48 protein-coding genes (2 of these 48 only partly in view) are annotated in these 56,596 nt (G+C 66.9%); 26 read left to right on the forward strand and 22 right to left on the reverse strand.

The genetic code is table 11. The features are described 5' to 3' along the window. The 3 genes from AC56KL_RS16455 to AC56KL_RS16465 all read right to left on the reverse strand — a co-directional run. On the reverse strand, window positions 1–1,129 hold the 5' portion of the coding sequence (locus tag AC56KL_RS16455) for an MFS transporter (RefSeq protein ID WP_497181241.1). Its footprint begins 185 nt before the window's first position; 1,129 of the gene's 1,314 nt are visible here — the first part of the coding sequence; the start codon lies at window positions 1,127–1,129; the stop codon falls past the left edge of the window. Then, window positions 1,126–3,675: a family 20 glycosylhydrolase gene (locus AC56KL_RS16460; protein ID WP_497181242.1), complete on the reverse strand. Its 2,550-nt coding sequence runs from the start codon at window positions 3,673–3,675 to the stop codon at window positions 1,126–1,128. Before AC56KL_RS16460 ends, AC56KL_RS16455 begins: the two co-directional genes overlap by 4 nt. 533 nt (window positions 3,676–4,208) lie before the next feature. Further along, on the reverse strand, window positions 4,209–5,579 hold the full coding sequence (locus AC56KL_RS16465) for an HD-GYP domain-containing protein (RefSeq protein WP_497181243.1): 1,371 nt from the start codon (window positions 5,577–5,579) through the stop codon (window positions 4,209–4,211). Window positions 5,580–5,858: 279 nt separating this feature from the next. On the opposite strand from AC56KL_RS16465, the gene AC56KL_RS16470 reads away from it, so the two are divergent. Both AC56KL_RS16470 and AC56KL_RS16475 read left to right on the forward strand, forming a co-directional pair. Continuing rightward, window positions 5,859–7,460 carry an FAD-dependent oxidoreductase gene (locus AC56KL_RS16470; RefSeq protein WP_497181244.1) on the forward strand — a complete coding sequence of 534 codons (1,602 nt, stop codon included), beginning with the start codon at window positions 5,859–5,861 and terminating at the stop codon, window positions 7,458–7,460. A gap of 251 nt (window positions 7,461–7,711) precedes the next feature. Further along, window positions 7,712–9,319, forward strand: a complete 1,608-nt coding sequence (locus AC56KL_RS16475; protein WP_497181245.1) for a methyl-accepting chemotaxis protein — start codon at window positions 7,712–7,714, stop codon at window positions 9,317–9,319. Between the two features lie 114 nt (window positions 9,320–9,433). Here AC56KL_RS16475 and AC56KL_RS16480 read toward each other — a convergent pair whose 3' ends face one another. Further along, entirely contained in the window at window positions 9,434–10,549 is a 1,116-nt protein-coding gene (locus tag AC56KL_RS16480) for a hypothetical protein (RefSeq protein WP_497181246.1), read from the reverse strand. A gap of 135 nt (window positions 10,550–10,684) precedes the next feature. After that, entirely contained in the window at window positions 10,685–11,974 is a 1,290-nt protein-coding gene (locus tag AC56KL_RS16485; protein WP_497181247.1) for a serine hydrolase domain-containing protein, read from the reverse strand. 138 nt (window positions 11,975–12,112) lie between these two features. On the opposite strand from AC56KL_RS16485, the gene AC56KL_RS16490 reads away from it, so the two are divergent. Both AC56KL_RS16490 and AC56KL_RS16495 read left to right on the forward strand, forming a co-directional pair. Next, window positions 12,113–13,099, forward strand: coding sequence for an LLM class flavin-dependent oxidoreductase (locus AC56KL_RS16490; RefSeq protein WP_497181248.1), 987 nt, complete (start codon window positions 12,113–12,115; stop codon window positions 13,097–13,099). A gap of 229 nt (window positions 13,100–13,328) precedes the next feature. Continuing rightward, a complete protein-coding gene (locus AC56KL_RS16495) occupies window positions 13,329–14,399 on the forward strand; it encodes a serine hydrolase domain-containing protein (protein WP_497181249.1) in 1,071 nt (356 codons plus the stop codon). A gap of 29 nt (window positions 14,400–14,428) precedes the next feature. On the opposite strand, the gene AC56KL_RS16500 is transcribed toward AC56KL_RS16495, so the two are convergent. Then, window positions 14,429–17,221, reverse strand: a complete 2,793-nt coding sequence (locus AC56KL_RS16500; protein ID WP_497181250.1) for a M16 family metallopeptidase — start codon at window positions 17,219–17,221, stop codon at window positions 14,429–14,431. A 352-nt stretch (window positions 17,222–17,573) separates the two neighbouring features. Next, window positions 17,574–18,710: a PQQ-dependent sugar dehydrogenase gene (locus tag AC56KL_RS16505; RefSeq protein ID WP_497181251.1), complete on the reverse strand. Its 1,137-nt coding sequence runs from the start codon at window positions 18,708–18,710 to the stop codon at window positions 17,574–17,576. A gap of 274 nt (window positions 18,711–18,984) precedes the next feature. Between AC56KL_RS16505 and mepK the strand changes: the two genes are divergently transcribed. From mepK to AC56KL_RS16520, 3 genes are read left to right on the forward strand one after another with little or no spacing between them, the layout of a single operon-like run. Then, the gene (gene mepK / locus AC56KL_RS16510) at window positions 18,985–19,443 is read left to right on the forward strand and encodes a peptidoglycan L,D-endopeptidase MepK (RefSeq protein ID WP_497181252.1); all 459 of its coding nucleotides are present in this window, start codon (window positions 18,985–18,987) and stop codon (window positions 19,441–19,443) included. A gap of 4 nt (window positions 19,444–19,447) precedes the next feature. After that, a complete protein-coding gene (locus tag AC56KL_RS16515) occupies window positions 19,448–20,254 on the forward strand; it encodes a hypothetical protein (RefSeq protein WP_497181253.1) in 807 nt (268 codons plus the stop codon). Beyond that, complete coding sequence (locus tag AC56KL_RS16520; protein ID WP_497181254.1) at window positions 20,251–20,556, forward strand: hypothetical protein; 306 nt, start codon at window positions 20,251–20,253, stop codon at window positions 20,554–20,556. Before AC56KL_RS16515 ends, AC56KL_RS16520 begins: the two co-directional genes overlap by 4 nt. Window positions 20,557–20,577: 21 nt before the next feature. Here AC56KL_RS16520 and AC56KL_RS16525 read toward each other — a convergent pair whose 3' ends face one another. Genes AC56KL_RS16525 through AC56KL_RS16540 form a run of 4 tightly spaced genes read right to left on the reverse strand, consistent with a single transcriptional unit; the run spans window position 20,578 to window position 22,849 of the window. Beyond that, on the reverse strand, window positions 20,578–21,108 hold the full coding sequence (locus tag AC56KL_RS16525; protein ID WP_497181255.1) for a dihydrofolate reductase family protein: 531 nt from the start codon (window positions 21,106–21,108) through the stop codon (window positions 20,578–20,580). A 55-nt stretch (window positions 21,109–21,163) separates the two neighbouring features. Continuing rightward, window positions 21,164–21,697: a DinB family protein gene (locus tag AC56KL_RS16530; RefSeq protein WP_497181256.1), complete on the reverse strand. Its 534-nt coding sequence runs from the start codon at window positions 21,695–21,697 to the stop codon at window positions 21,164–21,166. A gap of 33 nt (window positions 21,698–21,730) precedes the next feature. Then, window positions 21,731–21,934 (reverse strand): type II toxin-antitoxin system antitoxin, encoded by a 204-nt coding sequence (locus AC56KL_RS16535; protein ID WP_497181257.1) that lies wholly within the window; start codon window positions 21,932–21,934, stop codon window positions 21,731–21,733. A gap of 18 nt (window positions 21,935–21,952) precedes the next feature. After that, the gene (locus tag AC56KL_RS16540) at window positions 21,953–22,849 is read right to left on the reverse strand and encodes an SPFH domain-containing protein (RefSeq protein WP_497181258.1); all 897 of its coding nucleotides are present in this window, start codon (window positions 22,847–22,849) and stop codon (window positions 21,953–21,955) included. 133 nt (window positions 22,850–22,982) lie between these two features. Between AC56KL_RS16540 and AC56KL_RS16545 the strand changes: the two genes are divergently transcribed. The 4 genes from AC56KL_RS16545 (at window position 22,983) to AC56KL_RS16560 (ending at window position 26,731) form a co-directional block, all read left to right on the forward strand. Further along, window positions 22,983–23,375, forward strand: coding sequence for an NUDIX hydrolase (locus AC56KL_RS16545; protein ID WP_497181259.1), 393 nt, complete (start codon window positions 22,983–22,985; stop codon window positions 23,373–23,375). A 35-nt stretch (window positions 23,376–23,410) separates the two neighbouring features. Beyond that, window positions 23,411–24,712, forward strand: coding sequence for a M20/M25/M40 family metallo-hydrolase (locus tag AC56KL_RS16550; protein ID WP_497181260.1), 1,302 nt, complete (start codon window positions 23,411–23,413; stop codon window positions 24,710–24,712). 102 nt (window positions 24,713–24,814) lie between these two features. Continuing rightward, on the forward strand, window positions 24,815–26,272 hold the full coding sequence (locus AC56KL_RS16555; protein ID WP_497181261.1) for a PQQ-dependent sugar dehydrogenase: 1,458 nt from the start codon (window positions 24,815–24,817) through the stop codon (window positions 26,270–26,272). A 15-nt stretch (window positions 26,273–26,287) separates the two neighbouring features. Next, window positions 26,288–26,731 carry a thioesterase family protein gene (locus AC56KL_RS16560; protein ID WP_497181262.1) on the forward strand — a complete coding sequence of 148 codons (444 nt, stop codon included), beginning with the start codon at window positions 26,288–26,290 and terminating at the stop codon, window positions 26,729–26,731. A 17-nt stretch (window positions 26,732–26,748) separates the two neighbouring features. Here the strand turns inward: AC56KL_RS16560 and AC56KL_RS16565 are convergent, their stop codons facing one another. Continuing rightward, window positions 26,749–27,123 carry a hypothetical protein gene (locus AC56KL_RS16565; RefSeq protein WP_497181263.1) on the reverse strand — a complete coding sequence of 125 codons (375 nt, stop codon included), beginning with the start codon at window positions 27,121–27,123 and terminating at the stop codon, window positions 26,749–26,751. Window positions 27,124–27,271: 148 nt separating this feature from the next. On the opposite strand from AC56KL_RS16565, the gene AC56KL_RS16570 reads away from it, so the two are divergent. The 3 genes from AC56KL_RS16570 to AC56KL_RS16580 are packed head-to-tail and all read left to right on the forward strand — an operon-like array spanning window position 27,272 to window position 29,510. Then, window positions 27,272–27,865, forward strand: coding sequence for an RNA polymerase sigma factor (locus AC56KL_RS16570; protein ID WP_497181264.1), 594 nt, complete (start codon window positions 27,272–27,274; stop codon window positions 27,863–27,865). An 11-nt stretch (window positions 27,866–27,876) separates the two neighbouring features. Further along, complete coding sequence (locus AC56KL_RS16575) at window positions 27,877–28,389, forward strand: hypothetical protein (RefSeq protein ID WP_497181265.1); 513 nt, start codon at window positions 27,877–27,879, stop codon at window positions 28,387–28,389. A 29-nt stretch (window positions 28,390–28,418) separates the two neighbouring features. Continuing rightward, window positions 28,419–29,510: a hypothetical protein gene (locus AC56KL_RS16580; protein WP_497181266.1), complete on the forward strand. Its 1,092-nt coding sequence runs from the start codon at window positions 28,419–28,421 to the stop codon at window positions 29,508–29,510. A gap of 68 nt (window positions 29,511–29,578) precedes the next feature. Here AC56KL_RS16580 and AC56KL_RS16585 read toward each other — a convergent pair whose 3' ends face one another. Further along, window positions 29,579–30,070: a DUF3016 domain-containing protein gene (locus tag AC56KL_RS16585; protein WP_497181267.1), complete on the reverse strand. Its 492-nt coding sequence runs from the start codon at window positions 30,068–30,070 to the stop codon at window positions 29,579–29,581. Window positions 30,071–30,246: 176 nt separating this feature from the next. After that, window positions 30,247–30,732: a DUF3016 domain-containing protein gene (locus AC56KL_RS16590; protein ID WP_497181268.1), complete on the reverse strand. Its 486-nt coding sequence runs from the start codon at window positions 30,730–30,732 to the stop codon at window positions 30,247–30,249. Window positions 30,733–30,888: 156 nt separating this feature from the next. Here AC56KL_RS16590 and AC56KL_RS16595 point away from each other — a divergent pair, with 156 nt between their 5' ends. Together AC56KL_RS16595 and AC56KL_RS16600 are read left to right on the forward strand one after the other, a co-directional pair. Further along, window positions 30,889–31,629 (forward strand): DNA-formamidopyrimidine glycosylase family protein, encoded by a 741-nt coding sequence (locus AC56KL_RS16595; protein WP_497181269.1) that lies wholly within the window; start codon window positions 30,889–30,891, stop codon window positions 31,627–31,629. Between the two features lie 161 nt (window positions 31,630–31,790). Then, a complete protein-coding gene (locus AC56KL_RS16600) occupies window positions 31,791–33,296 on the forward strand; it encodes a DUF3369 domain-containing protein (protein WP_497181270.1) in 1,506 nt (501 codons plus the stop codon). 155 nt (window positions 33,297–33,451) lie between these two features. Here the strand turns inward: AC56KL_RS16600 and AC56KL_RS16605 are convergent, their stop codons facing one another. After that, entirely contained in the window at window positions 33,452–35,392 is a 1,941-nt protein-coding gene (locus tag AC56KL_RS16605; RefSeq protein ID WP_497181271.1) for a GAF domain-containing sensor histidine kinase, read from the reverse strand. A 93-nt stretch (window positions 35,393–35,485) separates the two neighbouring features. Further along, window positions 35,486–35,989 (reverse strand): hypothetical protein, encoded by a 504-nt coding sequence (locus AC56KL_RS16610; protein ID WP_497181272.1) that lies wholly within the window; start codon window positions 35,987–35,989, stop codon window positions 35,486–35,488. Window positions 35,990–36,633: 644 nt separating this feature from the next. Between AC56KL_RS16610 and AC56KL_RS16615 the strand changes: the two genes are divergently transcribed. The 3 genes from AC56KL_RS16615 (at window position 36,634) to AC56KL_RS16625 (ending at window position 41,247) form a co-directional block, all read left to right on the forward strand. Then, a complete protein-coding gene (locus tag AC56KL_RS16615) occupies window positions 36,634–37,011 on the forward strand; it encodes a hypothetical protein (protein ID WP_497181273.1) in 378 nt (125 codons plus the stop codon). A gap of 107 nt (window positions 37,012–37,118) precedes the next feature. After that, entirely contained in the window at window positions 37,119–39,776 is a 2,658-nt protein-coding gene (locus AC56KL_RS16620) for a bifunctional diguanylate cyclase/phosphodiesterase (protein WP_497181274.1), read from the forward strand. 121 nt (window positions 39,777–39,897) lie between these two features. After that, window positions 39,898–41,247: a DUF2254 domain-containing protein gene (locus AC56KL_RS16625; protein WP_497181275.1), complete on the forward strand. Its 1,350-nt coding sequence runs from the start codon at window positions 39,898–39,900 to the stop codon at window positions 41,245–41,247. Between the two features lie 40 nt (window positions 41,248–41,287). On the opposite strand, the gene AC56KL_RS16630 is transcribed toward AC56KL_RS16625, so the two are convergent. Continuing rightward, the gene (locus AC56KL_RS16630) at window positions 41,288–41,554 is read right to left on the reverse strand and encodes a BON domain-containing protein (RefSeq protein WP_497181276.1); all 267 of its coding nucleotides are present in this window, start codon (window positions 41,552–41,554) and stop codon (window positions 41,288–41,290) included. Between the two features lie 201 nt (window positions 41,555–41,755). On the opposite strand from AC56KL_RS16630, the gene AC56KL_RS16635 reads away from it, so the two are divergent. Further along, window positions 41,756–42,700, forward strand: coding sequence for a mechanosensitive ion channel family protein (locus tag AC56KL_RS16635; RefSeq protein WP_497181277.1), 945 nt, complete (start codon window positions 41,756–41,758; stop codon window positions 42,698–42,700). A gap of 139 nt (window positions 42,701–42,839) precedes the next feature. Here the strand turns inward: AC56KL_RS16635 and AC56KL_RS16640 are convergent, their stop codons facing one another. Next, window positions 42,840–43,760 carry a LysR family transcriptional regulator gene (locus tag AC56KL_RS16640; protein WP_497181278.1) on the reverse strand — a complete coding sequence of 307 codons (921 nt, stop codon included), beginning with the start codon at window positions 43,758–43,760 and terminating at the stop codon, window positions 42,840–42,842. Between the two features lie 120 nt (window positions 43,761–43,880). Here AC56KL_RS16640 and AC56KL_RS16645 point away from each other — a divergent pair, with 120 nt between their 5' ends. Further along, window positions 43,881–44,288: a RidA family protein gene (locus AC56KL_RS16645; RefSeq protein WP_497181279.1), complete on the forward strand. Its 408-nt coding sequence runs from the start codon at window positions 43,881–43,883 to the stop codon at window positions 44,286–44,288. Window positions 44,289–44,300: 12 nt separating this feature from the next. On the opposite strand, the gene AC56KL_RS16650 is transcribed toward AC56KL_RS16645, so the two are convergent. The 3 genes from AC56KL_RS16650 to queC all read right to left on the reverse strand — a co-directional run bounded on the left by AC56KL_RS16650 (window position 44,301) and on the right by queC (window position 47,142). Then, entirely contained in the window at window positions 44,301–45,227 is a 927-nt protein-coding gene (locus AC56KL_RS16650) for a LysR family transcriptional regulator (protein ID WP_497181280.1), read from the reverse strand. A gap of 81 nt (window positions 45,228–45,308) precedes the next feature. Further along, entirely contained in the window at window positions 45,309–46,307 is a 999-nt protein-coding gene (locus AC56KL_RS16655; protein ID WP_497181281.1) for a cyclase family protein, read from the reverse strand. Between the two features lie 124 nt (window positions 46,308–46,431). After that, window positions 46,432–47,142, reverse strand: a complete 711-nt coding sequence (queC, locus tag AC56KL_RS16660) for a 7-cyano-7-deazaguanine synthase QueC (protein ID WP_497181282.1) — start codon at window positions 47,140–47,142, stop codon at window positions 46,432–46,434. A 163-nt stretch (window positions 47,143–47,305) separates the two neighbouring features. Between queC and AC56KL_RS16665 the strand changes: the two genes are divergently transcribed. From AC56KL_RS16665 to AC56KL_RS16675, 3 genes are all read left to right on the forward strand, one after another. Continuing rightward, window positions 47,306–49,171, forward strand: a complete 1,866-nt coding sequence (locus AC56KL_RS16665) for an autotransporter assembly complex protein TamA (RefSeq protein ID WP_497181283.1) — start codon at window positions 47,306–47,308, stop codon at window positions 49,169–49,171. Beyond that, window positions 49,171–53,619: a translocation/assembly module TamB domain-containing protein gene (locus AC56KL_RS16670; RefSeq protein ID WP_497181284.1), complete on the forward strand. Its 4,449-nt coding sequence runs from the start codon at window positions 49,171–49,173 to the stop codon at window positions 53,617–53,619. Before AC56KL_RS16665 ends, AC56KL_RS16670 begins: the two co-directional genes overlap by 1 nt. A gap of 287 nt (window positions 53,620–53,906) precedes the next feature. Next, a complete protein-coding gene (locus AC56KL_RS16675; protein ID WP_497181285.1) occupies window positions 53,907–54,779 on the forward strand; it encodes a PEP-CTERM sorting domain-containing protein in 873 nt (290 codons plus the stop codon). Between the two features lie 108 nt (window positions 54,780–54,887). Here AC56KL_RS16675 and AC56KL_RS16680 read toward each other — a convergent pair whose 3' ends face one another. After that, window positions 54,888–55,070, reverse strand: a complete 183-nt coding sequence (locus AC56KL_RS16680; RefSeq protein WP_497181286.1) for a hypothetical protein — start codon at window positions 55,068–55,070, stop codon at window positions 54,888–54,890. A 133-nt stretch (window positions 55,071–55,203) separates the two neighbouring features. On the opposite strand from AC56KL_RS16680, the gene AC56KL_RS16685 reads away from it, so the two are divergent. Both AC56KL_RS16685 and AC56KL_RS16690 read left to right on the forward strand, forming a co-directional pair. Then, window positions 55,204–55,722 (forward strand): CcdC protein domain-containing protein, encoded by a 519-nt coding sequence (locus tag AC56KL_RS16685; RefSeq protein ID WP_497181287.1) that lies wholly within the window; start codon window positions 55,204–55,206, stop codon window positions 55,720–55,722. 74 nt (window positions 55,723–55,796) lie between these two features. Next, a protein-coding gene (locus AC56KL_RS16690; RefSeq protein ID WP_497181288.1) for a hypothetical protein crosses the window boundary here: on the forward strand, window positions 55,797–56,596 show its 5' portion. The gene runs 271 nt beyond the window's last position; 800 of the gene's 1,071 nt are visible here — the first part of the coding sequence; the start codon lies at window positions 55,797–55,799; its stop codon lies off the right edge, out of view.

Below are 56,596 nucleotides of genomic sequence, written 5' to 3' on the forward strand. Positions count from 1 at the left end.
CGTAGTGGGCGGTCTGGTAAGGCCCGCTCGCGACCACCTGCATGATGAACAGGATGATGCCGACGAAGCCGAAGCCGTAGCCGGCCATCTCGATCCCGAGGCTCACTGCGATCAGGGCCAGCGACTCCGGCTGGGCCACGCCCAGGTACCAGAACACGGCGTTCGGGAGGTTCATCGCGATGATCAGCCAGGGCATGGCGCGCCTCAATCCCAGCGCCGCCGTGAAGTAGCCGCCCGCGATGCTGCCCACCAGGAAAGCCACTGTGCCGGCGGTGCCGTAGACAGCCCCCACCTCGGCCGTGGTCAAGCCCAGCCCGCCCACGGCGCGCGCATCGCGCAGGAACAGCGGGCCGATGGTCTGGATCTGCCCTTCCCCGGCGCGGAACAGGATGATGAACAGGATCGCCACCCAGATTCCCGGCTTGGCGAAGAAGGCGCGCACCACGTCGTACAGGGTGCCGGCGGCGCCGCGCATGCCTTCATCCAGCCGGACCGCCGTCCGTGCCCCCTGGGGCAGCGCCCACAGGTGGTAGACGCCCAGTCCCGCCATCAGGGCGCCCAGCAGGCCGAACACGACTGCCCATGCCTGGGCCGGGCCCAGGCGGTTTTCCAGGTAGCCGGCCAGCATCACCAGTCCGCCCATCGACAGGAACTTGGCGGCATTGAAGAAGGCGCCCTGCCAGCCGGCGTAGGCGGCCTGCTGGCGCTCGGTCAGGCTGGCGATGTAGATGCCGTCGGCGGCGATGTCATGGCTGGCCGAGGCCAGCGCCACCACCGCGAACAGGGCGATTGCGATGCCGAACCAGGCCGGCAGCTGCAGCGCCAGCGCCACCGCGCCCAGCGCCAGGGCGCCGGACAGCTGGAAGGTGACGACCACGCCTTTCTTGCTGGGGGCGAGCTCCAGGAAGGGACTCCACAGCGCCTTGAACACCCAGGCCATGCCGAGCAGGCCGGTCCAGCGCGCGATCTGGTCGTTGGGCACGCCCATCGACTTGAACATCAGGCCGGCCACCAGCGCCACTGCATAGAAGGGCAGGCCTTGCGCAAGATACAGCGTGGGCACCCAGGACAGCGGGTGCCGGGTCGCGGCGGCCGGTGCTGCGCCGGCGAGCTCGTTCATGACGGTCATGGATGTTCCACGAGAGGGGTAAGGGCAGGAGCAAGGCTGGCACTGCGCCCGGAAGTCACACCGAGGGTGACGATCCTGCTGGCGCGCCCGCGGGTGTCGAAGGAGGCCAGCTTCGCTTCACGTACGCCATGCACGCCATGCACGCCATGCACGGGTACCGGCCCGTCGATGCGCGGGCTGCGCACCGTGGGCGCGCGTCCATCCAGCGTGTAATGCACGGCCAGCCCCGGCAGGGCGACATTCGCATGCAGCAGGCCGTCGCGCACGATGGCGCCGGGCGGCGGCAGCCGGTAATCCCAGGGGCGGGGCGCGCGGTCCAGGCGCGGCAGCTCGCGCTGGCCGAGGCGGTTGGCGAATTCGTTCCAGTCGCGCAGGACGCGGGCGGCGCGGCGCGCCGGGTCGGCGACCTCCTGCCAGCCCGGGTCCCGGGCCCAGGCCCGCTCGGCCAGCGCGATCAGGCGCGGCAGCGCCAGGTATTCGAGGCGCGCGCGCGAGCGCGCGTTCTCGCCCCACAGCTGGCCCTGCAGGCCGGCGATGCGGCCCCTCGCTCCCGCGTCGAGCGGCTGCAGGCCGTCGAGGACGTCGCCGTCCGGCGTGCGCCCCATGGGGTCGGCGCCCGGCACGGCGCCCACGTCCAGCGGGCACAGGCCGAAGGCATTGCGGGTGCCGACAAAGCCGGCCCAGTAGTAGCCCGGCTCCTGCGGATGCTTGGCATAGGCCAGGTCGAAGTACAGGTTGGCGGCGTTCGACAGCACCACGTCGTAGCCCGCATTGGCAAGCCGGTTGGCGCAGTCTTCCTGGCCCGAGCCCCAGGCGTTGTTCCAGACGTAGGCGTGGAAGCCCGGCGCGGCAAAGCGCGGATTCGGCAGCAACCGCTCGCCCTCGCGCACCAGCGCGGTGTCGTCCCAGCCGGCGAATTCCACGCCGTGGCGCGCGAGGATGGCGTGGCAGCGCGCCAGGAAGTCGTCGCGCAGCTGCTGCACGCCGGTCCAGCCGCGCTGCTCCATCAGCGCGCGGCAGCGCGGGGAACCGAGCCAGGCGCCCTCGGGCACTTCGTCGCCGCCGGTGTGGATCACGCGCAGCGGCGCGCCGGCCTCGCGGTACAGCCTGCGGACCTCGCCCACCACGGTGTCGACGAAGCGGTCCACCGACGGCAGCGCGATGCAGATCACGTTGTCGCGCCACAGCTGCACGGATTCGTAGCAGGACGCGTCGTCCGGGTCGCTCAGCAGGTAGGCCTCCGCCCCTTCCCTGTCGCCGGCCGCGAGCAGGCGCCGGTAGCGTGCGCGCATCGCGGTGACGGCGGCGCGCGCATGTCCCGGCATGTTGAATTCGGGGATCACCTCGATGTGGCGCGCATGGGCGTAGCGCAGGATGGCGATGAATTCCGAGGCGGTGTAGAAGCCGCTGCCGGCGGAGGCGTCGATGTCGGCGCCGGAGCCGAACGAGGGCGGCAGGCAGGGACTGCCGTCGAGCGAGACGCCGCGGCGTGCGCCGACTTCGGTCAGTTCCGGCAGCGCGCTGATCGCCAGGCGCCAGCCCTCGTCGTCGGTCAGGTGGAAGTGGAAGCGGTTGAGCTTGTAGCTGGCCATGCAGTCGAGCAGGCGCAGCACCGTCGTCATGGGGGCGAAGTGACGCGCCACGTCGAGCAGCATGCCGCGGTAGGCAAAGCGTGGCGCGTCCACGACCTTCCCGGCCGGCAGCTCGCCCTCGGGCGACAGCAGCTGGGCCAGGCTCTGGATGCCGTTGAACACCCCATGCGGGCTGGCGCCGCGGATGCGGATGCGTTCGGGTCCGATGTCGAGCAGGTAGGCTTCGAGCCGCCCCGCGCCGTCCACGCCCTCGACCGGCCCGAGCTCGAGGCTGATCTCGGCGGAAGCGCCCGGCGCGGTACCCTGGATGCCGCCCAGGATGGCGCTCAAGAGCGATGCTTCGTTCCACAGCGCCGGGCCGTAGCCGATCGGCGCATGGCGCGACAGCCGGCAGCGACGTCCGTCGAAGTGGGCCGATTGCGGACGCGGGGTGATGCGGCCGACCGCATCGCCGGGCAGCAGGTGCAGCGCGGTGTTCTGCTCGAAACGCCAGGCCGCATCGGCGGTCGGCAGCAGGTCGCCGCGCATGCGGTGGCGCTGCTCGGGACGGGCGAAGGGTGCGATCTCCGGGTCGCCCAGGTCCACGGGCGGGCCGCCGTCGCCCGGCAGCAGGTAGAAGCCGAGCGGCGCATCGGTGATGCTGATCGCCCAGTGCAGGGCTTCGTAGTCCACCGTATGGGTGTCGCCCGGCAGCCATGGCCCGCCGGCCGGCCTGCTCAGGCGGAACAGGTCGCCGTTGACGTGGTCGATCGCGAAACTGGGGCTGACGCTGGCGGCGATCACCTTGCGGCAGGTGTTGAAATACAGGGACCAGCCGGGCGCGATGGCGTCCGGTGAATCGTTGCGCAGCGTGAGGCGTGCGCTGAAGCGGTCGTCGCGGGCGTAGTTGCTCAGGCATTCCCAGGCAATGGACATCGCCGTGCTTCCCGGCTTGCGGTCTGTGATTGGAATCATGGTTGTGCTCCGCTCCCTTATACCGCTCGCCGCGCAGGTCGATGTCGAAACCGCGTGCCTCATCTCGTTCATGTCGTCTCCCACAACGTGTCCTTGATTCCTTCGGAGCGAAACGGAACCGCATCCGGTTCCCTGCGCCTTCCGGTCATGAATGGTCGATGGACGCTTGGCGTCTCTCTTGTGGGAGGCATTGTGGAGCGATCTTTTCGGCCATGTTTGTCAAATCTTGCTATGCCACACAGATTTCATGAAGCCGACACACGGGCATGCTAGCGCACACACGGGCATCGGAACATGCGCAGCCTGAAAAGCAAACCTGATGGAGTCGTCCTTATTCTCAAGCCTGACTAATGGAGGAAGGATGCGGCGAAGCGCCGCGGCGTCCGTCGACGCCGCCGGCCTGCACACAAAGGGATGGACGCGCGTGCGGGCGATCGCCTACCGGAGGGAGACCGAGGGCTGCACCGGGGCGGCGGCCACCAATGCGATTGAACGCTGCCTGGCCAAGGCGAAGGCGCGTCAGGCCGGAGACGCTAGGGCAGCGGCAGGCGTTCCAGCGCCGATTTCAGGGCCGCAAAGCAGGCCGGGTCGAGCGCAGTGCCGACCGTCTTTTCCATCATGCCCAGGGCCTGCGGCACCGGGATCGCGCCGCGGTAGGGGCGCTCGGCCGTGATCGCATCGAAAATGTCGGCGGTGGTGATGATGCGGGTCTCGATGCCGATCGCATCGCCCTGCAGCCCGCGCGGATAGCCGGTGCCGTCGAGGCGCTCGTGGTGGGCGCCGGCAATCGCCGCCAGTTCGCCGAAGGCGTGGATGCGGCCCAGGATGGTCTCGGTGAACGCGGCGTGCTGGCGCACGGCATCCCATTCGTCGCGGTCGAGCGAGCCGGCCTTGTCCAGCACGCTGTTGCTGACGCCGAGCTTGCCGACGTCGTGCAGCAGCGCGCCGCGCTTGAGCCAGCGGCGGCGCTGCGGCGGCAGGCCGAGCGCCTCGGCGATCATGTCGGTGTACAGCGCCACCCGCGCGCTGTGGCCGCTCGTGTACGGGCTCTTGGCGTCGACCACCTGGCCGAAGGCCGTGGCGATGTCGTCCAGGTAGTCGTCGTCGAGCGGCACTTCGCGTCCGGCCGGCTCGAGCGCGAACACGGCGCGGTCGACCTCGGGCGAAGCCAGCACCTGCCAGAAGGCCGCGTCAAGCGCCACCTCCTCGAAGGCGCGCACCAGGCGCGGGTCGAACCAGCCGCCGGCGCGGGCGCGCACTTCCTGCAGCGCGCTGTCGCGGCCCGCCGCCGTGTGGAACACGTCGACCACCTGGGACAGCAGCGCGATGCGCGAATAGACGGGAATCGCCTCCCCCACCAGGCGGTCCGGCTTGCCCTTGCCGTCGAAATGCTCGTCGAGCGAATAGATGCCGGCCGCCACCCCGGTCGGAAAGCGCAGCAGGCGCGCGATCTCGGCGCCGCGCTGGCAGCGCGTGGCGATCAGGTCCTGGGCGATCGCCGGACCGTCGCGCAGGATCGTCATCACGCTGCGGAAGCGCTCCGCCAGGCCGGCCTTCAGCCCGGTGTGGGTCAGGACGAACGAGAGCACCTGCGGCAGGCTGTCGCCCACGAGCTTGAAGTCGCGCTTGAAGGACAGGTCGTCGCTCAGGTACAGCTCGCAGATGCGCGCCGCGTTGCTGCTGCAGCCGAGGTCCTTCAGCAGCAGGGTGTAATACAGCTCCCACAGCTGCTCGTCCGGCAGCCCGGCTGCGCGCCCGACGTGCATGCCGATCCAGCAGGAGCGCACGCAATGGCCGGCCGGCTGGCCTTCGGTGATGTCGAGCGCATGGCTCAGTGCGCCGATTAGTTCGGACAGCTTCATGGCGCTGGGGGTGCGCACTTCGGGTGGGATGGCAAGGTCCATGGCGGCTTCCTGAATCGTGTCCTGTCGGCAATTTAAATTGATTCTACGCCACATCACTTCATTTGCAACGGTAAATTGACGGCTTTGCCGGGTGGCGCGGCGTCCCCGCCACAGCTATCGCCGGCCCCATCGTGCTCCCGGCTTTCGCGCCCCACAGTAGACTGTCCCCAGCTTCACAGCTCGACTTCGCAGCTCGACTTCGCAGCTCGACTTCGCAGCTCGAATAACGCGCGCCGCCGTTCCCTTTCCTGCGGCGCCCTGCACAGAAAGGAACGCGACATGACTGCTTCCACCAACGGCGCTTCGCTATCGGTCTGGCTCGACACCGCCGAGCTGCCCTCCTATCCTCCCCTGTCCGGCGACCTGGACACCGAGGTCTGCGTGATCGGCGCCGGCATCGCCGGCCTCAGCACAGCCTACCTGCTGGCCAGGGAAGGGCGCAGCGTGACCGTGATCGACGCGCTCGGTATCGGCGCCGGCGAAACCGGGCGCACCACCGCGCACCTGTTCCCGCCGGACGAGTGGTACGCCACCATCGAGGACAAGTTCGGCGCCGCCAATGCACGCCTGGTGGCCGACAGCTACGCCGCCGCGATCGCCCAGGTGGAATCGACCTGCGCGCAGGAAGGCATCGACTGCGGGTTCGAACGCCTGGACGGCTACCTGTTCGCCTTGCCCGGCAACGGTTTCCAGGATCTCGAGAAGGAATACCGGAGCGCCTCGCGCGCCGGCGTGCCGGTGGAATTCCTGCCCGGCGTGCCCGGCCTGCCCTTCGACAGCGGCCCCACCGTGCGCTATGCGAACCAGGCCCAGTTCCATCCGCTCAGGTACCTGGCCGGCCTGGCGCGCGCCATCGAGCGCCTGGGCGGCCGGATCTTCGGCGCCACCCACGCGCACCGGGTGCGCGGCAACAACGAGCAGCAGACTGTCAGCACCGACCATGGCGAGATCCGCGCCCGCCACGTGGTGCTGGCCACCCACACGCCCTTCAACGACCGCGTGGTGATGCACACCAAGCAGGCCGGCTACCGTACCTACGTGGTCGGCATGCGGGTGCCGCGCGGCTCGCTGCCGCGCATCCTGCTGTGGGACACCGGCGACCCGTATTATTACGTGCGGCTGGAAACGCCGGGTTCGGCAGGCGGCGCGGCCGTCGACCACGACATCCTGGTGGTGGGCGGCGCCGACCACAAGACCGGCCAGGACGACCACCCCGAGCACCGCTACGACGAGATCGAGCGCTGGACCCGCGAGCACTTCACGATGGCGCACACGGTGGCCTACCGCTGGTCGGGCGAAGTGATGGAGCCTTCCGACGGCCTGGCCTACCTGGGCCGCAACCCGATGGACGACGACAACGTCTACCTGATCACGGGCGACTCCGGCAACGGCATGACCCATTGCACCATCGGCGCCATGCTGGTGGCCGACCTGGTCGCGGGCCGCGACAACCCTTGGGCCAGGCTGTACGACCCCTCGCGCAAACCGGTGCACGGGCTGGCCGATTTCGCGCACGAGCAAGCCAACACCATGGCGCGCTACGGCGAATGGCTGACCGGCGGCGACGTCGATTCGGTCCAGGAAATCGCCGCCGGCGAAGGCGCGGTGGTGCGCGACGGCCTGCGCAAGATCGCAGTGTATCGCGACGCCCAGGGCGGGCTGCATGCGGTATCGGCCAAGTGCACCCACCTGGGCTGCGCGGTGCACTGGAACTCGGCGGAGCGTTCCTGGGACTGCCCCTGCCACGCCTCGCGCTTCGACATCGAGGGCAAGGTGCTGCACGGCCCGGCGCCGGAACCGCTGGAGAAGATCGAGCTGGCCGACGACAGCCCACCGCCGCGTTCACCTCGTCCAGGCATGCGTGGACGCAACGTACGCTGAATGCGATGAGCGAAAACCAGGCCTGTCTGTCCCTGCGCGGCGGCAGGCATAGGTTGTTGGCGCTCTGTTAACAGACTGTTGTATTTGTCACGCAATATGTGTACTCCTGCGTAACAAAAATGTGGAAAAGCGTGCACATGCCGTGTGGAAACAGGATACTCGTCATCACAACGGCCGGTAGCCTTGCGCGTGCATGCCGCGCGTGCCGGGCTCCCCCATAGCGACGAGAATTTCCGATGAAGCTTGAAAAAATGAAGATCCGCAGCCTGCTGGCGCTCGGTTTTGGCGCAGTGCTGGCGTTGATGCTGGTGCTGGCTGCCGTGGCCATGACGGCCATGAACAGCGCGAACAGGATGACCCATGAACTGACTCGCGAAGGCATCCGGAAATCCGACATGCTGCAGGAATGGAAGGGCGTGATCGAAGTCAACGCTGCACGCACGATCGCCATCGCCAAGCTGAGCGATCCGGCCACCGAGGAGTTCTTCCTTGCCGCCGTGGCCAAGGGCTCGGAACGCGCCAACGCACTCCAGAAGCAGGTCCAGGAGGCGGTGGCAAACGATCCCGAAGGCAAGCGTCTGTTCGAACGCATTGTCGCCAGCCGCGCAGCCTACCTCAAGGCACGCGCCGAAGCATTCAGGCAGAAGAAGGAAGGCCAGCTGGAATCCGCAGCGCGCTTCTTCGAGACCGACATGCTGCCGAGGGTGAACGACTACGTGGGCAGCCTGCAGGCGATGGTTGCCTACCAGCAGAACGTGGTAGCAAGCCAGAGCAAGGCCATCGACACTCACGTCGACGACAGCCGCCTGCTGCAGCTTGTCCTGAGCGCGGCTGCGGTCGCCACCGGCCTGGCGTTTGCCTGGCTGATCACGCGCGCCATCACCGCCCCGCTGCAGCGGGCGCTGATTGTCGCGCAAACCGTGGCGCGTGGCGACCTGTCCGGCCACATCGAGGCCGATGGCCGCAACGAGACCGGCCAGCTGATGATCGCGCTGAAGGAGATGCGCGACAGCCTGCGCGGCGTCGTCGGCGAAGTACGGCGCGGCACCGACACCATCGCCAGCGCCGCGCACCAGATTGCGGGCGGCAACCTGGAACTGTCGGCCCGCACCGAGCAACAGGCCAGCTCGCTGGAAGAGACGGCGGCGTCGATGGAGGAACTGACCTCGACGGTGCGCCAGAACGCGGACAACGCGCAGCAGGCCAATGCGCTGGCGCGCGAGGCCTCCGGCAGCGCCGCGCGCGGCGGCGCCACCGTGGGCGACGTGGTGCGCACCATGGCCGACATCAGCAGCGCTTCGCAGAAGATCGGCGAGATCGTGGGCGTCATCGACGGCATCGCCTTCCAGACCAACATCCTGGCGCTGAACGCGGCGGTCGAAGCAGCGCGCGCCGGCGAGCAGGGCCGCGGCTTCGCGGTGGTCGCATCGGAAGTGCGCGCGCTGGCGCAGCGCTCGGCTACGGCGGCCAAGGAAATCAAGGGCCTGATCGGCGACTCGGCCGGCAAGGTCGAAGAAGGCAGCCGCCTGGTGGCGCAGGCCGGCGCCACCATGGAAGAAATCCTGGCCGGCATCGCCGGCGTGTCCACCATCATGGCGGAAATCGCGGCCGCCAGCGGCGAGCAGTCGCTGGGGATCGAGCAGGTCAACGGCGCTGTGACGCAGATGGACCAGGTCACGCAGGAGAATGCCGCCCTGGTCGAGGAAGCGGCGGCGGCCTCCGACGCGCTGCGCGAGCAGGCACAGTCGCTGTCGCAGCTGGTGGCCACCTTCCGTCTCGACGAGCGCGAGGGACAGCCTGCCGCGCCGCCGGCGCCGGCGCGCCGCGCGCCGCAGATGCGGCCGGCCCTCGCCGCCTGACGCGTCTTCGCCCTGCCCCATGACGACAACACCAGCCCGCGGGCTGGTGTTGTCGTTTCTTGCGTGTGCGGCCGCGTGGGCCGCCTCGGGCGAGGCTGGCCCAGGCCGCGCGGATCAGTAGCCGCGGCCCGTGGTGCCGCTACCGGTGCCGCCGCTGGTGGTGCCGGTGGTGCCGGTGGTGCCGGTGGTGCCGGTGGTGCCGGTGGTGCCGGTGGTGCCGGTGGTGCCGGTGGTGCCGCTGGTGCCGGTGGTACCGGTGGTGCCGCTGGTGCCGCTGGTGCCGGTACCCATCGTGCCGGTCGTACCGGTGGCGCCGGTGCCCATCGAGCCGCCTGTCGTGCCGGTGGCGCCGGTGCCCATCGAGCCGCCGGTCGTGCCGGTGGCGCCGGTGCCCATCGAGCCGCCGGTCGTGCCGGTGGCGCCGGTGCCCATCGAGCCGCCGGTGGTGCCGGTGGCGCCAGTGCCCATCGAGCCGCCGGTCGTGCCGGTGGCGCCGGTGCCCATCGAGCCGCCTGTCGTGCCGGTGGCGCCAGTGCCCATCGAGCCGCCTGTGGTGCCGGTGGCGCCAGTGCCCATCGAGCCGCCGGTGGTGCCGGTGGCGCCGGTGCCCATCGAGCCGCCGGTCGTGCCGGTGGCGCCGGTGCCCATCGAGCCGCCTGTGGTGCCGGTGGCGCCGGTGCCCATCGAGCCGCTCGTGCCCGAGCTGCCGGTGCCCATCGAGCCGCTGGATCCGCTGGAGCCGCTGGTGCCCATCGAACCGCTGGTCGAGCTACGGGTTTCCGGCTCGCTCGAGCGGCCGGTGCTGGTGCGGCCGGCTTCGACACCCGAACCGCTGGTGCCCATTGCACCGCTGGCGCCGCTGGTGCCGCTGGTGCCGCCGGTGCCGCTCTGGTCCCAGCCGCTCGTGCTGCCCGAGCTGCCCGAGCTGCCCGAAGCGCTGGAGCCGCCCTGGCTGGAACCGCTCGCACTGCTGCCGCTCTTCTTGTGCTTCTTGCTCATCTTGCCCTGCTGGTCCGAGCTGCCGGTGGCGCTGGCCGACGAGCTGCCGCTGCTTTGATCGTTCATGCTGCTCTGGTCGTTGGCGTTGGTGCTCTGGCTGTTGCTCGGAGTACCGGCGCCGCGGGTGTTCTTGACACCGTCCGACGATTGCGCGTGGACGGCGGTGGCGCTAAACATGGCGGCGGCAATGGAAGCACCCAGCAGGCCTTTCAGTAGCTTGTTCTGTTTCATGTCGATCTCCTAAAACTGTCTTCGGGGGCTAAAATCTCAACAATATCAATAAGATATTGATCGTTAGAGCTCCGAGTGTAGGGACGCGACATGGAGGGAGGCGCACGGTAGCCTCCCGGAAAAGAATATGGTATGTCAGCGCGGCGGTTCGCCGGCCGCCGGATCGCCGGCCGCCCGTATTCCGACGGCCTGCGCCGACAGGGTGCCGAGCCGGGTGTACAGCGCCAGCACATTGCGCTTGTCGTCCGGGTAGACGCGGTTCGACAGGAACACGTAGAAACTGCGCGATTGCGGATCGACCCACAGGATGCAGCCGGTAAAGCCCGTATGGCCGTAGGAACCGACCGGGTACAGGCTGCCGCGCGGACGCTGTGCATAGGGCGAATCGATGTCCATGCCCATCCCGCGCAGGGCCAGGCCGGGCGGCGACTGCACGGTGGTGAGCAGGCGCACGCTGTCGCGGCCCAGGATGCGCACGCCGTCGAGCTCCCCTCCCGCCACCAGCATGCGCCCGAAGCGCGCCACGTCGCGCGCGGTCGAGAACACGCCCGCCGAGCCGGCGACGCCGCCCATGCGCCGCACGGTCGGGTCGTGCACCACGCCCTGCAGCAGCTGGCCCGGCGCCAGGTCGCCATGCAGGGCCGCCTCCGGCGCGTCCGCCCCGCGCTGGGTCGGCGCGATGCGTACGGCCGCCATGCGCTGCAGCGGCAGGTAGCCGGTGTCCGCCATGCCGAGCGGGTCGAAGATGCGCTGCTGCGCGAAGCGCTCCAGCGGCATGCCGGCGACGCGCTCGACCAGCAGGCCGAGCAGGATGTAGTTGACGTCCGAGTAGCGGAACAAGCTTCCCGGCGCATGCGTCACAAGCTGGGTGCAGGCCAGGGTCAGCGCGGCCTGCCCGCCCTCCCATGCTGGCCTGGCCGGCAAGCCGGCCGGCAGCCCGGACGAATGGGTCAGCAACTGGCGCACCGTGATCGCCTCCTTGCCCCCGTTGGCGCATTCCGGGAAGTAGTGCACCAGCGGCGCTTCCAGGTCGAGCTTGCCTTCCTCGGCCAGTATCAGCACCGAGGGCGCCGTCGACAGCACCTTGGACAGCGAGGCGGCGTCGAACACCGTGTCCGGCGTGACCGGCGTGGCGCCTGCGTCGTAGGTGAAGCGCCCATAGGCCCGCTCGGCGACGGCGCCGTCGCGCTCGAGGTGGAACACGGCGCCGGGCAAATTACGCTCAGAAATGTTATCAAGGATGGCGCGGTCCAGCTCTGCCAGCCGCGCCCGGTCGAAGCCCGCCTCGCGCTGCATGGCCTCAGGCGCCCGTCCCGGCAAGTGGGCGCAGCCGGCGGCCAGCAAGGCGGCGCCGGCTGCGCAGAAAGCGGCAAGGAGGCGGAAGCGAAAACGAAGGCGGCATGGCGCTCGACGGTAGAGGAACATGGGAGGAAAGCGTGGCAGTGAGTACGGACCATCATAAGGATGGGCCGGCCATGGGTCAATCTTTACGAAGTGGCAAGCCGGTCCAGCCGTTCCGGGTGGCCGCGCACGTGAACAATCGCATCGGCGTATGATCGATGGATGATTCCATTTTCGATCCTCGACCTCTCGCCCATCGCCGAAGGCAGCGATGCGGCCACTTCCTTCCAACGTTCGCTCGACCTCGCCCAGCACGGCGAGCGCTGGGGCTACGGGCGTTTCTGGCTGGCGGAACACCACGGCATGCCGGGCATCGCCAGCGCCGCCACTGCGGTGCTGATCGGGCACGTCGCGGCCGGCACCTCCACCATCCGGGTCGGCGCGGGCGGCATCATGCTGCCGAACCACTCGCCGCTCGTGATCGCCGAGCAGTTCGGCACGCTCGCATCGCTGTTCCCGGGCCGTATCGACCTCGGCCTGGGCCGCGCGCCCGGCTCGGACCATGCCACCGCGCGCGCGCTGCGCCGCAACCTGGCCTCGGATGCCGATGAATTCCCCCAGGACGTCGTCGAGCTGATGGATTATTTCGCCGACTCGCCGCGCCGGACGGTGCGGGCAGTGCCGGGTGCGGGCCTGGACGTGCCGGTCTGGATCCTCGGCTCGAGCCTGTTCGGCGCCCAGCTGGCGGCGGCGCTCGGCCTGCCCTATGCGTTCGCCTCGCATTTCGCGCCGCAGATGATGCTGCAGGCCATCGACATGTACCGTTCGAGCTTCCGCCCGTCGAAGCAGCTCGACAAGCCCTACGTCATGCTCGGCTTTAACGTGTTCGCGGCGGACACCGACGCGGAAGCGCACGTCCTGGCGACCTCGATGCAGCATGCTTTCGTCAACCTGCGCAGCGGCCGCCCGGCCAGGCTGCAGCCGCCCGTGCCGGGTTACCTGGAGAGCCTGGGAACGGCCGAGCGCATGATGCTGGACAGCGTACTGTCGTGCACCGCGATCGGTTCGCCGGCCACGGTGGAAAGCCAGCTGCGCGGCTTCATCGCACGCACCAGGCCCGACGAGCTGATGATCACCTCGCAGGTCTTCGACCACGCGGCGCGCCTGCGTGCCTACGAGATCACGGCCGAGATCCAGCGCAAGGGCTGATGTCGGGCGTCACCCGTTCCCGCACGCGGCAGGCCGATCACGCCCGCGTCGAGCGCAGTTGCCCCATCTGCGGGAAGATGTGCCTGCATGCAAAGTGGTGCGCCTCCGCCTCCCTGCGGGTCATCGCGTCTCGGCGACAGTGTCAGGCCGGTGCGCGCAGTATTGCCGAATCGCGCCCGCTTCGGCGCACAGGGCTACAATGCCCCGAACCCATCCATCTGGAGAAAGCATGCAACGTCGCCAGTTCATCCACTTGTCTTCCCTGTCCGCCGCCGTCACCCTGCTGCCCGGCTGCGCGGTCATCGCCAACCTGACGACTGCGCCCCTGATCGAGCGTCACCTGCCAAAGGACTACAGCGGCGTGGCGGCAGTGCGCAAGGACGGCCGTTCGCCGCTGGTGGTCCATGCCGCCGGCATGGCGCTGCGCGAAGAAAAGCAGCCCATCACCAAGGACACGCGTTTCCTGGTCGGTTCGATCACGAAATGGATCACCGCCGTGACCGTGCTGCGCCTGGCCGACATGGGTACGCTCGACCTCGACGCGCCGATCGCGCGCCACCTGCCGGAACTGCCGGCGGCCAACGGCGCCGTCACGCTGCGCCAGCTGATGTCGAACCGCAGCGGCATCCCGAACGGACTGGCCGAGGCCTTGAAGAAAGACCGCGCCACGGTCGAGAAGCTCGAGATCGGCCCGGTCGAAGCGGCCCTGCGCTTCGGCGCCGGCGCGCCCACCATCAAGCCGGACGAACAGTGGGATTACTCGTTCACCAACTGGGTGCTGGTTGCGGCCGTGGTCGAACGCGCGCGCAAGAAGCCGTTCACGGAAACGGTGGAGGAACTGGTGCTGGCGCCCGCCGGTGTGCGCGACACCAGTTTCGCCGCCACCGGCTACGAGGATGAAGTGGGCATGGCGGTGGCCTACAATGCCGAAGGCCTGCGCAAGACCGCGTCGGTGCCGCCGATGATCGCGGCCAGCGGTACGCTCTACAGTACCGCGAGCGACCTGGTGAAGCTCGCCGATGCCGTGTATCTCACCGGGCTGCTGTCGGACAAGGCGCGCAAGGCGCTGTCCACCGTGGTGGTGACGTCGGAAGACTATGCGCTGGGTGGCAAGGTGAAGACCCTCGCCACGAAAGAAGGCGCCCGTTCCCTGGCGTGGGAAACGGGCGCCATCGGTGCCTACAAGAGCCTGCTCGCCTACGACCCGGCCGACGGCCGGGTCGTGGTCCTGCTGAACAACACCGACATGTTGCAGTCGGAGCAGGCGAAGATCGCTGCTGCGCTGTTCGACGATATGTAACGCGGGCGGACGATCCGCCCGCGTGACGCTTACTGCACCGGCTTGCCGTCGACGTCGATCTTGCGGACCTCGCCGATGTTCAGTGCGCGGATGCCCGACTCGATCTTGCTCATGTCGCCCACGACCACCCACACCAGGCGGTCTGGCGTGAAGCTGCGCGCCGCCAGTGCGTTGGCCTGCTGCGGGGACAGCGACAAGACCTTCTGGGTGTAGGTGTTGTAGTAGTCGTCCGGCAGGCCGTACTGCACGATGTTGGTGTAGGCGCTGGTCAGCTGGCCGGCCGTCTCGAAGCTGCCCGGCAGGCCGAGCGTGTTGTTGTCGACCGCCTGCTTCAGCTCGTCCGCCGTGATCGGCTTGCCGCCGGCGATGTCGCGGTATTCACGCACCAGTTCCTGCAGCGATTCACGGGTCTTGTCGGTCTGCACCGGCGACACGCTCATGAACGCACGCTGGCCCAGGGCCGGCTGCAGCGAGCTGCGGACGCCGTAGGACCAGTGCTTGTCTTCGCGCAGGTTCATGTTGATGCGCGAATTGAAGGAGCCGCCGAACAGGTGGTTGACGATTTCGAGCGGCAGCGCGTCCTCGTGCTTGCGCGGCACCGCCAGCTGGGCGCCGACGATCACGCTCTGCAGCGCGCCCGGACGGTCGACCAGGTAGACCACGTTCTTCGCGGGCGCGGCGACCTCGTTCAGCACCTTCTTCGGCACCTCGCCTGCTTTCCAACCGGCGAAGGCTTTCTCCAGCATCGGCTTGACCTCGGCCAGCGTGGTGTCGCCCACTACCAGCAGGGTGGCGTTGTTCGGCTTGAACCAGGTGGCGTGGTACTTGACCAGGTCGTCGCGGGTCATGCGCTGCACGGCCGCTTCGGTGCCGGTGCCGGTGAAGGGCTTGGCATACGGGTGGCCCTGGCCGTACAGGATGCTCGGCAGCACGCGCAGGGCCATCGTCTGCGGCACGGTCTTCTCGCGTGCGATCGCGGCCAGGCGGTCCTTCTGCAGGCGCTCGAACTCGTTCTGCGGGAAGGACGGGTTGAGGACCAGGTCCGAGTACAGGTTCAGCGCCTGCGGCATGGTCGCCTTGAGCGTGTTCATGTAGACGATCCCGGTGTCGAGGTTGGCGCTGGCGCCGAACTCCGCACCCAGGCTCTCGAAGGCTTCGCCGATCTCCAGCGACTTGCGGGTCCTGGTGCCTTCCTCGAGCATGCGCATGGCCAGGCTGGCGACGCCCGGCTTATCCTGCGCGTCCGAGGCATAGCCGCTGTCCACCAGCAGCTGGAAGTTCACCACCGGCGCATCATGGCGCTCCGCCAGCACGACCTTCAGGCCGTTCGACAGCGTCATCTTCTGCATCTCCGGCAGCTTGAGCGCCATCGGCTTGCCGAGCGCCGGCTCCTTGCTGCGGTCCACGCCCGGCTTGCCTGCCGCCAGGCCGGTCGGGTACGGGTCGACCTGCAGAATGAAGTCGCCGGTGCTCAGCCAGTCGTTCATGGCTTTCTTGACGGATGCCGGGGTGGCGTCCTTGACGCGCTGCAGGTAGACCTTGTAGCAGTCCGGGTTGCCGGTATAGGTCTGGCACGAGGCCAGCAGGTCGCTCTTGCCGCCGAAGCCGCCGACACGCTCGATCATGCGGGTGTACTGGGCCAGGATGGCGGTCTTGGCCAGGCGCAGTTCGGCCTCGGTGGGGCCGTTCTTCATCAGGGCCTGCAGCTCTTCGTCGGCGATGCGTTCCATCTTCGCCACGTCGGCGCCCGGACGCGCGGTCAGGATCATGCTGAACTGGCCGCCGATTTCCGAACTGCTGTTGCTGCCGAACGTGCTGGTGGCCAGCTGGTCCTTGTACACCAGGCGCTTGTACAGGCGCGAGGTCTTGCCGCCGCCCAGCACCAGGCTGGCCAGGTCGAGCTGCACTTCTTCCGGTGTATTGGCGCCCGGGACGTTCCAGGTGCGGTAGATGCGCGACTGCGTCACGCGGTCCTGCGCGCTCGTGCGGTGGGTGCCGGTGCGCTTGGCGATCCAGGCCTGGTGCTTGACCAGCGGCGGGCCCGGCGGAATGTGGCCGTAATACTGCTCCACCTTCTGGCGCGCCACTTCCGGGGTGATGTCGCCGGACAGCACCAGCACGGTGTTGTTCGGGCCGTAGTTGGTCTTGAACCAGTCCTGCACGTCGGTCATCGAGGCCGCATCCAGGTCTTCCATCTTGCCGATCACGGTCCAGGAGTACGGGTGGCCGACCGGGTAGGTGTTGGTCACCAGCAGTTCGTAGGCCAGGCCGTAGGGCTGGTTCTCGCGCTGGCGCTTCTCGTTCTGCACCACGCCGCGCTGCAGGTCGAGCGTCTTCTTGTCGACGGTGCCGAGCAGGTGGCCCATGCGGTCGCTCTCGGCGAACAGCGCATAGTCCAGCATCGAGGTCGGCACGTTCTGGAAGTAGTTGGTGCGGTCCTGGTTGGTGGTGCCGTTCAGGTCGGTCGCGCCGATGCCCTGCAAGGCGCTCAGGTAGGTCTTCTTGAAGTTGTCGCTGCCGCCGAACATCAGGTGTTCGAACAGGTGGGCGAAGCCGGTCTTGCCCGGCTTTTCATTCTTGGACCCCACGTGGTACCAGGTGTTGATCGCCACCACCGGCGTCTTGTGGTCTTCGTGGACCAGCACCGTCAGCCCGTTCTTCAGGGTGAACTTGGTGTACTTGACGTCGGGAATGGGAATGTCGGGCGTGCTGGCCTGGGACTTGGCCGCGGCCGGGGCCGGGGCCGCGTGGACGGTGGTGAAGCCAGTGGCGAGCGCGAGCGCTACTGCCATCTGGAGAGTGCGACGAACGGATACTGCCATGCTGCTCCTCCAAGAGATCATCCGGACAGGATGGGAAACGGCGGGTTGCCGTCAGCCGGGCAGCCAGGGCGAGCTGGCTGCCCGAACCTTGCATTCTAGGCAGCTTTTGTAATTGCAACAAAGAATTTATTGCACAGGGAAGGAAAATCCATGCGCTGAGCATCGGAGTGTGGCTTTCGTAGGGTGGGCGGGTGTCCCGCCCACGCGGTGATAGATAGCGCCCAGAAAGCCGTACCCATGATTTTGTAGCCGGTCGAACGCGTGGGCAGGAGACCTGCCCACCCTACTGCGCATCCGAAAGTTGAACGCGCGTTCAGCAAAGCGTGTTCCAGTCCACTGGACTGGAACACGCCTACGGCACGATGCGCAGCAGGCTGCCCTTCGCTTCGTCGGTAATGGCGTACAAGTGCCCGTCCGGCCCCTGGCGCACGTCGCGCACCCGCTTGCCGATGTCGAGGCGCTCCTGTTGCGCCACCTTGCCCCGGGCATCGAAGGCCACCCGGCGGATGTCCTCGGTGGCCAGGCCGCCCGAGAACAGGCTGCCGCGCCAGGCCGGGAAAGCCGACCCGGTGTACCAGGCCAGGCCGGAAGCGCCGGTCGACGGCGTCCACACGACCAGGGGATTCACCATGCCCGCAACGACCCGCTTGCCGATCGGCTCGCGGGTCTTGTAGTCCTGGCCATAGCTCTGCAGCGGCCAGCCGTAGTTCTTGCCGCCCTCGATCACGTTGATCTCGTCGCCGCCGCGCGGACCGTGCTCGCTCGCCCATACGCGGCCGTTGGCGTCCACCACCATGCCCTGGATATTGCGGTGGCCGATGCTCCACAGCTCGGGCAGCGCGCCCTTCTGCGCGGCCAGCGGGTTGCCCGGGGCCGGCTTGCCTTCGGCGGTGAGGCGCAGGATGGACCCGTTGTGGCTGCCGACGTTCTGGGCCTGGTCGCGCGCCAGCATGTTGCCCACGCGCGCAGGCGGGTTGCCGCCGTCGCCGATGCTCATCAGGAGCGTGCCGTCCTTCAGGAACACGATGCGCGAGCCGAAGTGCTGGCCGCCGCTCTTCGACGGCGAGGCCGTGAACAGGGTCTTGATGCCGTGCACGCGCTTGCCGTCGAAGACACCCTGTACCAGCACCGTGCGGTTCGCATCCTGGGTGCCGCCGGCCATCGTCATGTACACGCGCGGATTCGGACCTTTATCGGCCGGATGCACGGCGATGTCGAGCAGGCCGCCCTGGCCTTGCGTGAACAGGGCCGGCAGCCCTTCGACCGCGACGTCCTGCACGCGCTTGCCGTCAACGAGGTGCAGCGTGCCCTTCTTGCCGGTGACCAGCATGCGGCCGTCGGCCAGCCAGGTCATGGCCCAGGGCTGCGGCAGGCCGTCCACGACGGTCTCGAGCTTCCAGCCCTTGGCGGCGGGCGGCTCGGCCACCGGTTCGACTTCCTGCGCCACGGCGCTGGCGCAGCCCATTGCGATCAGCGTGGCAACGAACATGGCAAATCCTTGATTACTTGGCATGAAATATCTCCCGGGATTGGTCAAAGCATTAACAAAGTGTTCTTTTTACCGCATTTTCCTGCATTTTCTCTGCACGTTTAACACAAGAGGCGTAGAATTTACATTTGAGTGAACCCAGTCATAAGGATCTCTGACGATGATGCAACGACGCGCCTTCCTGAAGTCCTCCCTCCTCGCAGTTTCCGCCACCGCTTCCACGCTCAGCATTCCAGCGCTTGCCAAAACGTCACAGCCCGCTTTGCAGCCGGCTTTGCAGCCGACCTCCGGCGAGCGTGTCCTGCGCCTGTACAACACGCACACCGGCGAGAAGCTGAAGTCCGTGTTCTGGGCCGAAGGCGCGTTCATCCCGGATGCGATGAAGGACATCAACAAGGTGCTGCGCGACCATCGCAACAACAAGATCGCGCAGATCGACCCCGAGCTCCTGCTGCTGCTCACCCAGCTCAACGACAAGCTGGACAACGGCCGCGAACTGCACATCATTTCCGGCTACCGCTCGCCCGAGTCGAACGCCAAGCTGCACGCGGCCAGCGGTGGCGTGGCAAGGCGCAGCCTGCACATGGACGCCAAGGCCATCGACATCCGCCTGCCGGGCAAGGACCTCAGGATGCTGCACAAGGCGGCCATGTCGCTCAAGGGCGGCGGTGTCGGCTACTACGCCGACTCGCAGTTCGTCCACATGGACACCGGCCGCGTCCGTTCCTGGTAAGGCCATGACGCGGCTTTCCGCCCGCGTCATCCTCTGCCTGGCCGTCCTGGCCGGCGGAGCGCATTCCTCAGCTGCCTGGGCGCAAGCCGCCGGGCAGCCTGCGACCGTGAAGGTGCAATCCACCCGCGACCCGGTCGACAAATCCTACCGAAAAATGATCAAGGGTATGGAACGCTACGCACGCGAGCGTGCCCTGGCCCCGAACGCGCCCTTGCGCTTCCAGCTGCTGCCGCGCCTGCCGGGCGTCGACATGCGCGGCATCACGCTGCGTATCGCGGGCGACTCCGTCAGCGTGCCCGTCCCTGTGGCCGAAGACAACAGCTTCGTCCTGCCCAGTAACGAGGCCGCGCTGCGCGAAGACGCGGCCGTGGTCGCCAACCGCAAGACCACCAGCATGACCTGGCGCGCCCTGGTCGTCACGCCCGGCCTGCCCGCCGGCACGCGGCGCCTTGGCGACATGCGCCTGGAGTGCCTGGTCGGGGTCGAGGCCGGCCTGGTGTCCAACAGCTCGCCGCTGTTCGGCTGGATCTCCAATGCCCTCACCACGCCCGAGCAGGTGTGCGGCGGCCCGGGCGGCAACTACCTGTTCTTCGCCGACCGCCCCATTTTCGGGGTACGCCTGCGCGCCGGCGAGCGTGTCGAAACCCTGCCCTTCAACATGCTCTATGCGGGCGGCGAATTGACGAAGGCCGACCTGCAGTTCTGCGACTGCCAGGTCATGCTCGACCGCACCTTCTACGCGCCGATCTGGGACAAGTCCTGGTCCGACGATACCCTGGTCGAGTTCGAGTACATGGAGGAGGCGCGGTGAAATCCACCATGTGCGCCCTGTTCGCCCTGCTCCTGCTGGCCGGCTGCGCCACCTCGTCCGCGCCGCCTGGCGCCCAGGCGCCGATCGAGCGGCTGCAGGGGGCCGTGACTCCCGGCGCCACCACCAGGGCGCAGCTGCTGGCCGCTTTCGGACCCACCAGGCAGGTCGTGTTCGACAGCGGCTACGAGGCCTGGGTGTACCAGTCGCCGGTCGGAAGCGGACGCTTCGCGGAGTTCGTCGTGCTGATCGATCCTGCCGGCGTCGTGGCCAGGACGCGCACGCGCCCGCCCGGCCCGCCCTGAACCACGAGCTTGGCGCCTGGTTCAGGCCGGGACGTAGGTCAGCTTGAGCACATCCCCGTCGATCCGCTCGTGCGCCACCAGGCGCAGCGGCGGGCGCGGCCCGGCGAAGTATGGCGTGCCCCCACCCAGCACCACGGGGTGCAGGTAGATGCGGTACTCGTCGATCAGGCCGAGTTCGGTGAGGCTGCGCGCCAGGTCCGGGCCGGCGACTTCGATCTCGCCCTCGGTGCCGGCCTTCAGCCTGCGGATCGCGCCCTCGAGATCATCCTCGAGAAGAATGGCATTCGGACCGAGCGACTGCGCGGAGCGCGACGCGACCCATTTGGTCTGCCTGCGCCATGCCAGCGCGAAGGCCTGCTCGTCCGCGTTCCATTCCGGATGATCCTCGTCCCAGTAACGCATGATCTCGTAGATGCGGCGGCCGTAGATGCTGCCGGTCTGCCCCCGCGCCTCTTCGACGAAGTGGCGAAACAGCCTTGGGCCGGGCGCAAACGCCATGTGGTCGACGTAGCCGTCCAGGGACTGGTTCATTCCGAATACGAGCTTGGCCATGTTCTCCTTTCCGCGCGCGGTGCGTCCGCGCTGCCGACTGCGTCATCCGATCATATCAGGCTTGCTCGGGTATCCATTCGAGCAGGTCGGTGACACCGATATCGACCTGCAGTTGCGACAGCAGGGTGCTGGCCTGGCCGCGGTGGTGCGTCTGGTGGTTGAACAGGTGCAGCAGCAATGCCCCCGCGTTCTTGCGGTAGTCGCCGCGCGCGTTCCTGTAGGAGACCGGCTGCGCCAGGTCGCCATCCGTGATTTCCGCCGCCAGGGCCTCGATGACAGCATCGACCCGCGCGCGCAGTTCCCACAGCGAATCCAGCTCGTCGCTGTAGCGATGCGCGAGACCGGTGGGTACGGGGATGCCGGCCAGGGCGGCCAGGGAAGGAAAGCCGGCCGGATGCCCCCTCATCCTCCCCAGCCAGATGAGGTCTCCCACCATGATGTGATTCAGGGTGCCGAGTATCGACCCGAAAAAGGCGCCCCGGTCGGCGCCCAGCACGTCGTGCGGCAAGCTGGCCGCCGCGGCATACAGTTTCCGGTTCATCGACGCGTTATAGCTGGCCAGTAGAACGATGTCTTCGCGGGTCGGCATGGGTGGTGGTGTTCTTGTGAGATCGATGCGGAATCAGGATTCTTCGCCGGGCGTCCCGCCATCGCCCTTACCCTTGCCTTCGATGTGCTTGATGCCGCGCCGGGCAAGGCCTTCCCGCAGCAGGAATTCGATCTCTGCGTTCACGCTGCGCAGGTCGCGCGCGGCGAGGCGCTGCAGTTCCTCCCACAGCGCAGGATCGATCCGTAGGGGAAAGGCTTTTTTGCCAGGACTTGCCATGCTGTTCGGCGCTTGGTCTTAGTTATAAAGTGTGCCCGTGTTGACGATCGGCTGGGTTTCCTTGTCCGAACACAACACCACCAGCAGGTTGCTGACCATGGCCGCCTTGCGCTCGTCGTCGAGTTCGACGATGCCGCGCTCCGACAATCCTTTCAGCGCAGCTTCCACCATACTGACGGCGCCATGGACGATCTTGGCGCGGGCGCTGATGATCGCCTCGGCCTGCTGGCGGCGCAGCATCACCTGGGCAATCTCGGCAGCATAGGCCAAATGGGTCAGCTTCGCATCGAGCACTTCCACGCCGGCCGCTTCGAAGCGGGCCTGCAGCTCGCGCTGGAGCGCGTCGGCCACCACGTCCATGCCGGCGCGCAACGTGGTTTCCCCTTCAGGCAAGTCCTCGCCCTCGTCGTAGGCATACTGCGATGCCAGGTGACGCAGCGCGGCCTCGGCCTGGATCGACACGTAGCGCTCGAAGTCGTCGACTTCGAACACGGCCTGGGCGGTGTCGCGCACGCGCCAGACGACGGCCGCGCTGATCTCGACCGGGTTGCCGCGCTTGTCGTTCACCTTCAGCGTGGGCGCATTGAAATTCCGGGCGCGCAGCGACAGGCGCCGCTTGACATACAGGGGGAAGGCCCAGCGCAGGCCCTCGCTGCGGTCGGTACCGATGTACTTGCCGAACAGGGTGAGGATCGCGCTTTCGTTCGGCTGGAGCATGAACAAGCCGGCCAGGCAGATGAGCGCGGCCAGCACCATCGCAGCAATGGCCAGGATGGTCGGGAAGCCGCCGCCCGTTTCGGCCCCGGACTTGAACAGGTAGACGGCCCCTAGCAGCAGCGCAATCCCGGCAGCGGCCGCCAGGTAGCCATTCGCGGATGAGAACGCCTTTTCGCGGCGCGTGGTTGCTGCGTGCATGCTTGACTCCTTCTAGGCAAGTAACATCAAAGTGATATCACTTTAGGATCACTATAAATTAATGTCAAGCAATTTAACTAAAGATTAGGAAATGGATTAAGCTTGGGTTGACGGCACACCAGCAAAGGCAAGCATGTTCGCGGTATCCATCAAAGGCGTCTTCCACACGCCATCGGGCGAGGTCGTCCTGCTCATGAACGAGCGTGACGAATGGGAACTCCCTGGCGGCCGCATCGAGCCCGGGGAAACCCCGGAGGAATGTGTCGTGCGGGAGATCAGGGAAGAACTCGGCTTGTCCGTGGTGGCCGAGGACTTGCTCGACACCTATCTGTTCGAGGTCGTCCCGGGCAAGCACGTGTTCATCGTCACCTACGGCTGCCGTCTCGATGGTGCGTTCGATCCCCGCATCAGCCACGAGCACAAGCGCATCGGGACGTTTGCACCAGACGCGCTCCCGGCTCGTCTGCCACCGGGTTACCGCGCCTCGATCGCTGCCTGGTCCTGCCGTTGCGGCCTGCCGGCGTAGTAGAGTTGCACATCTTCATTCCAGGATGCCGACCCATGCCGCGCCAGCTTGCCCTTTCCCTCGCATTGAGCACCCTGCTCGCCACCGCTGCACAGGCCCAGGGCCTGTCGCCCATCGAGCAGCGCATCGCCGGCGAGGTCAAGGCCTGGCAGCCGGAGGCCGTCCAGCTGCTCGAGCGCAGCGCCCGCATCAACAGCGGCACCTTCAACATGGCGGGCGTGCGCGCGGTCGGCGAGGTCTACCGCAAGGAACTGGAGGCGCTCGGCTTCAAGACCGTGTGGATCGACATGCCGCGCGAGATGGGGCGCGCCGGCCACCTGGTGGCGAACCGCATGGGTACGCGAGGAAAGCGCCTGCTGCTGCTCGGCCACCTCGATACCGTGTTCGAGCCGGACGCCCCCGCCCCGCTGTGGGAACGCGAGAGCGAGACCACGGCGCGCGGCCAGGGCGTCGGCGACATGAAGGGCGGCAACGTGGTCGCGATCGCCGCCCTGCGCGCCCTGCACCGCGCGGGAGCGCTCGACGGCGCCACGATTACCGTCGTGTTCACCGGCGACGAGGAAGAAGCCGGCCACCCGCGCGAGATCTCGCGCCGCGACCTGGTCGAGCTGGCCAGGCGCAGCGACGTCGCGCTCAGCTTCGAAGGCGCCGTCGCCGGGCCGGACGGCGGGGCGATGGCCACGGTCGGCCGCCGTGCCACCGCCAGCTTCGACCTTGACGTCAAGGGCCGCCAGGGCCATTCGCAAGGCGTGTTCGGCCCTGCCGGCTACGGCGCCGTGTACGAGGCCGCGCGCATCCTCGACGGCTTCCGCCAGCACGTGGTCGAGCCGGGACTCACCTTCAACCCGGGCGTGATCCTGGGCGGCACCGACGTCAGCTTCGACGAGGCCAGTACGAAGGGCACGGCGGCCGGCAAGACCAATGTCGTCGCCAACACGGTCACGGTGCGCGGCGACCTGCGCTACCTCGATTACGCCCAGCGCGACCGCGCCCATGCCCGCATGCGCGAGATCGTCGCGCAGAGCCTGCCCGGCGCCAGCGCCACGATCCGTTTCCGCGATTCCTATCCGCCAATGGCGGTCACGCCCGGCAACCTGAAGCTGCTGGAACTATATTCGCAGGCAAGCTTCGATGCCGGCCTGGGTGCGGTGGGCGCGGTGCCGGCGACCGCGCGCGGCGCTGGCGACATCCAGTTCGTGGCGCCCCACGTCGACAGCCTCGACGGCCTGGGCGCGAGCGGCGGCGCGGCCCACTCGCCGAACGAGCGCGTGGACCTGACGTCGCTGGAACGCTCGGCGGTCCGCGCTGCACTATTGATGTACCGCCTGACGCGCTAGCCGGCCCGCACCGCTGGCGAATTCTGCTGGCGAAGCCTGCCGGTTCACTGGCAGAATGACAGCAAGCTGGCGGCGGAGCCGCCGGCATTCCGGGAGACTGTCATGCATACGTGGACGCGCTTGCCGCTGCTGTTGCTGTTCCTCCTGTCCCTGGGCCTGGCGGCTTGCGGCGGTGGAGGAGGCAGCCCGGGTACGCCCGGCCCGACGCCACCTGCGGCCACCACCGGCACGCTGGCGGTCGTCACCAGCGGGCTGCCGGCCGGCGTGAACGCCTCGGTGCGCGTGAGCGGCCCCGCCAATTATCAGCAAGACCTGACCGGTTCGCAAACGCTGTCGAACCTGGCCGCCGGCAGCTACAACGTCGCTGCGGCGCCCGTCACCGCGGGCGGCGTCACCTACGCGCCCTCGCCCGCCACCCAGGGCGCCGTCGTCACCGCAGGCGGCAATGTCACCGCCACCGTGAGCTACGGCGGCGCGGCCGTGGGAATCGCGCTGAGCCAGGTCGCATCCAGCTTCGACAGCCCGACCTACCTCACCGCGCCGTCCGGCGACGCACGGCTGTTCGTCGTCGAGCGGCCGGGCCGCATCCGCATCGTCAACAACGGCAGCACCCTGACGGCGCCCTACCTCGACATCAGCAGCCGCGTCTTCACCGGCGGCGAAGGCGGACTGCTGTCGATGGCCTTCGACCCGCAGTTCGCGAACAACGGCTACTTTTACCTCTACTACACTGACCCGCAACTGAACATCGTCATCGAGCGCTTTACGGCCGGCAGCAATCCCAACCTGGCGGACCCGACCTCGGGCCTGGTCATCCTGCGCGTCCCGCATCCGACCTTCACCAACCATTTCGGCGGCCAGGTCGCGTTCGGCCCGGACGGCAACTTGTACCTCGCCACCGGCGACGGCGGCGGCGGGGGCGACCCGAACCGCAATGGCCAGAACCTGAATTCGCTGCTGGGCAAGCTGCTGCGGATCGACGTGCGGGGCGCGACCGCCGCACAGCCCTACGCGATCCCTGCCGGCAATCCCTACGCCGGCCAGGCCGGCCGCCGCGCCGAGATCTGGGCGGCCGGGCTGCGCAACCCATGGCGCTTCAGCTTCGACGGCAGCCAGCTCTACCTGAGCGACGTCGGCCAGGACCGGCGCGAGGAAGTCAATATCGGCGCGGCCGGCGCCGCCGGACTCAACTACGGCTGGAACACCATGGAAGGCACGCTGTGCTATGGCGCCGCCAGCTGCGACCAGGGCGGCCTGACCCTGCCCGCCTTCGAATACGACCACGGCGCGAACGACGCCAACGGCTGCTCGATCACCGGCGGCTTCGTCTACCGCGGCAGCGCCATTCCCGGGCTGCAGGGGCGCTACTTCTACTCGGACTACTGCCGCGGTTTCCTGAAGAGCTTCCTGGCCAGCGGCGCCAGCGTGGGCGAGCAGCGCGACTGGAACGTGGGCAGCATCGGCAACGTGGTCTCCTTCGGGCAGGATGGACAGGGCGAGTTGTATCTCATGACGTCGGCCGGCATCGTCTATAAAATAGGACGATCCACTACTCCATGAGCTTAGAATAGAGAAATGGCACGCTTACAACTCACCTTTCCCGAAGACCAGTTCTGCTATTCCACCCCGATGTCGGTGCGCGTCACCGACATCAATGGCGCCAACCACCTCGGCAACGATTCGATGATCTCGATGATTTCAGAGGCGCGCGCGCGCTTCCTGTTCGAGTTCGGCGTCGCCGAGACCGAGCGCGACGGCACCGGCATCATCGTCACCGACCTGGCGACGACCTACCGCGCCGAGGCGCATGCGCGCGACCAGCTGCTGTTCGAAGTGGGGGTCATGGATTTCAACAAGTACGGCGGCGACATCATCTTCCGCATCACCCGCCCGCGCGACCGCAAGCTGATCGCCATGGCGAAGTCGGGCTTCGTCTTCTACAACTACAAGACCAGCCAGGTCGTGATGATGCCGGAAGACTTCCGCGGCAAGTTCGACCGCGTGAACTGGATCGACTGAGCGCCGGCGGCCGGCCTTCAGCCTTTTCGAACAGACTCGACTGCCAACGCCGGCTCCCGCCGGCAGCTTTCGAGCTTCGCGCCGCCCACATCCACCGGCCCATACCACTCGTACACGCCGGCAAAGCCCCCGGTGCGCAGGATCCACGCCTTCCTGGTCGCGCTGTCGAACAGCACCGTGTGCCGGAAACCGTCGCTGACGGCTTCCGGATAGCCGAGGGGCAGGCGCAGCAGCTTCCCTTCCGGGGCAGCCGGCCCTCTGGCGGCCGGAATCGGCGTGTCGAAGCCCGCAAACGAGATGCCATAGCGGCGCGCCAGTGCCTCCAGCTCGGGGCAGGCCAGCGCCGGCGTCGACAGGGCCAGTGCCGCAATGGCAAGGGACAGGCGTTTCATGATTCGGACCTCTTTGTCAGAGACATTGTGCAAGTAAACGATAGCAGAGCCTCGGCCAGAGCGCATCTGTTCCGCTGTTTTCGTTCTTTCTGGAAAATAGCTGGAACTTTCCGGCCCCGTCACCGGAATACAGGTAAAGATGACGACCATGACCGCCCTCGCCCCCGACACCGCCGACCATGAACTGCTGCGCCAGACGCATGCGGGCCGCGCCGACGCCTTCACGGCGCTGTTCCGGCGCCACCAGGGTCCGCTGTACCGCTACGCGCTGATGCGCTGCGGTGCGCCGGACGTGGCGGCCGACGTGGTGCAGGAAGCCTTCATGGGCCTGCTGACACAGCGCCTCGCCTTCGATCCCCTGCGCGGCCAGCTGCAGCATTTCCTGGTCGGCGTGGTGCGCAACATGATCCTGAAGCTGGAGGAGCCGCGCCGGCGCCAGGTAGCGCTGCCGGAACCCGGCGAGGATGGCGAGCTCGATCTCGATGTCGCCGCCGAAGGCGCCGAGCCGCTCGCCCGTTTGCTGGGCAACGAGGCGGCCGAGGAAGTACGGCGCGCGCTGGCCCTGCTGCCGCCGCACTACCGCGACGTGGTCATCCTGTATGAATTGCATGAACTGTCCTACCAGGAGATCGCCGTGATCTGCCAGGTCGACATCGGCACCGTCCGCTCGCGCCTGTCGCGCGGCAGGGCGGCCCTGGCCAAGCGCCTCGGGGCGCACGGACCGGCATGCCTCGCACATTGATGGAGCAGACGATGGATATGAAACAAAACCCGGACGACGCCCTCGCCCCCTGCCTTGCCGCGCTGCGCGGCGAGCTGGCCGGCATCGATGCGCCGCGCTGCGTGGAGAAAGAGCTGCTGCAGGCCTTCGAGCGCCAGTTCGCGCGCAAGCCTGCGACGAAGCGCCGCTGGTACCAGCTGCTGACCCTGCCGCAATGGGGCACCGCCGGCGCCCTGTGCTCGCTGACGGCGGTCGTGTTGCTGCTGGCCCAGTCGCCGCACCAGGCGGTGAGCGTGAGCGGACCGCCGCTGGTCGGCTTCGACAACGGCGCCGCCTTCGTCGCCCTCGATTCGCTCGAACGCATCGAAGCGGAGCCCGACGCGCGGCTGGTCGAGGCCGAGGTGCCGCGCACCGCGCTGGCGTCGCTCGGCGTGCCGGTGAGCCCGGAGAACGCGGCCGACACCGTGCGCGCCGAAATGCTTGTCGCCGCCGACGGCCATCCGCTGGCCGTGCGGCTCAGTTCCACCCTGAGTTCCACTAACTAGTACCTGACATTGACCCACAAGAGGATGCCATGATGACCAAGAAGATCGTGATTGCTGCACTGCTGGCCTGCGCCTTCGCGCCGGCCCTGGCCGAAGAGATGGGCTTCGAGGACGAGCCGCGCGCCGAGCGCCGCATCGTCACCCGCAGCGGCGGCGACCTGCACCTGCGCCTGGCGGATGGCCTGAACCTTGCCGGTGTCGGCAACGGCATGACGGTCGTGCACATGAACTCGGCGAAAATGATCAAGAACGCACCCTATAGCGCCGAGATGGTGTCGGAACGCGTGCAGACGCTAAGTGACGGCAACGAGATCGTCCGCAAGACCAGCTCGATGAGCTACCGCGACAGCGCCGGCCGCACCCGCACCGAAGTGCGCAACGAAGACGGCGAAGTGACGACGGTGACGATCCACGATCCGGTGGAAGGCGTACGCTACATCCTGCGCCCGCGCGACAAGAGCGCGATCAAGGTGGGGGCAGTGCGTGCCGGCGCCATCCGCGAACATGCCCGGCTTGCCGCGGCCGATGCGCATGCTGCCGGCGCCTCGGCCAGGATGGCCGCCGAACAGGCGCGCATCAAGATCGAGGAGCTGCGCCGCGAGGGCAAGCTGCCCGAGGGCGAGCGCATCATCGTCAAGCAGGTCGAGCGCTCGGGCGGCGCCGGCGAGCACAAGGACGTACAGATCCGTATCGCCCAGGTCGCCGAAGGGCGCGCTGCAGCGCGCATCGGTCCGATGCTCGCCGGGGCGTTCGGCGACCACAAATGGGCGGCCAAGACCGAAACGAAGGAGCTCGGCACCCGTGAATTCAGCGGCGTAAAGGCCACCGGCGTGCAGCGCAGCTACGAGATCCCGGCCGGCGAGATCGGCAACCGCAACCCGATCGTCGTCAGCACCGAGACCTGGACCTCGCCGGAACTGCAGGCCGTGTTGTACCAGAAACGCAGCGACCCGCGCTCGGGCGAATCCGTGTTCCGCGTCGAGAGCCTGAAGCGCGACGAACCGGCGGCCGCCCTGTTCACCGTGCCGTCGGATTACACGGTCAAGGACCCGGCGACGCTGGCCAAGGAAGCATTGGAAAAGTCGGCCGCCGCGCGGGCCAAGGCCGACCGGAAGGGCTGACCTGAGGGGATGAACGACAACGGCGCCAGTTCACGCTGGCGCCGTTTTTTCATGCCTGTCCTGCTCGTTCAGGACTTCTTTTTCTGCAAGATGGTCTTGTTGAACCATTCCTCGATCATGCGCTTCTCGAAACGCAGGCGATCGCCGTCGGACAGGCGGCTCGCCCGGTGCAGGTAATTCATGTCCGCCAGCTTGTCGTCACCGCTGCGAACGACCTGGCCGTTGGCGCTCAAGGTATAACGCAAGGTCATGACGGGCCAGTCTGCACCACCCTTCAGGATGCGCAGGTCGCGCGCACCGCGCGAATTCGGGTATTCACGGCCGGCCAGGTCGATGTCGGTCACGTCCACCGTCAGTTCCTGTCCCGCCGGCAGCGACTTGCCCAGTTCGCCGAAAAAGCTCGTCAGGTCGTCCAGCACTTCCTTGCGTTCCCACTGCGCGAACGGCAGGTCCGAGAACTTGTCGGACTCCACATAATTGACGGTCACGCCCGCCGAGGCGCCGCTGGCACCCAGCGCGAGCAGGCTAGCCAAGGCTACTTTGCCAATCACCGATTTCATTGCTTTCCCTTTCACTGTTTCGGACTGCTACATGTTCCGAATATACGCCCTTTGCGCCGTCTTTCCAGTGGCGGGTGTGTCGAAGTTTTGTATCCAAATGTTAGTCCGCGCCGGCCGGGAACGCAGGCGAAAAAAAACAGCGCGACGCGCTGTTTTTCCCATCCGGGTATGCCGGATTATTTTTTCAGGATGGTCTTGTTGAACCAATCGTTGAGCATGCGTTTCTCGAAGCGCAGGTTGTCGGTTTCGTAAGCACCCCTGATCGGCCGCACCATGTAACGCTGGTCGCGCAGCTGGACGGCGCCGCTGTCGATCGTCTGGCCGTTGGCGGTCAGGGTGTAGTGGATTTCCATGTAGGGCCAGTCGCCCTTGCCTTCGCGTACGCGCAGGTCGCCGGAGGCGCGGTTGCCCGGATATTCCTGGCCGGAGAGGTCGATGTCGGTGATGTTCAGGGTCAGGTCGTGGCCTGCCGGCAGATCCTTGGCTAACTTGTCGAAATGCTTGGTCAGGTCTTTCAGCACCAGCTCGCGCTCCCACTCGCCGGAGCCAATGTCCGAATACTTCTCGGGATTCACATAGTTGACCGTGATGCCCGCCGACGCGGCGCCGGCGCCCAGCACGAGGACGGCTGCAACGGCCGCTTGTCCAATCAGCTTTTTCATCTCTCTCCCTTTGTTGTTCAGTATCACTAAACTTCCAATATATGCTCTTTACGCCCAGCTTTACTCTCTCTTTAGCAAGAATTTTGTATCGAAATGTTAGGACCCGCACAACGGCCTATCCTGGCTGAGTAGAGAATCGGGTAAAGGAGGGCGACCGTGCCGGAAGGACCATCACTCTATATCTTGAAGGAACTGGTCAAGGACTTCACTGGCCAGGACATCGTTCGGGCGGACGGCAACGTCCGCGCCATCGAGCCTGGACGCCTGGTCGGCCAGCGCATCGACGCCATCCACACCTGGGGCAAGCACCTGCTGATCGAGACGCCGGACATGGTCGTGCGCGTCCACTTCCTGTTGTTCGGCACGTATCGCATCAATGAGCGGCGCGAGGGCAAGACGCCGCGCCTGTCGATCGAGACGGCAGAGGGCGACGAGCTCAACCTCTACGCCTGCCAGGTCCGGGAAATCGACCGCGCCACCTACGAGGCCTACGACTTCAGCGCCGACGTCATGTCCGACACCTGGGACCCGAAGAAGGCGCGCAAGAAGCTGCGCGCCCAGCCCGACATGCTGGCCTGCGACGCCCTGCTCGACCAGGACATCTTTTCCGGCGTCGGCAACATCATCAAGAACGAGGTACTGTTCCGCATCCGCGTGCATCCGCTGTCGACGGTGGGCGCCCTGCCTGCTCCCAAGCTGCGCCTGCTGGTCGACGAGGCCCGCCAGTATTCCTTCGATTTCCTCGCATGGAAGCGCCAATACGTGCTCAAGCAGCACTGGCTGGCCCATGCGAAGCGCATCTGCCCGCGTTGCGACATTCCCTTCATGAAAGCCCACCTGGGTTGCTCGAACCGGCGCAGCTTTTACTGCGAACGCTGCCAGAAACGCTACGGCTAACGCCCGTTTTCCATTTTGTCTTTACCTATTGCACATAGCTTGCGACTGTGTGACATCGTTAACCAACACTTTTAATGTTGCCTGTTGTTAAGGGCTGATAGCCGTACTACAATCGATTTGACTCGCGGCATTTTTCTTTAGAACTCCAACACGGTAAGCCTATGTCCTTCCTGTCCAACACGGCGCCAAAGCTGGCTCCATGGAAAGTCCTGCTGGTCGACGACGAGCCCGACATCCATGACATCACCAAGCTGACCCTGTCGCGCTTCCGCCTCGACGGGCGCGCGCTGCATTTCCTGCATGCCTACAGCGGCGAGGAAGCCAGGGAGATCCTGTCGCGTGAACCGGACATCGCACTGGTGTTCCTCGATGTGGTAATGGAACGCGAAGACAGCGGCCTCGATGTGGCGCGCTGGATGCGCCGCGAGCTCGACAACCAGTTCACCCGCATCGTGCTGCGCACCGGCCAGCCGGGCCAGGCGCCGGAAGAGCGCGTGATCGTCGACTACGACATCAACGACTACAAGGAAAAGACCGAGCTCGATCGCACCAAGCTGTTCACCACCACCTTCGCCGCCCTGCGCGCCTACCGCGACATCATGAAGGTCGAGGATGCGCGCCGCGCGCAGCAGACCTACCGCGAAGGCCTGGAGCGCGTGATCGCCGCCTCGACCCACATCTTCCAGCAGCGTAACCTGAAGGATTTCGCCAACGGCCTGCTGCAGCAGGTGGTGGCGCTGCTGCGCCTGGAGCAGAGCATGCTGCTGCGCCTGAAGGGTGCCAGCGTGATCACCGGCGAAAGCCAGTACGAGGTGCTGGCCCAGATCGGCGACATGGAAAGCGACGAGATGGGCCCCGAGCTGGTGGCCAAGCTGGACGACGCGCGCCACAACCGCATCTCGCGCCTGCACGGCGACACCTATGTCGGCTACTTCCCGAACCGCACCGGCAAGGCCTCGCTGCTGGTGCTCAAGGGCGTGGAAGAGATCGCGGAGATCGACGCCCAGCTGCTCGAGGTGTTCTGCTCGGGCGTGGCGGTGGCTTTCGACAACATCCTGCTGAACCAGGAAATTACCGACACCCAGGCGGAACTGATCCTGCGCCTGGGCGACGTGGTGGAATCGCGCTCGAACGAAGCGGGCAACCACGTGCGCCGCATGGCCCAGGTGTGCCATCTGCTGGCCCAGGCTGCCGGCATGCCGGACGACGAGGTCGCGACCCTGATGCACGCGGCGCCGATGCACGACGTGGGCAAGATCGCCACCCCGGATGCGGTGCTGCTCAAGCCGGGCAAGCTGACCCAGGACGAGTGGGAAATCATGAAGCAGCACCCGACCGTGGGCCTGCAGATCCTGGACGGCTCGCAGCGCCCGATCCTGAAGGCCGCGGCCGTGATCGCGCACCAGCACCACGAGAAGTTCGACGGCAGCGGCTACCCGCAAGGCCTGCGGGGCGATGCCATCCACCCATATGCCCGCATCGTGGCGGTGGCCGACGTGTTCGACGCCCTCAGCCACAAGCGCTGCTACAAGGACGCCTGGCCGGCCGAGAAGGTCACCGAGCACCTGCGCGAGGTGGCGGGGCACCACCTGGATCCGTATTACGTCGACCTGCTCGTCAAGAACATGGACAAGGCGCTGGAAATCAATGCGCGCTGGCCCGACTGATTTTTGTTCGTAGGGGTGATCTGGTCCAGTGAACCAGATCACGCTTCGCCGACCGCGCGTTCAGCCAGAATACGAATAAGCGCGCAGGCAGCAATACCGTAATGTGAACGCGCGGTCGGCGGTCATTCAGTCCAGTGGACTGAATGACGACCACCCTACTTTTTGAGCGACCGCGGGAAGCGCAGCTGATACTGCAAGCCTTTCCCCGGTTCGCTGTCCGCTTTCACCGTTCCGCCCAGCGCCCCCGTCACCAGGTTGTGCAGGATGTGCGCTCCCAGCCCGCTTCCGCCGCTGCCGCGCTTGGTGGTGAAGAAGGGATCGAACAGCTTGCCCAGGGTCTCCCCGTCCATGCCGACGCCGTCGTCGGCGTAATCGAACTGCACCTGCTCGCCTTCCAGCCTGGCGCGGATCGTGATGTTGCCCGGCTGGTCGCGCTCGAAGCCGTGCACGAGCGAATTCATGAGCATGTTGGTGACGATCTGCGACACCGCGCCCGCCGAACTCTCCAGCACCAGGTCTGCCGGGCAATCCACGTCCACTTTCACGAAGCGGCCCTTGAACTTGGGCTGCAGCGACTGCAGCACTTCCTGCAGGTAGGCCTTGAGCTTGAAGTGGCGGATGTCGCCCGAGGACTGGTCCACCGCCACCTGCTTGAAGCTGCGCACCAGGCTTGCCGCGCGCTGGGTGTTGGTGGTCATGATGCGCAGCGACTGGTCGACGATGTCGAGAAAAGCGTTCAGGCTGTCCTCGGTCATCTCTCCCGCAGCCATCTCCTCGCGCGTGAGCCGGAGTTCCTCCACCAGGTGGCTGGTCGCGGTCACGCAGATGCCCAGCGGGGTGTTGATTTCATGGGCCACGCCGGCTACCAGGCCCCCCAGCGAAGCCAGCTTCTCCTTGCGCACCAGCTCCGACTGCGCTTCCTGCAGCTTGTGCAGCGCCTCGTTCAGCGCCGCATTCTGCTGCTCCAGCGCTTCCTTGGTCTTGCGGATCTTGCGGTCGGCCTGCAGGCGCGCCAGCGCCACCGCGACGTGGCTGGCCATGAAGGCCAGCAGGTCGAGATCGGCCTTGGTGTACACCGTGGACGGGTCGTAGCTCTGCACCACCAGCACGCCATAGGGCTCATCGTGCACCAGCATCGGTGCACCGATCCAGCTGGCGATCCCGGTATCGCCCAGCGGCTCCTTCACCAGGCCGTTCGCGACCAGGTGGCCGAAACTGGTGGCGTCGTGGAGCTGCGCCTGCTTGCTGCCCAGGACGTATGAAACCATCCCCTTCCCCACCGGGAAACGCCTGAGCGGGGCTTCGCTGTGCTTTTCGTCGACGAAATACGGAATACTGATTTCCCGGGTGTCGGGGTGGTGCAGCGCGATCAGGAAGTTCTTGGCCACCATCAGCTCGCCGATGATGCGGTGCAGGCTGGCCGTGAGGGTGTCGGTGTCCAGCGCCTGCGCCGACAGGCTGGCGATCTGGTAGAGGGCGTGCTGCACCTGTTCGGCGCGGCGGCGCTCGGCCACCTCGATCGCCAGCGCGGCGGTGCGTTCCTGCACCGCGCGTTCGAGCCGGTCCATGCTCTGCAGGCCCTGCAGCGCATTCGACACGTGGTTGGCGATCTGCAGGAACAGCGCCTGGTCTTCCTCGCTGTAGACGACGCCCTCGGTATAGCTCTGGATGACGATCGCGCCCAGCGCCTGCTGGTGGCGGTCGAGCAGCGGCGCACCCATCCAGTGCTCGGCGGCGGCGCCATGCCCCCACTGCATGCCCTCGCTCCTGCGCGCGGCAAAATCGGCCGCGGTGATCATCAGGCGGCGCTTGTTCACCACCACCCAGGAAGTGGGCGATTCCTCCGGCGCTGCAAGGCGTACGCGGCGCCCCGCGACCGGCACTTCCTCGTCGGCTTCGTCGACGAAGTACGGGAACCAGATCGTTCCGTCTTCGCGGTCGCACAGGGCCACATAAAAATTGGCCGCATACATGATGCGGCCGAGCGCGCGGTGCACCGCGCCGATCAATTCGACGATGTCGCTGCAGGTGGTCGACAGCTCCCCGATCTCGAGCAGCATCGACTGGACCGCTTCCAGCCGGGCGAGACGTTCCATTGCTTCCCCAAGGTAATTAATTCCAAGGGGAAATATTAGCAGTTCGGGCGCGGTAGCCGAAGCCTTATCGCTGCAAACTGTGGTGCGGATTCCTCACCCGCGCGGCGCCCGGAAGTCGTTCTCGATCCAGGCGGCGGCCGAGGCAGGGGTCAGCTTGAAGCCGGCGTGCACCCGCACCTTGGCCACCTGCTCGCCCATCTCATCAAGGGCGGCCAGGATGGCGTAGGGATCGTCGTCGTCCGGCACGATGTCCAGCGTGACCTTCAGCTCCCCGCTTTCGGTGGAGACGACCGTGTTCTTGTGCAGGATCGCGTGCAGGTGCTGCTCATGACGGCGGATCACTTCCGACGCCGTCTTGATCAGGGTGTTGAAAGCATTCACGTCGAGCGGTTTCGGGTTCTTCTTGTCGCGCCCCATCGTCCAGGGGCCGACCAGCGCCGGCTCGCGCTCGCCATCTTTATACATTGCAACCGCCCAGCCTTCATCGTCGTCGTTCTTGATCACGCGCGCGGTCCAGCCGTTGCCCTGCCACAGGCGGGCTTCCTGCACCAGGGCATCTTCGTTGCCTTCGCCTTCGTGTTCGTCGTGCTCGTTCATGGTCGTGTTTCCTCATGCCTCAAAGCAGAGATCATAGAGGAAACCGACCACAGGAAGAAGCCCGATTAACTTAAACGCTTCTGGCAAAACTCTCAGGGCAAGGCGCAGCGTCGCAGACAGTACTTTTGTACGGCAAGACGCTGCAACGCGGCCATGGGAGTTTTGCGGGCGTAGCGGGGGCAGCGCCAGTCGGGGCCGCGCGGAGGCTGGAGGGGCGGGCCCACCGGTCGCGGACGCGGATCGACCGCGGGAGACGGCGCCTCCCGGTTGAAGGGGTTGATGATGATCGGCGGAATGGCAGGCGGCGCCGATGGCGGGCCTTTGGGACCACTGTTGGCCAACGCGGGATGCAGGACGGCCAGGTGGTCCCCCATTTTCTGGATGACAGCTTGCATAGGATCCCCCTGTTGCAGAACAGGCTGTCAGTATAGGAAAGGATTCGCCCAATACAAGGCAAAATCGACCACGTTTCTTGCCTGGCGGCTGCAGCGCCGCGCTCCCACTTATCGCGTCTGCACGCGTCCCGGCGCGCCGAAAATGCATCCTGTCGCAAAGCCGTGGCCGCCCTGGACGCACGCCCTTACAGTTCAACCATGCCGCGACAGACAGCGCACCCGAAACCCAGCCCATTGAAGAGGACCACCATGAAAAACTTTGCCAAATTCGCCCTCCTGTTCCTGTTTGCCCTCTTGCTGCTGGACGTCGCCTTCGACGCCGCCGACTTCATGAGCTTCAACATCGACGGCGACGAGATCGACGGGCCGCTGGGCGCCCTGCTGGCCATCGTCTTTGCCGGCGGCGGCCTGGTGATCGGCGGCGCGGTACTGCTGGTGGTGGGCGTGGTGCTGGCGGTGGTGTTCGCCGGCGTGGGCGTGATCCTGCTGGGCTCCCTCGGCGTGGCGGCGGTGGCCGTGGCCCTGGCGATCTCCCCGCTGCTGCTGCCGCTGCTGGTGCCGGTCGCCATCGTCTGGTACCTGGCCAGCCGCAGCCGCAAGGCGCGCGTCGTGCAGCCGGCGGCCTGATCACGCGGCACTCCTGAACGGCCGGGCCTGTCCCGGCCGTTTTCATTGCGGCCCGCCCACATGCGGAACAGGTAGAATCGTCGCACCCCCACCCTCAGCGCCGCGCCATGCCCGTACCGTCCTCTCCGGCTGCACGCACGATCCGGCCCTACTCGCCGTCGCGGCTCATCGTCGTCACGTCCGGGCTGATCGCCGCAATCGGGCTGGTCACCGGCGCGATGCTGTACGCCAGCTACGAGGATGCGCTGCGCGAGCAGCAGGTCACCCTGCGCAACGTGGCGATCGCCTTCGCCGCCCAGACCGCCGGCGTATCGCAGGGAATCGATAGCGCGGCGCAGCAGGCCGCGCGCATGGTGCTGGCGCAAGGCAACGGATCCGCCGCCAGCCTGGCCGACGGCAAGGACGCACTGGCCCATCCCTATCTGCTGCGCGTCGTACTGTTCGACACCGACGGCCGGCTGGTCGGCAGCGTCACGCCGGGCGGCGCGACAGGCGGCACGCGCGCGCTGCCGAACTTTCCCAAGCCTCCCGCGGGAGACGTGCCGCGCTATATCGCCATCACCGACATCGACCGCCGCACCGGGCGCGGCATCCTGAATTGCGTGCAGCCGGTGCGCGAGCGCAACGGACGGCGCATCGGCACGGCAGTGGCGCAGGTCGATTCGCTGCGCTTCGAACGCCTGTACAACCTGGTCGAACTGGGCAAGGGCGGGTCGGTCACCCTGCACCACCGCGACGGCACCATGCTGGTGCGCGGCCCCGGCTACCCCGCCGGGATCGGCCGCTCGTTCGCCGGTACCGCGCTGTTTCGCGAGCAGCTGCCGCGCGCCAGCCGCGGCGCCTTCCAGACGGCCAGCCCCATCACCGGCGAGCCCAGCCTGTACGGCTACGACGTGGTGGAAGACGCCGAGCTGGTGGTCGTGACCGGCATGGCGCGCGAGGTGGCGCTGGACGACTGGTATGGGCGCCTGTGGACGGCGCTCGCCTTCTATCTGCTGGTGTCGGGCGTGCTGTCGCTGCTGGCGTGGCGGGTGGCGCGCGACACGCGCCGCCAGTTCGGCCTGATCGACATGGTATCGAGCAGCGAGGCGCGCCTGGCCAAGCGCTTCGACTACCTTGCCTCGATCGTGAACGCGGTGGGCGCGCCGATCTGGGTGCTGGACGCCGGGCGCCGCATCGTGCTGGCCAACGAGGCCTTCGCGCGCCTGGTCGGGCGAGCGCGCGAGACGCTGCCGGGCCTGGAGGAGCACACCCTCTTCGATGGCGCCGACCGCGAGCGCGAACGGCGCTACGACGCCGTGCTGGCCGATGGCGGCACCCGCGACGCGACCGGCACCATGCAGGACGGCAGCGGCGAAAGCCGCACGGTGATCCAGCTGACCACGCGCCTCACCGGCGAGGACGGCAAGGCCCACCTGGTGAATGTCCTGACCGACATCACCGAACGCGAGCGGGCCGAGGCGCGCCTGGCCTGGCTGGCCGAATTCGACGCCGTGACGGGCTTGCCCAACCAGGCCCAGTTCTGGCGCCTGCTCGAAGCCAGGATCGAGCGCGCAGGCGCAGGCGGAGGCGAACTGGCCGCCATCGCGCTGGTGCTCGAGCGCCTGCACGAGATCGTCGACCTGCTCGGCCACGAGGCCGGCGACCGCGCGCTGCGCCACGTGGCGGACCTGCTGCGAGATACCTGCGGCCCGGACGGCGAGGGAGTGGTGGCGGCCCGCATCCGCGGCGCCGAGTTCGCCTTCGTGCTCGACGCCGGCGGCGGGCGCGCGGGCGTCGAGCGCTTCGCCCTGCGGCTGCACGCCTTGGCGTCGGCCCCGCTGCAACTGGACGGGCGCGACTTCTTCCTCAGTCCCGTGCTGGGCGTGGCCATGTATCCGCAGGACGGCCGCAACGCGGACGAGCTGTACCGCAGCGCGCAGGGCGCCGCCAGCGGCGCCGGGGTCGAGGTGGACGAGGCCGTGCACTTCTTCTCGGCCAGCAGGCACACCGAGCTCGGCCAGCGCCTGGCCATCGAATCCCACTTGCGCCGCGCCCTCGAACGCGACGAACTGCGCCTGGTGTACCAGCCCAAGGTCACCGTGCAGGAACAGCGCGTGGTCGGCTTCGAAGCCCTGCTGCGCTGGACCCATCCCGAGCTGGGCGCGATCTCGCCGGCCGACTTCATCCCGATCGCCGAACGCAGCGGCCTGATCATCCCGATCGGCGCCTGGGTCCTGGAACAGGCCTGCCGCCAGATGGGCGAATGGTCGGCGCGCCTCAAGCATCCGGTGAAAGTCGCGGTCAACCTGTCGCCGCGCCAGCTGCACCAGAAGTCCCTGCTCGATACGGTGCGCCGCTGCCTTGCGCAATACCAGGTGCCGGACGGCTGCCTGGAGCTGGAAATCACCGAGACTGCCCTGATGAGCCGGGAAAAGGAAGTCGACCTGCTGCTGCATGCCATCCGCGCGCTCGGCGTGGACCTGTCGATCGACGATTTCGGCACCGGCTACTCCAGCCTGGCCTACCTGAAGCGCTTCCCGGTGTCGCGCCTGAAGGTGGACCGGGCGTTTGTCCGCGACCTCGACCGCGACGAGGACAGCGCCGCCATCGCGCTCTCGATCGTCAACCTGGCGCGCGGGCTCAAGCTGAAGGTGGTGGCCGAGGGGGTCGAGACCGAGGCGCAGCTGGCCGTGCTGCGCGGGATGGCCTGCGACGAATACCAGGGCTTCCTGTTCAGCAGGCCGCTGGAAAGCGGCGAGGTGGCGGCGCTGCTGGGGCGCTAGCGCGGCATCGGGGCGTACAGGTGCTCCAGCGCACATTCGAACCGCCTGCACCGGCGTACAGTGGCGGCATGCGCCGGAACCCTCGCAGCCGGCTGTCCATGTCCCGATGAAAGCCAAGTCCATGCAAGCTGCCGCAGCAGACAGCCGTTTCAAGCAGTTGTGGCTCCAGCTCCATTCGAGCCTGTGGTTCGTGCCGGCCCTCGTCATCCTGGGCCTGATGCTGCTGGCGTTCGGCCTGGTGGAAGTCGACCGGCAGGCCGGCGATCAGTTGCTGCAGCGCTGGCCGCGGCTGTTCAAGGTAGGCGACGAGGAAGCGCGCAGCCTGCTGTCCGCCATTGCCGGATCGATGGCGACCATCGCCGGCGTCACGTTTTCGATCACGATGGTCGCCCTGACCCTGGCGTCGGCCCAGTACACCTCGCGCGTGCTGCGCAACTTCATGCGCGACAAGGGCAACCAGGCGGTACTCGGCCTGTTCATCGGGATCTTCCTGTATTGCCTGCTGGTGCTGCGCGCAATCAGCGCGCCGCCGGATGCCTTCGTTCCCGCCTGCGCGGTACTGGGGTCGGTGCTGCTGTCGGTGATCGCAAGCGGCGCCTTTGTCTTCTTCATCCACCACATTTCATCGACCATCCAGGCTGCCGAGATGGCCCAGGCCATTACGCACGAAACCCTGCACATGGTCGACAAGTACTTTCCCGACGACGCAGCGGCAGCGGGGCGCGAACCCGATCCGGACGTCGCTGCCTGGCATCCCGTACCCGCCTGCCAGTGGGGCACCATCCAGACCGTCGCCGAACACCAGCTGCTGGCCTGGGCCTGCGCGCACGACGCGATCGTGCGCGTCGAATACCAGCCGGGCGACTTCGTCGGCGAGGGCGACACCTTGCTGTCCGTCGCCATGGCGCAGCCGCCGGACGACGCCATGATCGCCGCACTGAACGGCGCCTACGGCGTGGATGCCTTCCGTACCCTCGACCAGGATCCCGCCTTCGGTATCCGCCAGCTGGTCGACATGGCCCTGAAGGCCCTGTCGCCCGGGATCAACGACAGCACCACGGCGGAAACCTGCCTCGATCACATCGGCGTGATCCTGGCCCGCTGCGCCGGGCGCAATCTCGAGCGGCGCCGGCGCTGCGACGGGCGCGGCGCGCTGCGTGTGCTCTCCATTGGCATCGATTTCGCCCAGCTCGCAGGCCTGGCGTTCCGCCAGATCGCCGAGAATGCGCAAGGCAATACGGCGGTGCTGCTGAAGATACTGGACACCATCGGCAAGGCAGGACGCGCCTGTGCAGGCAGCGCGCAAGGCCTTGCGCTGCTGCGGCAGGCCGAGATCACGGGCGAGATCTCGCTACGCAGTGCGAAGTCGAGCGCCGCACAGGAAGAGCTCAGCCTCAGGCTGCGCGACCTCCAGCACATGTTCGCGCAAGGCGCAGGAAGACCCGAGCTCCAGGCTTTGCCGGGCGCCTGAGCAGCGGCCTGAGCAGCGGCTTGAGTAGCTGCTGACCCGCTTACTTCACGATCAGCGCGTTACGCACCTCGCGCACGCCTTCCACACGGCGGGCAAGGTCTGCCGCGCGCACGGCGCTTTGCGGGCTGTCGACGAAGCCGCTCAGCTGGACAGTGCCGCGGAAGGTCTCCACCGACACATCGCGCCCCTTGACGTCGGGGTCTCCCAGCAGCGCCGTCTTGACCCGGGTGGAAATGGCCGTGTCGGAGATTGCGACCCCGACCTTGCGGGTGTTCGGGTCGGTGGAGCATGCGGCCAGTACTACCATGGTTGCGGAAAGAATGGCTGCCCTGCAAGCAATCGTGAAATTCATGTTGTCCTCCTGGGACCAATCATCGTAAAGAAGCCCACTGTGCGGGTATTTCAGGATGGATGACGCCAGCTTGACCTCACGCAAGCTCGCGCCGCTCTGCCACGGAAATGCCGATCATGGCGTGTACATCCCTGCTACTTGCCCTGGAGATCCGCCATGTCGCCGGAATTGACGATTGCCTACGAGCGCCTCGAGACACTCGGTGTCGCTGCGATGCGCCTGCTTCCCAACCTCGTGATCGGCATCGTCGTCCTGTTATTGTTCCTGTTCCTGGCGCGCCTGGTGCGACGGATCGTCCAGCGCATCAATACCGGCCGCTTCCACGAAAACCTCGTGATCGTGCTCGGCAGGATGGCGCAATGGGCGATGATCCTGCTCGGCATCCTGTTGTCCGTGACGTTTGCCTTCCCTTCGTTCACCCCCGGCAACTTGATCAGTGCCCTGGGTATTACCGGCATCGCCATCGGTTTCGCCTTCAAGGACATCTTCGAGAACTTCCTCGCGGGTATCCTGATCCTGATTACCGAACCCTTCCGCATCGGCGACCAGATCGTGTTCGGCGAGTTCGAGGGGACGGTCGAGAAGATCGAAACCCGGGCCACCAAGATGCGTACCTACGACGGCCGCCTGGTCGTTATCCCGAACGCCGAACTGTACAAGGGCTCCTTCATCGTCAACACCGCCTATCCAAGCCGTCGCCTGCAGTACGACGTGGTCATCGGCAACGGCGACGACATCGCCTTCGCCAAGCAACTCATGCTCGAGGCAATCCGGGGGCTTCCGGACGTCGAGGCCGAACCGGCGCCGGACGCCCTGCTGGTCGAGTTTGCGGATGCAGGGGCAAAGCTGCGGGCACGCTGGTGGATCAAGCCGCCCTATCGGGCCGATGCACTCGCCATCCAGGACCAGGTGCTGGAGCGCATCAAGGCCACCCTGACCGAGCACGGCATCGACCTGCCCTACCCGACCCAGCAGATCCTGTTCCATGACCAGACCGAGGAAACGGATGGCGACCGTCGCCGCCAGCGCGAGGGTTGGCCGGCGGGGAAGGGGCCGGGGCCGGTGCCGGGGCCGGCACGAGAGCGTGCGCCGCAGGCGTGATGGTCGAAAGCGGCGCCATGGAGGATGAGGCCCGCACTATTCGCGCGTTCGTGACCGGGTGCTGTTCGTGCCGGTCCTGCTTACTTTCCAGCATCGCCACGTTGCTGCTCATGACGATGACGGACCTGGCCGGCCGCATTCAAGGCTTCCCACGCCCGCCCTTCACCGGCGCATGCTGCGCCGTCAATTCCACGATCCAGTCGATGAACACGCGCAGCGCCTTGCTCAGGTAACGGTTGGGCGGATAGGCCACGTAGAGCGGCATCGGGTCGATCTCCCAATCGCCGAACAAGCGCACCAGCGCACCCGCGGCCGCATGTTCGCGCGCCATGTAGTCGGGCAGCCACAGCACGCCCAGCCCGGCCAGGCCCGCCGTCAGGTAGGCATTGCCGTCGTCGATCGCCAGCACGTAGCGCCCCGCGATCTTCACCGTCTCGCCGGCGCGGTGCATGGCGTAAGGCAGGCCGCTGGTCCAGCGGAAGCGCACGATGCGGTGCTTCGGATCCTGCAGCTCGTCGGGATGCGCCGGCGTGCCGGCCTGGGCCAGGTAGGAAGGCGCCGCATACACGCCCAGCCCGAGGTCGCCCACGTGGCGCGCCACCAGCGACAGGTCGGTGACCTGGCCGCCGCGCACCACGCAGTCGACGTTCTCGCCGATCAGGTCGACCTTGCGGTCGCTGGCGCCGAGGTCGAACTGGATCTCCGGGAAGCGCGCATGGAAGGCCGGCAGCGCCGGCACCAGGATCATGTTGGCGAAGGGACTGGGTACGTCCACCCGCAGCAGGCCGCGCGGCGCCGGCGAGGCGCCCGGCAGGTTGTGCTCGATGTCGTGCAGCTCGGCCAGCAGGCGCACCACGCGCTCGTAATAGGCGGCGCCGTCGGCGGTGACGTTCACCTTGCGCGTGGTGCGGTTGAGCAGCCTGAGGCGCAGGTGGGCTTCGAGCTGCTGCACCAGCTGGGTGACGCTGGTGCGGCTCATACCCAGGGTCTCGGCCGCCTTGGTGAAGCTGCCCGCCTCCACCACCCGGACGAATGCCCGCATGCCGTCGAACCGGTCCATCCCGCTCTCCTCATGAAAAATTGTAACGATTATACAAACAGTCTTGATCGTACTTTCCTGTTTATCGGTACAAATGGCGGCGTTACAGTGTGCGCACTACGAATTTGGAGGAGTGTGTACATGAACACGCGTGACGTCGTTTTCCCCGCCGGCCGCCAGGCCCTGTATGAAAAAAACCGCTATTCGCCGGCCGTGCGTTCGGGCGGATTCCTGTTCGTCTCCGGCCAGGTCGGCAGCCGCGAGGATGGCTCGCCGGAGCCGGACCTGGACGCCCAGGTGCGGCTGGCCTTTCGCAACCTGAACGCCGTCCTTGGCGCCGCCGGCTGCACGTTCGCCGACGTCGTCGACGTGACCGTGTTCATCGTCGATCCCCAGCACCGCTTCGAGCGCATCTGGAGCGTGGCGCAGGAATTCTGGGGCGAAGCGCCCTATCCCAACATCACCGCCGTCGGCGTCACCTGGCTGTATGGCTTCGACTTCGAGATCAAGGTCGTCGCCAGGGAAAGGCAGGCAGCCGGCATGGCGTGAGGAGCACCCGCGTCATGCTGCGCCGGGCGCCGCGGCCTCCTGCGCCAGCGCCATGCCGCTGCACTGTGCGGCCACGAAGTCGATGAAGGCGCGCACCTTCGGCGCCACCGCACCCTGCTGCGGCAGCAGCGCATACAGGCGATGGGGCTCCGGCATGTAGGCATCGAGGCAGCTGCGCAGCTGCCTGGACGCCAGCAGGTCGTCCACCATCACCCTCGGCGTCTGGGTCAGGCCGGTCCCCTCGAGCAGGGCGGCGCGCAGCATCGCGCTGTTGTTGCAGCGGTACCTGCCGCGCACCGGTAGCTGTGCGGCTGCGGCGTCCTTGCCGAAGGTCCAGTTTCCCGGGTTGCGCGACAGCGTATAGACCAGGCAGTGATGCTGCGCCAGTTCGGCGGGGGTGGCCGGCGTCCCCATCGTGTCGAAATAGGCCGGGCTGCCCACCACCACATGGGGAATCTCGCCCAGGGGTTTCGCCACCATCCCCGAATCCGGCAAGCCCCTGCCGATGCGCAGGGCCAGGTCGAAGCCTTCGTCGACCATGTCGACGTAGTGATCGTTCGCCACCACGTCCAGGCTGATCTCTGGATACCTGCGCAGGAAGGCAGGGATGCGCTGGCCGAGCCAGAGCATGCCGAACGAGGCGGGAACGCTCACCCGCACATTCCCGCGCGGGCTGTCCATCAGCTGCTGCACGGCGCCATCGGCCGCCTCGAGCTCGTCCAGGATGCGGACACAGTAGGCGTAGTACACCCGGCCGGCCTCGGTCAGGTGCATCTTGCGCGTCGAGCGCAGCAGCAGAGGCGTGCCCAGCTCCTGCTCGAGTTGCGCGACGAGTTTGCTCACGCTGCCGGCCGTGGTTGCCAGGGCCTGGGCGGCGCGGGTAAAGCTCGATGACTCGACGACGCGGCGGAATGCCCGCATGCTGAGCAGTTTGTCCATGGCGAGTCCTGTGCGGATGGATGATGTTCTAACGCAATTATTCTATCCGCAGCCGCCGTGCCGCAAGCGCCGCCGCCTGAATTACTTGACCTGCCCTCTGAGCGGGATGGCGATCGGGCGCAGCGGCGAGGCGTCCGCACCGCGCAGCTTGAGCGGCGAGGTGATGAAGACGAACTCGTACACCTTGTCCCTGGCCAGCTCCTCGAGATCGACCAGCTCGATAATGGTGATGCCCTGCTGCGCCAGCAGGTAGGTATGCACGGGCACGTAATCGTGGTCCACTTCCGACGGGAAGGATTCGAGGCTCAGGTTGTCGGCCCCGATGGACATGGCGCCGCCCTCTTCCGCCAGGAACCTGGCGCCGTCCAGCCCCAGCCCCGGCGGATTGTTCATGTAGGCCGCCGCATCGGCATAAGACTGCATGCGGCCGGTGCGCAGCAGCACCACGTCGCCGCGCTGCAGGGTGGTGTTCTGCAGGCGCAGCGCCTGTTGCAGGTCTTCCTTGCGCAGCTTGTATCCCGGCGCGAGCATGTCGACGCCCTTGGCCGCCGCCAGGTCGATCAGCACGCCGCGCGCAATGATCGCCGGCAGCTTCTCGACGCCCGCCTTCTTCCAGCCGCGGTCCCCCAGGTGCTCCCTGGCGTCGAAGCCGTTCCATATCTTGCCGTTCAGCCCGAAATGGTTGAGGGCGTCGATATGGGTGCCCATGTGCGTGTACATCGAGATGGCGGCGCCCGTGTAGCTGACGTGCCGGTTGCGCGCCGCGCCCACCGCCATCGGGTCGTCGACCAGGGTGCCGTGCGGCGTGTGCGTCATCCACATTTGGTAGTGCGGGTCGCCGGCGCCCTGCCAGCTCGGCATGCCGATGTAATACTCTGTACCCAGGTCGTAGACGCGGGCGGCGTCGGCGCGGGCCAGGATGGCCGCGCGCGATTGCGGGGTCATGAGGTTGAGGCGGCCGATTTCATCCTGCGGTCCCCAGGGGCTCTTGCCGACCTGCGGGCCGGCCGCCAGCGCGCCGAGGGCGGCGGCCTGCAGCAGCAGCGCGAGCACGAGCCGTGCCTGCCATGTACGTTTCATTTCTTCTCCTTTGAAGAACGACTGTGATGGTGCAGTCTACAAAGGAGGGGCGTCGGGAAAAACGGGAGATGTGGAACATCATTTTTTCCACGCAGGAAAAATAAGCAGGGCCCTGCCGCCGGAATCAGCTCGCCTTGCCCGCCACGTACTGCGCGTAGCCGCGCGCCCGCAGTGCGCAGGCCGGGCAAGTCCCGCAGCCATGCCCCCAGGCGTGCGGCGCGCCGCGCTCGCCCAGGTAGCAGGTGTGGGTATCGAAGCGGACCAGGTCCACCAGGGCCTCGCCGCCGCAGTCGTGGGCCAGCTGCCAGGTTTGCGCCTTGTCGATCCACATCAGGGGCGTCTCGAGCTTCAGGCGGGTGGCCATGCCGAGGTTCAGGGCCACCTGCAGCGCCTTCATGGTGTCGTCGCGGCAGTCGGGATAGCCCGAGAAATCGGTCTCGCACATGCCGCCCACCAGCACGTTCAGCCCGCGCCGGTAGGCCAGGGTGGCGGCCACCGTCATGAACAGCAGGTTGCGTCCCGGGACGAAGGTGTTCGGCAGGCCGTTTTCCTGCATGGCGATGGCCACGTTGCTGGTCAGGGCCGTGTCCGAGATCTTCGCGATCAGGGACAGGTCGATCAGGTGGTCTTCGCCCAGGCGCGCGTCCCACCCCGGGTCGAGCGCGCGCATCTTGCCCAGGACCGTCGGGCGCACCTCCAGCTCGATGGCATGGCGCTGGCCGTAGTCGAAGCCGATCGTTTCCACCCGCGCATAGCGCTGCAGCGCCCAGGCAAGGCAGGTGGCGGAATCCTGGCCGCCGCTGAAGAGGACGAGCGCGGTGTCGTTGGTAGTCATGATCGGGGTCCGTGAAATGGCGCATGCGCCGGAGGAAACCGCGAATTCTGGCATAAAACCGGGGCCCGCGTACACCTCCCGCGCCCCGCACTGCTGTGTTAAGCGTCCGTCATCGTTTTTGCCAATCCGCTAAGATTGCCATGAATTCTACCGATGGAGTGCCATGTTTCCCGCAAGTTCGTCTTCCCGCCGCCTGCGTCCCCTGCCCCGCCTGCTGGCCGGCATGGGCGCCCTGGTATTTGCAACGGCATTGCACGCCCAGGGAATCGATTACCAGGTGCGCATCGACGCCCCGCGCCAGATCGAAAACATGCTCGAGGAAAACCTCGACCTGATGCGCTGGCGCGGCAATCCGCGCGTGGACATGGAACAGCTGCAACGCCTGATCAAGGAAGCCCCCGCCCAGGCCAAGACCTTCATCGCCACCGAAGGCTATTACTCGCCCAAGATTTCCGCCGGCCTCGATACGGGCGGTGCACGGCCGGTGGCGCGCGTCATCGTCGATCCGGGCGAGCCCACCGTGGTGGGCGACGTCGACCTGGTGCTGCAGGGCTTCGCCCCGATCGACGAGGGCAGCGTGCCTTTCGATGCCGGCGCCCTGCGCCAGCGCTGGTCGCTGCCGGTCGGCGCGCGCTTCCGCCAGGAGGATTGGGAAGCGGCCAAGCGCGGCCTGCTGCGCGAAGTGGCGCAGACGCGTTTCCCGCGCGCGCGCCTGGTCGAGACCAGCGCTACCGTCGACCCGGAAGAACGCCGCGCCCTGCTGCGCGTCGTCATCGACAGCGGCCCGGACATGAGCTTCGGCGAGCTGCGCATCCGCGGCCTGAAGCGCTACCCGCGCGAAGTCATCACCAACCTGAACCAGATCAAGCCGGGCGAGCAGTACAGCGAGGCCGCGCTGACGGCCCTGCAGTCGCGCCTGCAGGACACCGGTTACTTCAGCAGCGTGGAAGTGAGCGCCGACATGCGCCAGGTTCTGGCCGCCGAGCTGCAGGAACTCAAGGAAGGCGACGACGACCCCGACGCCAACCCTGCCACCCCGGAGCCGCCCACAGGCGTGGCGACGCCCGGCCCCACCATACTGCCGGTGCTGGTGCGCGTGGTCGAGAACAAGCGCAAGAACGTCGAGGTCGGCGTCGGCTTCTCGACCGACACCGGGGCTCGCGCCCAGGTCAGCTACGACGACCTGAACGTGCTCGGCAAGCGCATGAAGAGCGACCTGCTCTACGAACAGAAGCGCCAGACCGCGCGTGTCGACTTCTATTGGCCGACCAAGCCGAACGGCTACAACGACAGCGTCGGCGCCGGCGTCGAGCGCAACGACGTGCGCGGCGAGATCACCACCCTGGCCACGATCGCAGCCCGGCGCGCATGGGGCTCGCCCCTGCTCGAGCGCAGCCTGACCCTAGAAGCGCTGGTGGAGAAGCGCGAGGTGCCGCCGAACGAACCGACCACCACGCGCAGCGTGCCGCTCACCTACGCCATCACCAAGCGCGAGCTCGACAGCCTGATCCAGCCGACCAACGGCTACGTGCTGCAGGGCCAGCTGGGCGGCGCCCTGCTGCCGATCCTGACCGACGAAAAATTCCTGCGCCTGTACCTGCGCGGCCAGATGTTCAGGCCGCTCGGCGAGGCCGGCACCCTGATCCTGCGCGGTGAATTCGGCGCGGTGGCCGCCAAGGACAAGATCGGCGTGCCGTCCACCTTCCTGTTCCGCGCCGGCGGCGACCAGTCGGTGCGCGGCTACGGCTACCGCGAACTGGGCGTACGCGAGAACGGCGCCATCGTCGGCGGCAAGTACCTGGCCACCGCCAGCGCCGAATACCAGTATTACTTCCGCCCGCCCTGGGGCGTGGCCGTGTTCTACGACATCGGCAACGCCGCCGACAAGGTCGGCGACCTGCAGCCGAAATCCGGCTTCGGCGTCGGTGCGCGCTGGCGCAGCCCGGTGGGCCCGATCAATGTCGACCTGGCCTACGGCCATGCCGTGAAAAAGGCGCGCCTGCACTTCTCCCTGGGATTCACCTTCTGATGGACACGAACGACAACACCCCAGTCCAGGCGCCCGCACCCGCCCCGCACAAGCGCCGCTGGCCGCGCCGCGTCGCCATCGGCGTGGCCGTCACGGGCGTGCTGGTCGGGGGCGCCCTGTGGTACCTGGGCCGCGAGACCACGCTGCAGATGATCGCGCAAAAGGTCGCCGCTTCCACCGGCGGCAAGCTCACCCTCACCGGCGTGCGCGGCTCCCTGTACGGCGCCATGTATATCGAACGCATGGTCTGGCGCACCGACGAGCAGCTGGTCATCGCCAACAAGATCAACCTGACATGGTCGCCGGGGCAGATCGTCTCGCGCGGCATCCTGGTCGACCGGCTGCACGCCGCCAACCTGCGTGTGGAGACCCTCAAGGAAACCGAGGAACGCACGCCGATGCCGGCCACGCTGGCGCCGCCCTTCCCGGTCTCGATCGCCGATGCGCGCCTGAACCGGGCGACCTTCGTGGCCAAGGGCGCGGAAACCCACATCGACAACATCCGCCTGCGGGTCGAGGGTAACAAGCAGCGCTGGATCTTGCGCGATGCCGCGGCCGTGACGCCCTGGGGCGACGTGGCGGCCGCCGGCACGATCGGGGCCCAGCGTCCCTTCAAGCTGGACGCCACCGCCAGCCTGACGCAATCGCAGGCGAAAGCCGAAGGCGGGGTAACGTCGCGCGCTGCCCAGCTGCGCCTGAAGGCCGGCGGCGACCTGGACACCACCCTGGTCGATGCCACCGGCCAGGCCGGACGCGCCGTGGGCGAGGCCCGTTTCGTGCTCTCGCCCTATGCCGAGATCCCGCTGCGCGAAATGCGCATCAACGGCCGCGACGTCGACCCGGGCTTCTTCAACCCGGCGCTGCCGACGGCCGACCTGAGCTTCGCCATCAGCGGCAAGCTCGATGACAAACGCAATATCAGCGGCCGCGTCGACATCAGCAACGACGGCCCGGAAGGCACCATCGACCAGCAGCGCCTGCCGCTGCGCCTGATGCGCGGCCAGCTGGGCGGCAACCTGGAGGCGCTGCAGGTGTCCGACGTGCTGCTGGACTTCGGCGCGGCCGGCCGCTTCACCGGCGTAGGGGGCGTCCAGAGGGACGAGGACGCGGAAGGCCTGGGCACTGCGCGCTTCACGCTGCACACCGACCGCTTCGACCTGAAGGGCATCTACTCCACCATGAAGCCCACCGCGATCCGCGGCGACATCCAGGTGACCAATGCCGGCAATATCCAGACGCTGCAAGCCAGGCTGACCGACAAGGCCCTGCGCCTGGCCGCGCTGGCGACGCTGGAAAATAACGTGGTGACGGTGCGCGAAGCGCGCCTGTCGAGCGGCAGCAGCCGGGTGGACGTCACCGGCAGCATGAACCTGCTCGAGGACAAGGCCTTCAAGGCCAGCGCCACGGCGAGCCGCTTCAATCCGGGCGATTTCGGCGACTTCCCGGAAGCCGATATCAATGCCACCGTCAACGTGGCCGGCGCGCTGGCGCCGGTCTGGCGCGTCGACGCCGACTTCGCGGTGCGCCGCAGCCGGCTGCTGAACCAGCCGCTGTCGGGCGAAGGCAAGCTGCGCGCGGATGCCAGGCGGATCAGCGGCATCGATGCCGAGCTGGCGCTGGGCCAGAACACGCTGGCCTTGAACGGCGCCTTTGGCGGCGCCGGCGACCGCCTGCGATGGCGCCTCGACGGCCGCCAGCTGTCGGCGGTGCGCAGCGACCTGTACGGCGCCGTCACGGCGAATGGCGTGGCCACCGGCACCATGGCGGCGCCGCGCACCAGCTTCGAAGTCAATGCGAACGGCCTGGGCTGGGTGGCCGCCCAGCGCAAGAACGCCAGTGGCAGCCTGCGCGCCAGCGGCGAAGCCTGGCTGGCCGGCGTTGAGGGCGCGCGCTTCGTGGAAGCGAAGATGAGCGGCGCGATGCAGCGTTTCAATCCGGCGGCCTTCGGTTCGCCACTCGCCGGCTCGATCAACGGCGCCTTCACTGCCAGCGGCCGCAGCGGCGCCGACTGGCGCGGCGCGGTCGACCTGCGGGTGCAGGACTCGACGCTGTCGAATTCGCCGCTGTGGGGCCACGCCACGCTCACGGCCGACCGCCGCCATGTGTCGAACGCCGACGTCGACCTGCACGTGGGCGCCAACCTCATCGCTGCCAAGGGCAGCTTCGGCGCAGGTGGCGACCAGCTGGCCTGGCGCATCGACGCCCCGCAACTTGGCGCGCTCGGGCCCGACTTCGCCGGCGTGCTGCGCGGCCAGGGCACGCTGTCCGGGACCATGGATACCCCGTCGCTCACCGCCGCGCTCGAAGGCCAGAATCTGCGCCTGCTGGGAAGCCACAGCATCCGCTCGCTGCGCGCCAATGCCAACCTCGGTTCAGGCCGCGGCGCGCGCGATGCGCTGGCCAGCGACATCCAGGTCCTCGACTACGTCAGCGGCGAGACACGCGTCGCCTCGGCCAGCCTGAAGACCGATGGCACGCGCGGCGCCCACACCCTGCGCGCGGCCGCGGTCGGCGAGTCCTTCGACGCCAACCTCGAAGTACGCGGCGGCTGGACCGGCGACACCTGGAGCGGCACCTTGGCCGCGCTGCAGAACCGCGGCCGCTACGCGATGGCCCTGCAGGCGCCGGTGCCGCTGCGCATCAGCGGCGCACCGGGCAGCGGCGTGATGGGCCTGGCAAAGCCGCAGAACATCGCCTTGAACGGCGCCGTCGTCAAGCTGCCGGCCGGCAGCATCACGGTCGATTCCCTGGTGAAGAACGGCCCGCGCTGGGCCAGCCGCGGCCATGCCGACAACGTGCCGCTCACTTACCTGTCGCAGTTCTCGCCCACCATTCGCGACAATGCACGCGGCGACCTGACCCTGGGCGCCAGGTGGGAACTCGACCTGCGCACCGCGACAGGCACCGGCGCCGCGCCGGCGCTGGACGGCATGCTCCACGTGTTCCGCGAAAAAGGCGACGTGATCGCCGGCGGCGACAACCCGGTGCCGCTCGGCCTGCGTACCTTCGAGGCGCGCGCCGACGTCGTCGGCAGCTCGCTCAAGGTAGAACTGAACCTGGACGGCGCCCGCACCGGCAGCGTCGAGGTCGATGCCACCGCCCAGCTGCTGCAGGGGCGCCTGGACCGCGACAGCCCCCTGCGCATGACGGCCAACGCCAACATGGGCTCGATCGCCTGGCTGGCCTCGTTTGCCGGCCAGTCCGGGCTGGAGCTGGACGGCGCGCTGCGCCTGGCGCTCCAAGGGTCCGGCACCATCGGCACGCCGCGCCTGGACGGCAGCGTCCAGGGCGACAACCTGGCCGTGCGCTGGCCGGAACAGGGTGTGCGCCTGCAGAACGGCCAGCTGCGCGCCAGCCTGGCGGGCGACCGGCTGCAGCTGCAGCGCCTGTATTTCCAGGGCCGCCAGGGCAGCGCCTCGGCCGAAGGCTTCCTGCGCTTCTCCAGCGGCCTGGCCGCAGCCGACCTGCGCCTGACGCTGGACAAGCTGGAAGCGCTGTCGCGCCCGGACCGCACGGTGGTCGTCAGCGGCAAGGCTTCGCTGGTGCGCAACGCCGACACGTTCGCGATCGAAGGCAACGTGCGCGCCGACCGCGCCCTGATCGAATTCGCGCCGCAAGGCCGGCCGACCATGTCGGACGACGTCATCGTGCTGGGCCAGGGCGGCGCCAAGCCTGTCCCCTCGAACGAGAAGGAAGAACTGCCGCTCACCATCGACCTGCGCGCCGACCTGGGCGACGAATTCAGGCTGCGCGGCCTGGGCATCGACGCGACGCTGGCCGGCAACGTCCGCATGCGCAAGGTCGGCGCCGGCGCGCCGCGCGTGAACGGCACCATCCGCGCGGTCGAAGGCGATTATGCCGCCTATGGCCAGAAGCTGGACATCCGCCGTGCCGTGATCACCTTCAGCGGCCCCTACGACAATCCGGCACTGGACGTGCTCGCGGTGCGCGCCCAGCCCGAAGGCGAGCAGCTGACGGAAACCAATGTGGAAGCCGGCGTGCAGGTGCGCGGCACGGCCCAGTCGCCCGAGGCGCGGCTGGTCTCGACGCCAAACGTCCCGGACAGCGAGAAGCTGTCCTGGCTGGTGCTGGGGCGCGGCATGGAGGGCACGAGCGGCAATGAGAAGGACGTGCTGGCGGCTGCCGGCGCCGCCCTTCTCGGCGGCAAGGGCGGCACCGGCGGCATCACCCAGAAACTGGCCACCTCGCTCGGCGTGGACGAACTCGGGCTGAAGCAGGCGGACGGCGGCGGAGGAGGCCTCGAAGGCACGGTGGTAACAGTAGGCAAGCGCATCTCCTCGCGCACCTACCTCAGCTTCGAACAGGGCGCCACCACGGCCTCGAGCCTGGTGCGCCTGCGCTACAAGTGGACGCCGAGGGTCACGCTGCAGTTCCAGACCGGTACCAATACCGCGCTGGACGTGCTGTACTCCTGGGCGTTCGATTAAGACCGGCCTGGGTAGCCTGGCGGCTGCCCAGGCATGGCGGAAATACCTTGGCCTCTGCCGGGCTGGCCTGAGCGCTTCACGGCGTACGGATGGACTGGTCGACTCCACCCAATAGGACTGTCGGGAAAATTTACAACCACCTTTCCTGCAACAAATTGTTCTTTTTTGCAACTTTGTGAAACTACGATAAGTCCTTGTTTTTAAATTATATTTTCTCTTTTGAAGCGTCTGGCACGATTCCTGCTAATACCCTGGTACGACTTCCACATGTAACAATGAGAGACTATATGATCACTAGCAAAATTAGCGCTACTATCGCCGGGGCCGCCCTGGCGCTCGGTCTGTCCGCTCCCGCCAGTGCCGTTATCCTGACGGCAGGCGACCTGAAGATCACTATCAATGCCTATGACGCTGGCACGGTTGGTTACGGCAATACGCAAGGCGTCAAGTGCACCACGGTTGATGCATGCGATGCGGCTGCCGGCCTGACAGCGCCAAATGCGATCGGCAGTGAAGATACCTGGGGTATTTTCTCGGTGCAGAGCATTTCGCGTGTGTCGAACGGCGAGCTGATTTTCACGGCCGGCAAGAACGGGGAATACCTCACCGGCGTGTTCGGCGGGATCGTCGATAGCTACGTCGAGGTGTCCGGCATCATGTCGCCCCAAACGCTGGCGCTGGGTACCGGTGGCTGGCTGAACATGTACTCGACCGGCCAGAACTACGACGCCTCCTTCGGACCGGGCGGCCGCATCGGCGCGACCGGCTACCAGGGCATCACCGACATCGGTGGCCAACTGGCCCTGTCGGCTGTGTTCGGCCAGGGCGCGCTCGGCGGCGCTCCGGAGTACAGCTGGGTGTCGAACTACGCCAACAGCACGATCTCGGGCAATAGCCAGGGCTACCTGGACGTGACCGGCGGCTCCTGGGCCTCGCTGTTCGACACCAATGCCCAGACCGACCCGAACGGCAACGCGCACGACCTGTTCATCAAGGTCACCTTCGGTCAGACCGGCGCGTCGGCCGGCGCAGGCTGGACGGTGGACGCGTCGGGCGACGTGCAAGGCCAGATCGGCGAAGTGCCGGAACCAAGCTCGCTGGCACTGCTCGGCCTGGGCCTCGGCCTGGCCGGCATGCGCGCGCGTCGTCGCCGCGCCTGACAGCTGCTTCGCTTCACATAAAAACTGCATGGCGCGCCATGCAGTTTTTTTTCGTCCAGGCTCATTTGCGCCGACAATACGCCGGGGAATAGCCGGCGCGTCGCAGTGCTAGTGGAACATGCTGGGCTTGGGATCCGGCACCGGATCCTGGTCCTGCGGCAGGTGGGGATGGCCCGGCTGGTGGTGCGGATGGGGCGTATCGAACGGCTCCGGCGACGGTTCCTCGATGGGCGCCGGGTCGGGAGCGCGGTGCGCCTTGAAAGGTAGAGCGGCGGGCAACACGGCATTCATGGCTGAATCTCCTCGGAACAAGCGGAGCGAATACCTTACCATGACGTGCTTTCCGCCGCCGTTCGGCCGGCCTGGCGTGCGCCGGCGGGGACGGCTCCATTACAATGGCGGGTCTGAACCCATTCATCGCACCATGGACCTTTCGATCACCACCCTCGCCCTGCTCGTCCTGACCCCGCTCCTCGTCTGGCGCGTCTACAAGCGCATCAAGGCCCGCATGGTCCGCCAGCGCTCGATCGTCTCGCGCCATTACACCGGCGTGCTGGTGTTCGGCGCCATGCTGCTGGTGCCGCTGACGCAACTGTTCGACAAGCCGGTCAATCTCGCCGCGCTGCTGGTCGGCTCGGCCTTCGGCGCCGGCTGGGGCCACTACGCCCTGAAGCGGACCCGTTTCGAAGACACGGAGCACGGCTATTACTTCACGCCGCCGGCGCGGCTGGGCATCCTGATGGCCATGATCCTGGTGGCGCGCATCCTCTACCTGGGTATCGAGATCTATGCGAACCAGGGCAAGGGCATCCCGGCGCCAAAGCTGACGGACGACATGCTGACCATGTTGTGCCTGGGGCTGACGGCGGGCTACTTCGAGCGGTATTCGGCAGGGCTGCTGCTGTGGCGGCGCAAGCTGCGCAAGGCGCTCGATGTCGAATGATGGTGCAGTATTAGGAACATTAGCTTGTGCTTTTAATCGAAGAAACTACCGTCCAACCAGATTAAGGAATGTAGATGCGCGAAGATTTTAGTGCTGACACCATTCGAAGCCTGAAGGCTCGCGCTGGAAACGCCTGCTCGTTCCCAGGTTGCCACGCCCCTACCTCCGGCCCATCTCATGAGTCGGAAACTAAAACGTCAAACACTGGTGTTGCGGCTCATATTTGCGCTGCATCGCAAGGCCCTGGTGCTCGTCGACGTCTGGACCTTTCGAAAATTGATAAGAGTCTTTTGTCTGAATACAGCAACGGAATTTGGATGTGCGAAACGCACGCTAAATTAATTGATACTGACGAGGTACGCTTCACAGTCGAAATGCTTGGTCGTTGGCGCGAACTAGCTCAACTCCGAGCTTCGCTAAGCCAAGAAGTCGGACGATCCATTGAAGTGCATTTGCGGCAGGGAAACGAAGTCCCATTGGCTGTCGTTGAGCGATCAGTTAACCAAACCAATGATCAGACGATGAATGATCTTTGTGATGCAATACTGGACAGTTGCATTGTCGATGTGTGGGGGAAAGACATTGGATATGCTGTCAGAGATGTAGTGGCGGAATTAATGGATAACGCTTTCAAGCATGGTGGTGCCCACCACTTTAGGCTTGATATCAATCCTAATCGAATACTTATTAAGAGCGATGATGCGCCCTATAGTTTTGGTCAGTTACTTGCCGATGGCCAACGTCATGGTGGACAGCAGGCAGCTGCGTCATTGTTGAAGTTTAACGACCGGCTGATTACTTCCTACCGACGAGAAGGCGAATTTAATGTGACTGAAATCGCTTTTATTATGTCATCTGAACAAGTGCTTCGCAG

The organism is Telluria sp. ZB4P34, assembly GCF_059686055.1.

Excerpts from the sequence above, each read along its gene's own strand:
- AC56KL_RS16460 (WP_497181242.1), bottom strand. The coding sequence starts at position 3,675 with ATGATTCCAATCACAGACCGCAAGCCGGGAAGCACGGCGATGTCCATT.
- AC56KL_RS16465 (WP_497181243.1), bottom strand. The coding sequence starts at position 5,579 with ATGGACCTTGCCATCCCACCCGAAGTGCGCACCCCCAGCGCCATGAAG.
- AC56KL_RS16470 (WP_497181244.1), top strand. The coding sequence starts at position 5,859 with ATGACTGCTTCCACCAACGGCGCTTCGCTATCGGTCTGGCTCGACACC.
- AC56KL_RS16475 (WP_497181245.1), top strand. The coding sequence starts at position 7,712 with ATGAAGATCCGCAGCCTGCTGGCGCTCGGTTTTGGCGCAGTGCTGGCG.
- AC56KL_RS16480 (WP_497181246.1), bottom strand. The coding sequence starts at position 10,549 with ATGAAACAGAACAAGCTACTGAAAGGCCTGCTGGGTGCTTCCATTGCC.
- AC56KL_RS16485 (WP_497181247.1), bottom strand. The coding sequence starts at position 11,974 with ATGTTCCTCTACCGTCGAGCGCCATGCCGCCTTCGTTTTCGCTTCCGC.
- AC56KL_RS16490 (WP_497181248.1), top strand. The coding sequence starts at position 12,113 with ATGATTCCATTTTCGATCCTCGACCTCTCGCCCATCGCCGAAGGCAGC.
- AC56KL_RS16495 (WP_497181249.1), top strand. The coding sequence starts at position 13,329 with ATGCAACGTCGCCAGTTCATCCACTTGTCTTCCCTGTCCGCCGCCGTC.
- AC56KL_RS16500 (WP_497181250.1), bottom strand. The coding sequence starts at position 17,221 with ATGGCAGTATCCGTTCGTCGCACTCTCCAGATGGCAGTAGCGCTCGCG.
- AC56KL_RS16505 (WP_497181251.1), bottom strand. The coding sequence starts at position 18,710 with ATGTTCGTTGCCACGCTGATCGCAATGGGCTGCGCCAGCGCCGTGGCG.
- AC56KL_RS16515 (WP_497181253.1), top strand. The coding sequence starts at position 19,448 with ATGACGCGGCTTTCCGCCCGCGTCATCCTCTGCCTGGCCGTCCTGGCC.
- AC56KL_RS16525 (WP_497181255.1), bottom strand. The coding sequence starts at position 21,108 with ATGGCCAAGCTCGTATTCGGAATGAACCAGTCCCTGGACGGCTACGTC.
- AC56KL_RS16530 (WP_497181256.1), bottom strand. The coding sequence starts at position 21,697 with ATGCCGACCCGCGAAGACATCGTTCTACTGGCCAGCTATAACGCGTCG.
- AC56KL_RS16535 (WP_497181257.1), bottom strand. The coding sequence starts at position 21,934 with ATGGCAAGTCCTGGCAAAAAAGCCTTTCCCCTACGGATCGATCCTGCG.
- AC56KL_RS16540 (WP_497181258.1), bottom strand. The coding sequence starts at position 22,849 with ATGCACGCAGCAACCACGCGCCGCGAAAAGGCGTTCTCATCCGCGAAT.
- AC56KL_RS16545 (WP_497181259.1), top strand. The coding sequence starts at position 22,983 with ATGTTCGCGGTATCCATCAAAGGCGTCTTCCACACGCCATCGGGCGAG.
- AC56KL_RS16550 (WP_497181260.1), top strand. The coding sequence starts at position 23,411 with ATGCCGCGCCAGCTTGCCCTTTCCCTCGCATTGAGCACCCTGCTCGCC.
- AC56KL_RS16555 (WP_497181261.1), top strand. The coding sequence starts at position 24,815 with ATGCATACGTGGACGCGCTTGCCGCTGCTGTTGCTGTTCCTCCTGTCC.
- AC56KL_RS16560 (WP_497181262.1), top strand. The coding sequence starts at position 26,288 with ATGGCACGCTTACAACTCACCTTTCCCGAAGACCAGTTCTGCTATTCC.
- AC56KL_RS16565 (WP_497181263.1), bottom strand. The coding sequence starts at position 27,123 with ATGAAACGCCTGTCCCTTGCCATTGCGGCACTGGCCCTGTCGACGCCG.
- AC56KL_RS16570 (WP_497181264.1), top strand. The coding sequence starts at position 27,272 with ATGACCGCCCTCGCCCCCGACACCGCCGACCATGAACTGCTGCGCCAG.
- AC56KL_RS16575 (WP_497181265.1), top strand. The coding sequence starts at position 27,877 with ATGGATATGAAACAAAACCCGGACGACGCCCTCGCCCCCTGCCTTGCC.
- AC56KL_RS16580 (WP_497181266.1), top strand. The coding sequence starts at position 28,419 with ATGATGACCAAGAAGATCGTGATTGCTGCACTGCTGGCCTGCGCCTTC.
- AC56KL_RS16585 (WP_497181267.1), bottom strand. The coding sequence starts at position 30,070 with ATGAAATCGGTGATTGGCAAAGTAGCCTTGGCTAGCCTGCTCGCGCTG.
- AC56KL_RS16590 (WP_497181268.1), bottom strand. The coding sequence starts at position 30,732 with ATGAAAAAGCTGATTGGACAAGCGGCCGTTGCAGCCGTCCTCGTGCTG.
- AC56KL_RS16600 (WP_497181270.1), top strand. The coding sequence starts at position 31,791 with ATGTCCTTCCTGTCCAACACGGCGCCAAAGCTGGCTCCATGGAAAGTC.
- AC56KL_RS16605 (WP_497181271.1), bottom strand. The coding sequence starts at position 35,392 with ATGGAACGTCTCGCCCGGCTGGAAGCGGTCCAGTCGATGCTGCTCGAG.
- AC56KL_RS16610 (WP_497181272.1), bottom strand. The coding sequence starts at position 35,989 with ATGAACGAGCACGACGAACACGAAGGCGAAGGCAACGAAGATGCCCTG.
- AC56KL_RS16615 (WP_497181273.1), top strand. The coding sequence starts at position 36,634 with ATGAAAAACTTTGCCAAATTCGCCCTCCTGTTCCTGTTTGCCCTCTTG.
- AC56KL_RS16620 (WP_497181274.1), top strand. The coding sequence starts at position 37,119 with ATGCCCGTACCGTCCTCTCCGGCTGCACGCACGATCCGGCCCTACTCG.
- AC56KL_RS16625 (WP_497181275.1), top strand. The coding sequence starts at position 39,898 with ATGCAAGCTGCCGCAGCAGACAGCCGTTTCAAGCAGTTGTGGCTCCAG.
- AC56KL_RS16630 (WP_497181276.1), bottom strand. The coding sequence starts at position 41,554 with ATGGTAGTACTGGCCGCATGCTCCACCGACCCGAACACCCGCAAGGTC.
- AC56KL_RS16635 (WP_497181277.1), top strand. The coding sequence starts at position 41,756 with ATGTCGCCGGAATTGACGATTGCCTACGAGCGCCTCGAGACACTCGGT.
- AC56KL_RS16640 (WP_497181278.1), bottom strand. The coding sequence starts at position 43,760 with ATGGACCGGTTCGACGGCATGCGGGCATTCGTCCGGGTGGTGGAGGCG.
- AC56KL_RS16645 (WP_497181279.1), top strand. The coding sequence starts at position 43,881 with ATGAACACGCGTGACGTCGTTTTCCCCGCCGGCCGCCAGGCCCTGTAT.
- AC56KL_RS16650 (WP_497181280.1), bottom strand. The coding sequence starts at position 45,227 with ATGGACAAACTGCTCAGCATGCGGGCATTCCGCCGCGTCGTCGAGTCA.
- AC56KL_RS16655 (WP_497181281.1), bottom strand. The coding sequence starts at position 46,307 with ATGAAACGTACATGGCAGGCACGGCTCGTGCTCGCGCTGCTGCTGCAG.
- queC (WP_497181282.1), bottom strand. The coding sequence starts at position 47,142 with ATGACTACCAACGACACCGCGCTCGTCCTCTTCAGCGGCGGCCAGGAT.
- AC56KL_RS16665 (WP_497181283.1), top strand. The coding sequence starts at position 47,306 with ATGTTTCCCGCAAGTTCGTCTTCCCGCCGCCTGCGTCCCCTGCCCCGC.
- AC56KL_RS16670 (WP_497181284.1), top strand. The coding sequence starts at position 49,171 with ATGGACACGAACGACAACACCCCAGTCCAGGCGCCCGCACCCGCCCCG.
- AC56KL_RS16675 (WP_497181285.1), top strand. The coding sequence starts at position 53,907 with ATGATCACTAGCAAAATTAGCGCTACTATCGCCGGGGCCGCCCTGGCG.
- AC56KL_RS16680 (WP_497181286.1), bottom strand. The coding sequence starts at position 55,070 with ATGAATGCCGTGTTGCCCGCCGCTCTACCTTTCAAGGCGCACCGCGCT.
- AC56KL_RS16685 (WP_497181287.1), top strand. The coding sequence starts at position 55,204 with ATGGACCTTTCGATCACCACCCTCGCCCTGCTCGTCCTGACCCCGCTC.